Origin of the sequence: Runella sp. CRIBMP (assembly GCF_009905605.1) — a bacterium.
In the GTDB taxonomy this organism is placed as follows: Bacteria; Bacteroidota; Bacteroidia; order Cytophagales; family Spirosomataceae; genus Runella.
This window is the reverse complement of sequence record NZ_JAAAKZ010000006.1, coordinates 1-57,671: the sequence shown is the minus strand read 5'-3', so window position 1 is coordinate 57,671 and position 57,671 is coordinate 1. Positions and strand designations below refer to the sequence as shown.

General features: G+C 44.6%; 50 protein-coding genes (1 of these 50 running past the window's edge). 31 read left to right on the top strand and 19 right to left on the bottom strand.

Annotation, left to right across the window (positions count from 1 at the left end; genetic code table 11):
- A protein-coding gene (locus GVN20_RS16690; protein WP_114066446.1) for a FeoA family protein crosses the window boundary here: on the bottom strand, positions 1-48 show its beginning. The gene continues 180 nt to the left of window position 1, outside the view; only the first 48 of its 228 coding nucleotides appear in the window; it begins with the start codon at positions 46-48; its stop codon lies beyond the left edge, outside the window.
- A 305-nt stretch (positions 49-353) separates the two neighbouring features.
- On the opposite strand from GVN20_RS16690, the gene GVN20_RS16685 reads away from it, so the two are divergent.
- The 9 genes from GVN20_RS16685 (at position 354) to rsgA (ending at position 13,211) form a co-directional block, all read left to right on the top strand.
- Positions 354-734 (top strand): hypothetical protein, encoded by a 381-nt coding sequence (locus GVN20_RS16685; RefSeq protein WP_166559431.1) that lies wholly within the window; start codon positions 354-356, stop codon positions 732-734.
- A gap of 183 nt (positions 735-917) precedes the next feature.
- A complete protein-coding gene (locus GVN20_RS16680; RefSeq protein WP_114066448.1) occupies positions 918-1,634 on the top strand; it encodes a VIT1/CCC1 transporter family protein in 717 nt (238 codons plus the stop codon).
- 47 nt (positions 1,635-1,681) lie between these two features.
- Positions 1,682-5,995 carry a CusA/CzcA family heavy metal efflux RND transporter gene (locus GVN20_RS16675; protein WP_166559430.1) on the top strand — a complete coding sequence of 1,438 codons (4,314 nt, stop codon included), beginning with the start codon at positions 1,682-1,684 and terminating at the stop codon, positions 5,993-5,995.
- A 44-nt stretch (positions 5,996-6,039) separates the two neighbouring features.
- Positions 6,040-7,239 carry an efflux RND transporter periplasmic adaptor subunit gene (locus tag GVN20_RS16670; protein WP_166559429.1) on the top strand — a complete coding sequence of 400 codons (1,200 nt, stop codon included), beginning with the start codon at positions 6,040-6,042 and terminating at the stop codon, positions 7,237-7,239.
- Between the two features lie 105 nt (positions 7,240-7,344).
- Entirely contained in the window at positions 7,345-7,932 is a 588-nt protein-coding gene (locus tag GVN20_RS16665) for a peptidylprolyl isomerase (protein ID WP_166559428.1), read from the top strand.
- A 156-nt stretch (positions 7,933-8,088) separates the two neighbouring features.
- Complete coding sequence (locus GVN20_RS16660) at positions 8,089-9,714, top strand: hypothetical protein (protein WP_166559427.1); 1,626 nt, start codon at positions 8,089-8,091, stop codon at positions 9,712-9,714.
- A gap of 138 nt (positions 9,715-9,852) precedes the next feature.
- Positions 9,853-11,061, top strand: a complete 1,209-nt coding sequence (locus GVN20_RS16655) for a DegT/DnrJ/EryC1/StrS aminotransferase family protein (RefSeq protein WP_114066453.1) — start codon at positions 9,853-9,855, stop codon at positions 11,059-11,061.
- A 46-nt stretch (positions 11,062-11,107) separates the two neighbouring features.
- Positions 11,108-12,187, top strand: a complete 1,080-nt coding sequence (locus GVN20_RS16650) for an iron-containing alcohol dehydrogenase family protein (RefSeq protein WP_166559426.1) — start codon at positions 11,108-11,110, stop codon at positions 12,185-12,187.
- Between the two features lie 100 nt (positions 12,188-12,287).
- On the top strand, positions 12,288-13,211 hold the full coding sequence (gene rsgA / locus GVN20_RS16645) for a ribosome small subunit-dependent GTPase A (RefSeq protein ID WP_114460632.1): 924 nt from the start codon (positions 12,288-12,290) through the stop codon (positions 13,209-13,211).
- A gap of 134 nt (positions 13,212-13,345) precedes the next feature.
- On the opposite strand, the gene GVN20_RS16640 is transcribed toward rsgA, so the two are convergent.
- The 5 genes from GVN20_RS16640 to GVN20_RS16620 all read right to left on the bottom strand — a co-directional run bounded on the left by GVN20_RS16640 (position 13,346) and on the right by GVN20_RS16620 (position 20,532).
- Positions 13,346-15,028 carry a RagB/SusD family nutrient uptake outer membrane protein gene (locus GVN20_RS16640; RefSeq protein WP_206023293.1) on the bottom strand — a complete coding sequence of 561 codons (1,683 nt, stop codon included), beginning with the start codon at positions 15,026-15,028 and terminating at the stop codon, positions 13,346-13,348.
- A 13-nt stretch (positions 15,029-15,041) separates the two neighbouring features.
- The gene (locus tag GVN20_RS16635) at positions 15,042-18,092 is read right to left on the bottom strand and encodes a TonB-dependent receptor (RefSeq protein ID WP_229599091.1); all 3,051 of its coding nucleotides are present in this window, start codon (positions 18,090-18,092) and stop codon (positions 15,042-15,044) included.
- Between the two features lie 385 nt (positions 18,093-18,477).
- The gene (locus GVN20_RS16630) at positions 18,478-18,855 is read right to left on the bottom strand and encodes a hypothetical protein (protein WP_114460609.1); all 378 of its coding nucleotides are present in this window, start codon (positions 18,853-18,855) and stop codon (positions 18,478-18,480) included.
- Between the two features lie 158 nt (positions 18,856-19,013).
- Positions 19,014-19,619, bottom strand: coding sequence for a recombination mediator RecR (gene recR, locus GVN20_RS16625; RefSeq protein ID WP_166559424.1), 606 nt, complete (start codon positions 19,617-19,619; stop codon positions 19,014-19,016).
- Between the two features lie 76 nt (positions 19,620-19,695).
- Entirely contained in the window at positions 19,696-20,532 is an 837-nt protein-coding gene (locus tag GVN20_RS16620; protein ID WP_166559423.1) for an AraC family transcriptional regulator, read from the bottom strand.
- Positions 20,533-20,974: 442 nt separating this feature from the next.
- Between GVN20_RS16620 and GVN20_RS29585 the strand changes: the two genes are divergently transcribed.
- From GVN20_RS29585 to GVN20_RS16590, 6 genes are all read left to right on the top strand, one after another.
- The gene (locus tag GVN20_RS29585) at positions 20,975-21,211 is read left to right on the top strand and encodes a hypothetical protein (protein WP_206023292.1); all 237 of its coding nucleotides are present in this window, start codon (positions 20,975-20,977) and stop codon (positions 21,209-21,211) included.
- A 572-nt stretch (positions 21,212-21,783) separates the two neighbouring features.
- Positions 21,784-22,140 carry a hypothetical protein gene (locus tag GVN20_RS16610; RefSeq protein WP_206023291.1) on the top strand — a complete coding sequence of 119 codons (357 nt, stop codon included), beginning with the start codon at positions 21,784-21,786 and terminating at the stop codon, positions 22,138-22,140.
- Between the two features lie 505 nt (positions 22,141-22,645).
- Positions 22,646-23,338, top strand: coding sequence for a response regulator transcription factor (locus GVN20_RS16605; RefSeq protein WP_166559422.1), 693 nt, complete (start codon positions 22,646-22,648; stop codon positions 23,336-23,338).
- A gap of 3 nt (positions 23,339-23,341) precedes the next feature.
- Positions 23,342-24,739 (top strand): HAMP domain-containing sensor histidine kinase, encoded by a 1,398-nt coding sequence (locus tag GVN20_RS16600; RefSeq protein WP_166559421.1) that lies wholly within the window; start codon positions 23,342-23,344, stop codon positions 24,737-24,739.
- 136 nt (positions 24,740-24,875) lie between these two features.
- Positions 24,876-25,796, top strand: a complete 921-nt coding sequence (locus GVN20_RS16595) for a hypothetical protein (RefSeq protein ID WP_166559420.1) — start codon at positions 24,876-24,878, stop codon at positions 25,794-25,796.
- 101 nt (positions 25,797-25,897) lie between these two features.
- Positions 25,898-27,598 carry a lipopolysaccharide assembly protein LapB gene (locus tag GVN20_RS16590; RefSeq protein WP_166559419.1) on the top strand — a complete coding sequence of 567 codons (1,701 nt, stop codon included), beginning with the start codon at positions 25,898-25,900 and terminating at the stop codon, positions 27,596-27,598.
- Positions 27,599-27,667: 69 nt separating this feature from the next.
- Here the strand turns inward: GVN20_RS16590 and GVN20_RS16585 are convergent, their stop codons facing one another.
- From GVN20_RS16585 to GVN20_RS16575, 3 genes are read right to left on the bottom strand one after another with little or no spacing between them, the layout of a single operon-like run.
- Positions 27,668-30,781, bottom strand: coding sequence for an efflux RND transporter permease subunit (locus GVN20_RS16585; protein ID WP_166559418.1), 3,114 nt, complete (start codon positions 30,779-30,781; stop codon positions 27,668-27,670).
- A 58-nt stretch (positions 30,782-30,839) separates the two neighbouring features.
- Positions 30,840-31,928, bottom strand: coding sequence for an efflux RND transporter periplasmic adaptor subunit (locus tag GVN20_RS16580; RefSeq protein WP_166559417.1), 1,089 nt, complete (start codon positions 31,926-31,928; stop codon positions 30,840-30,842).
- A 1-nt stretch (position 31,929) separates the two neighbouring features.
- Positions 31,930-33,177: a TolC family protein gene (locus GVN20_RS16575; protein ID WP_166559416.1), complete on the bottom strand. Its 1,248-nt coding sequence runs from the start codon at positions 33,175-33,177 to the stop codon at positions 31,930-31,932.
- A 135-nt stretch (positions 33,178-33,312) separates the two neighbouring features.
- Between GVN20_RS16575 and GVN20_RS16570 the strand changes: the two genes are divergently transcribed.
- The 8 genes from GVN20_RS16570 (at position 33,313) to GVN20_RS16535 (ending at position 38,054) form a co-directional block, all read left to right on the top strand.
- Entirely contained in the window at positions 33,313-34,017 is a 705-nt protein-coding gene (locus GVN20_RS16570) for a response regulator transcription factor (protein ID WP_166559415.1), read from the top strand.
- A complete protein-coding gene (locus tag GVN20_RS16565) occupies positions 34,014-35,381 on the top strand; it encodes a cell wall metabolism sensor histidine kinase WalK (RefSeq protein ID WP_166559414.1) in 1,368 nt (455 codons plus the stop codon). The genes GVN20_RS16570 and GVN20_RS16565 overlap by 4 nt, the downstream gene beginning before the upstream one ends.
- Positions 35,382-35,462: 81 nt before the next feature.
- Positions 35,463-35,789 carry a rhodanese-like domain-containing protein gene (locus tag GVN20_RS16560; protein WP_166559413.1) on the top strand — a complete coding sequence of 109 codons (327 nt, stop codon included), beginning with the start codon at positions 35,463-35,465 and terminating at the stop codon, positions 35,787-35,789.
- A 49-nt stretch (positions 35,790-35,838) separates the two neighbouring features.
- On the top strand, positions 35,839-36,078 hold the full coding sequence (locus tag GVN20_RS16555) for a hypothetical protein (protein ID WP_166559412.1): 240 nt from the start codon (positions 35,839-35,841) through the stop codon (positions 36,076-36,078).
- Positions 36,062-36,292, top strand: a complete 231-nt coding sequence (locus GVN20_RS16550) for a hypothetical protein (RefSeq protein WP_166559411.1) — start codon at positions 36,062-36,064, stop codon at positions 36,290-36,292. Before GVN20_RS16555 ends, GVN20_RS16550 begins: the two co-directional genes overlap by 17 nt.
- Positions 36,293-36,329: 37 nt before the next feature.
- Positions 36,330-36,647 carry a thioredoxin gene (gene trxA / locus GVN20_RS16545; RefSeq protein ID WP_229598164.1) on the top strand — a complete coding sequence of 106 codons (318 nt, stop codon included), beginning with the start codon at positions 36,330-36,332 and terminating at the stop codon, positions 36,645-36,647.
- 253 nt (positions 36,648-36,900) lie between these two features.
- Positions 36,901-37,104, top strand: coding sequence for a DUF2892 domain-containing protein (locus GVN20_RS16540; protein ID WP_166559410.1), 204 nt, complete (start codon positions 36,901-36,903; stop codon positions 37,102-37,104).
- Positions 37,105-37,295: 191 nt separating this feature from the next.
- Positions 37,296-38,054, top strand: coding sequence for a hypothetical protein (locus GVN20_RS16535; RefSeq protein ID WP_166559409.1), 759 nt, complete (start codon positions 37,296-37,298; stop codon positions 38,052-38,054).
- Between the two features lie 279 nt (positions 38,055-38,333).
- Here GVN20_RS16535 and GVN20_RS16530 read toward each other — a convergent pair whose 3' ends face one another.
- On the bottom strand, positions 38,334-39,896 hold the full coding sequence (locus GVN20_RS16530; protein ID WP_166559408.1) for an SBBP repeat-containing protein: 1,563 nt from the start codon (positions 39,894-39,896) through the stop codon (positions 38,334-38,336).
- A gap of 294 nt (positions 39,897-40,190) precedes the next feature.
- Between GVN20_RS16530 and GVN20_RS16525 the strand changes: the two genes are divergently transcribed.
- From GVN20_RS16525 to GVN20_RS16510, 4 genes are all read left to right on the top strand, one after another.
- The gene (locus tag GVN20_RS16525) at positions 40,191-40,532 is read left to right on the top strand and encodes a helix-turn-helix transcriptional regulator (RefSeq protein ID WP_166559407.1); all 342 of its coding nucleotides are present in this window, start codon (positions 40,191-40,193) and stop codon (positions 40,530-40,532) included.
- A gap of 66 nt (positions 40,533-40,598) precedes the next feature.
- Entirely contained in the window at positions 40,599-41,633 is a 1,035-nt protein-coding gene (gene arsB / locus GVN20_RS16520) for an ACR3 family arsenite efflux transporter (protein WP_166559406.1), read from the top strand.
- Positions 41,630-42,235, top strand: coding sequence for a protein-tyrosine-phosphatase (locus tag GVN20_RS16515; protein WP_166559405.1), 606 nt, complete (start codon positions 41,630-41,632; stop codon positions 42,233-42,235). The genes arsB and GVN20_RS16515 overlap by 4 nt, the downstream gene beginning before the upstream one ends.
- A gap of 222 nt (positions 42,236-42,457) precedes the next feature.
- Positions 42,458-42,913 carry a DinB family protein gene (locus GVN20_RS16510; RefSeq protein WP_166559404.1) on the top strand — a complete coding sequence of 152 codons (456 nt, stop codon included), beginning with the start codon at positions 42,458-42,460 and terminating at the stop codon, positions 42,911-42,913.
- A 264-nt stretch (positions 42,914-43,177) separates the two neighbouring features.
- On the opposite strand, the gene GVN20_RS16505 is transcribed toward GVN20_RS16510, so the two are convergent.
- Positions 43,178-43,462: a hypothetical protein gene (locus GVN20_RS16505; RefSeq protein ID WP_166559403.1), complete on the bottom strand. Its 285-nt coding sequence runs from the start codon at positions 43,460-43,462 to the stop codon at positions 43,178-43,180.
- A 309-nt stretch (positions 43,463-43,771) separates the two neighbouring features.
- Here GVN20_RS16505 and GVN20_RS16500 point away from each other — a divergent pair, with 309 nt between their 5' ends.
- Positions 43,772-44,332, top strand: a complete 561-nt coding sequence (locus tag GVN20_RS16500) for a DUF3365 domain-containing protein (RefSeq protein ID WP_166559402.1) — start codon at positions 43,772-43,774, stop codon at positions 44,330-44,332.
- A 10-nt stretch (positions 44,333-44,342) separates the two neighbouring features.
- Positions 44,343-44,735, top strand: a complete 393-nt coding sequence (locus GVN20_RS16495) for a rhodanese-like domain-containing protein (RefSeq protein ID WP_166559401.1) — start codon at positions 44,343-44,345, stop codon at positions 44,733-44,735.
- A 3-nt stretch (positions 44,736-44,738) separates the two neighbouring features.
- Here the strand turns inward: GVN20_RS16495 and GVN20_RS16490 are convergent, their stop codons facing one another.
- A complete protein-coding gene (locus tag GVN20_RS16490; protein ID WP_166559400.1) occupies positions 44,739-45,494 on the bottom strand; it encodes a DUF6503 family protein in 756 nt (251 codons plus the stop codon).
- Positions 45,495-45,655: 161 nt separating this feature from the next.
- Here GVN20_RS16490 and GVN20_RS16485 point away from each other — a divergent pair, with 161 nt between their 5' ends.
- Positions 45,656-46,711: a trans-acting enoyl reductase family protein gene (locus tag GVN20_RS16485; protein WP_206023289.1), complete on the top strand. Its 1,056-nt coding sequence runs from the start codon at positions 45,656-45,658 to the stop codon at positions 46,709-46,711.
- A gap of 17 nt (positions 46,712-46,728) precedes the next feature.
- Here the strand turns inward: GVN20_RS16485 and GVN20_RS16480 are convergent, their stop codons facing one another.
- The 3 genes from GVN20_RS16480 to GVN20_RS16470 form a co-directional block, all read right to left on the bottom strand.
- Positions 46,729-47,475, bottom strand: a complete 747-nt coding sequence (locus tag GVN20_RS16480) for a hypothetical protein (protein WP_166559399.1) — start codon at positions 47,473-47,475, stop codon at positions 46,729-46,731.
- A gap of 42 nt (positions 47,476-47,517) precedes the next feature.
- Entirely contained in the window at positions 47,518-47,742 is a 225-nt protein-coding gene (locus GVN20_RS16475) for a DUF3820 family protein (RefSeq protein WP_166559398.1), read from the bottom strand.
- An 85-nt stretch (positions 47,743-47,827) separates the two neighbouring features.
- On the bottom strand, positions 47,828-50,014 hold the full coding sequence (locus tag GVN20_RS16470) for a penicillin acylase family protein (RefSeq protein WP_166559397.1): 2,187 nt from the start codon (positions 50,012-50,014) through the stop codon (positions 47,828-47,830).
- Between the two features lie 123 nt (positions 50,015-50,137).
- Here GVN20_RS16470 and GVN20_RS16465 point away from each other — a divergent pair, with 123 nt between their 5' ends.
- Complete coding sequence (locus GVN20_RS16465) at positions 50,138-52,639, top strand: cation-translocating P-type ATPase (protein ID WP_166559396.1); 2,502 nt, start codon at positions 50,138-50,140, stop codon at positions 52,637-52,639.
- 44 nt (positions 52,640-52,683) lie between these two features.
- Here the strand turns inward: GVN20_RS16465 and GVN20_RS16460 are convergent, their stop codons facing one another.
- The 4 genes from GVN20_RS16460 to GVN20_RS30130 form a co-directional block, all read right to left on the bottom strand.
- Entirely contained in the window at positions 52,684-52,956 is a 273-nt protein-coding gene (locus GVN20_RS16460) for an Ada metal-binding domain-containing protein (protein ID WP_166559395.1), read from the bottom strand.
- Positions 52,953-53,663 (bottom strand): 2OG-Fe(II) oxygenase, encoded by a 711-nt coding sequence (locus GVN20_RS16455; protein ID WP_229599090.1) that lies wholly within the window; start codon positions 53,661-53,663, stop codon positions 52,953-52,955. The genes GVN20_RS16460 and GVN20_RS16455 overlap by 4 nt, the downstream gene beginning before the upstream one ends.
- A gap of 76 nt (positions 53,664-53,739) precedes the next feature.
- Positions 53,740-56,919, bottom strand: a complete 3,180-nt coding sequence (locus GVN20_RS16450) for a CotH kinase family protein (protein WP_166559394.1) — start codon at positions 56,917-56,919, stop codon at positions 53,740-53,742.
- A 632-nt stretch (positions 56,920-57,551) separates the two neighbouring features.
- Complete coding sequence (locus tag GVN20_RS30130) at positions 57,552-57,665, bottom strand: 3-coathanger stack domain-containing protein (protein ID WP_409033841.1); 114 nt, start codon at positions 57,663-57,665, stop codon at positions 57,552-57,554.
- Between the last annotated feature and the right edge of the window lie 6 nt (positions 57,666-57,671).

Genomic DNA, 57,671 nt, shown 5'->3' with positions numbered 1-57,671 from the left:
CTTTACAAAAGCACGTTCTCCGATTTTTAAATCAGCAATGGTTTTCATTCTGTATTCTCCGTCCGTTATTCGTTTTTATCTTTTCGTCGTTCAAATCAATGAAAGAACTAAATAATAGTTAATAACGAATTTATTTAGATTGAGTTTAAATAAACAACTGCAAAATAACATTTCTATTGCAAGAATATCAAATGACAAGCGTCATCCTTCCAAAACAAAAAATGCAATTTATTGAAAATCAATATTTTATATATAATAATATCTATACTAATTCTAAATTCTCAACAAAATGAACACGACGAGTCGATTCTTCGACGGATAAACCTATTTTTGTTGATTAACAACATTTCTTAATGAAAGTTTTGGTAGCATACAGTTTGGCATTTGTGGTGCTGGCACAAAGTCTCCTCCCCCGGGCGGCGACTGACCTGCTGCGCTCGCCAGAAGTATGGGCCCACTTTGAAGAACACAAGCAGGAATCGCCCCAACCATTGAGTTTTTGGCAGTTTATGCTCATGCATTATTCTGCCGATTCAAACCATACCAAACAAACCAAACACCACCTTCCGAGTGTTGATTTCAACGGCGTAGCGGGTCTTTGTGTCCTGCCGTCGGTGGCGATTGCCCTTGAACATTACAGTCTTCCTATTTTTGCCAAAAAAGCCAATTTCCAATGGCTTAATTCGTACGCCTTTCTCTCCTTCAAGGCATTGATTTGTCCACCCCGAGCATAGTTTTATTTTCCTTCATGGGAGCATTGGCTCTTTTCGGATGCGTTTGCGCAGCCGACTAAGGCCGTTTCTATTTTACGTATCGCTATTCTTGAATTTTTTCACGAACTCTGGCCGAAGCGTAAGCTCCTACTTCTAAATCATTCAGGCAAACTCTATCACAAAAAATTTTAAGCATTACTCCTCATGGATACCATTCGCCATCATGAAGGCTCAATTCTTCACAAAGAAGAACACTTGAGCAGTTCGGCTTTCATTACCGACATTGTCATTGGTATGTCTGACGGCCTGACCGTCCCTTTTGCTTTAGCGGCAGGACTAAGCGGTGCCGTTGACAGCAACGCGCTGGTTATCACGGCCGGAATCGCCGAAATCGTGGCGGGTTCTATCGCAATGGGATTGGGCGGTTTTCTGGCTGGACAAACAGAAGTAGAACATTACGATGCTGAGTTCAAACGTGAATACTGGGAAGTAGACCATTTACCAGAGCGCGAAAAAGCGGAAATCAAAGAAATCTTTGCCGATATGGGCATAAGCGAACCCTTGCAGAATCAGGTAGTTGAAGACATTGCCAAAGACAAAGACAAATGGGTGGAGTTTATGATGAAATATGAGCTAGGGCTACAAAAACCCGACCCCAATCAGGCCCGAAAAAGCGCACTAACTATCGGTATTTCGTACGCAATGGGCGGATTTGTTCCTTTGCTGCCCTATTTTATCACAAGTACACCTACCGAAGGCTTGGCATGGTCAGCGGCAATGACCCTGCTTTGTTTGTTTGTATTTGGGTATTTCAAAAGCAGAGCCACTGGTCAAGCGCCTTGGTTAGGCGCGTTGAAAGTAACCCTCATCGGCGCAGTAGCCGCCGCCGCCGCTTTCGGAGTGGCAAAATTGTTCGATTAAACTCAATAACCAACCCTAACTTCTCAAAAACAACTTAAAAAAGTACCATGATTGATTCACTGATTCATTACAGTATCAAAAACAAACTTATCATCGGGTTGGCGGTGCTGGCATTGGTGATTTGGGGCGGCTACTCGCTTTCGCGTTTGCCTGTCGATGCCGTTCCCGACATTACCACCAACCAAGTACAAATCCTAACCCTTACACCCACCCTTGCCGCGCAGGAGGTAGAACAGTTTGTGACTACTCCTATTGAGCTTTCATTGGCCAATATTCCAGACGTGACCGAAATTCGTTCCGTTTCCAAACTGGGCCTATCGGTGGTCACGGTAGTGTTCAAAGATGAAATGGACATTGTCAGGGGCAAACAATGGGTATCCGAACAACTCAAAATGGTGGAAGCAGATATTCCCACGGAATTCGGCAAACCAATGATTGCGCCACTGACAACGGGATTAGGTGAAATTTACCAATACACACTTGCTACCAAAGAAGGTTTTCACGACAAGTACGACCTGACCGAACTACGCACCATTCAGGACTGGATAGTCAAACGGCAATTGGTTGGTATTGAGGGTGTAATTGAAATCAGCAGTTTCGGAGGGTTTGTCAAACAATACGAAGTAAGCGTCAACCCCGAGCGCCTACGCAGTCACAACATCACGCTTCCTGAGTTATTTACGGCGCTCCAAACCAACAACGCCAACACGGGCGGCAGTTACATTGAGCGCGTGGGCCAAGCGCAGTTTATCCGGGGCGAAGGCGTCGTCAAAAGCCTTTCTGACATTGAACAGATTGTGGTTAAGAATGTAAACGGCATCCCTGTTTTGGTCAAAGACGTGGCAAGCGTCGGCTTCGGACACGCAAACCGCTTCGGAGCGCTGGTCCGTAACGGTGAAGGTGAAGCCGTGGGTGGTATAGTGCTGATGCTCAAAGGTGCCAACTCTGCCAACACCGTAAACGCCGTGAAAGAACGGGTAGCCCGTATTCAGAAAACCCTACCCGAAGGCATCGAAATCGTGCCGTTTATTGAACGAACAAAATTGATTAACAAAACCATCTCGACCGTTACCGAAAACCTCCTCCTCGGTGGGCTTATCGTTATTGTAGTTTTGGTCATGCTCATGGGGAGTCTGCGCGCGGGTTTGGTAGCGGCATCGGTGATTCCGCTCGCCATGCTTTTTACGATTGGCATGATGAACACGTTTGACATTTCGGCCAACCTCATGTCGCTCGGGGCCATTGACTTTGGCGTAATTGTAGACGGGGCCGTGATTATTGTGGAGGCCATTGTTCACCGATTTCAGGTGTGGTACGAAGAAAACAAACGAAACAACGTGGACGACCCTGCCGAGCGCGACAATATGGTGTACGAAACCGCCAAACGTATCCGTACGTCAGCCGCTTTTGGCGAAATCATCATTTTAATGGTTTACCTACCCATTTTATCGTTGGTGGGCATTGAGGGCAAAATGTTTAAGCCCATGGCGCTCACGGTGGGTTTTGCCATTTTTGGGGCATTCGTGCTGTCGTTGACCTACGTACCGATGATGTCATCGTTGGTCATGGGCAAAAATCTAAACAAACACTGGACTTTTTCGGAACGCTTTCTTAAGTGGCTCTATCGCGGGTATGAACCCATGATTCGCTGGGCTTTAAACTGGAAAAAAGCGACCGTTGGCATCACCGTTGCCCTTTTTGGGGTTTCACTTTATATTTTCTCACAGTTAGGCGGGGAGTTTGTACCCACCCTCGACGAAGGAGATTTGGCCATTGATTTTCGGACCGCCTCGGGAACTTCGTTGACCGAAACCATCAATTCCGCCAACAAAGCCCACCAAATTCTAAAAAAGCATTTTCCCGAAATCCAACAAATTGTGGGCCGCGTGGGGGCGTCCGAAATTCCCACCGACCCGATGCCCATCGAGATGGTAGACCAGATGATAAACATGAAAGACATTTCGGAATGGAAGAACGCCAAAAACCGCGAAGAAATGTCGGAGAAAATGGCCGCTGTTTTGGCCGAAGAACTCCCCGGCACCAGCGTAGAAATGACGCAACCGATTCAGATGCGTTTCAATGAAATGATTACGGGCGTACGCTCCGACGTGGTAGTCAAGCTGTTTGGTAATGACTTGGACATCCTCTACGAACGGGCCAACGCCGCCGCCAAAATCATTGAAAAAGTAGACGGCGTAGCCAGCGTACGTGTAGAGCAAATTGTGGGGTTGCCGCAAATAAGCATTACTTACAATCGCTCCAAAATAGCCCAATACGGACTCAACATCGCCGACCTCAACCGCTTGGTTCGCTCAGGGTTTGCTGGAGAAACCACCGGAACCGTCTACGAAGAAGAACGCCGCTTTGAGTTGGTGGTACGCCTTGACTCCGCTCACCGTCAGGACATTGAAAACGTTCGTCAGTTGCTTGTGCCCCTACCTTCGGGAGGTACGGTACCATTGGCCGAAGTAGCGCTCATTGATTTTCGTAAAGCCCCGGCCCAGATTTCGCACGAAGAAACCCGCCGCCGCATCACCATCGGCATAGGCGTCCTCAACCGCGACATTGAGAGCGTAGTCAATGATGTACAAACGCGGCTTGAACAAAAAACAACGCTTCCGTCGGGGTATTTTTATACCTACGGTGGGGCCTTTGAAAACCTCCAACGCGCCAAAGACCGCCTGAGTTTTGCGGTGCCTTTGGCACTGTTCCTGATTTTCGCGTTGCTTTACTTCACGTTTCATTCCATCAAAGAATCCTTGTTGATTTTTACGGCGGTTCCTATGTCGGCCATCGGCGGCATCATTGCCCTCTGGCTGCGCGACATGCCGTTCAGTATCTCAGCGGGGGTAGGTTTTATTGCTTTGTTTGGAGTGGCGGTATTGAACGGAATTGTGCTGATAAGTTACCTCAATGACCTTGAAAAAGAAGGAATTACCAACCTTAGAGAGCGCATCATGCGAACGGTAGAAGTTCGTTTTCGTCCCGTTCTCATCACCGCTACCGTGGCATCATTGGGTTTTCTTCCGATGGCCATTTCCAACTCTGGCGGAGCTGAAGTACAGCGACCTTTGGCTACGGTAGTAATTGGCGGAATTTTATCCGCAACCCTTTTGACGCTGGTCGTACTGCCTGTGCTGTATGCGCTATTTACGAAAGACAATAGCAAATCCATCCCCAAAGGAGGAATGATGTTGGTATTGTTATTAATAATAGCAGCCAACGCAACAGGCCAAAATCAACAACCTCTCACCCTCACCCAAGCCATCGAACGGGCAACGCAGCAAAATCTGACACTCAAAACCACGCAATTCAACGTACAGTCTCAGCAAGCGTTGGTGAAATCGGCATGGTCATTGCCTAAATTATCTGCCGATTTATTGGCAGGGCAAATTCAGAACCGTCCCTTCGATTATACGATCAGCGCGGCACAAAGTTTTGAGCCGTTCGGGGTGTATCGAAGTCGAGAAAAAGTACTGACGCAACAAGTGAATGTAACCCAAAAGCAACAAGATATTCAGCGTAATGACTTAGTGTTTAACGTAAAACAGCAATACTATCAGCTCCTGTATCTGTACCGCCTCCAACAATTGCTCCGCGCGCAGGACACCCTCTATCAAAAAGCAGTAGAGGCGGCGACCGTTCGCTATAAAACAGGTGAAAGTACGCAATTAGAACTGGTCGCCTCGGAGACAAATCGCCGCGAAACGCAAAACCGTCAGGCGGTTTTGATACGGGAAATACAAACGTCTTACATGGGCTTACAGGCGCTGCTGTATTCCAATGAACCCCTTCAAATAGATACTTTAGTGAGTTTGCAGCGCTCCTCAGCGATGCAGGATGGCAGCAATCGGTATGTGGCTTTGGCGGAGGAAGAAAACCGACTCAGTCGCACATTTACGGACTTAGAACGTGCCCAACTCAAGCCCGACTGGCGCGTTGGAGTGGCCAATCAATCCATTGAAAAACGGTTAGGTTTTACTTACGTTTCGGGGGGGTTAGGTATTCCGCTCAACACCAAGCCCCAAAAGGCCCGCATCGAAGCCGCCCGAATCAGTGAACAGGCCACCGAAAACCAACTGAAAGCGGTGCAGTTTCAGACCGAAGCCAATGTCAAAATATTACGCGAAACCTTAGCCAAACTTCAAAACACCCTTCTCTACTACGAGCAATCGGCGCTACCACAAGCAGATTTACTACTCAAAACCACCTATAAACAATTTCGTTTGGGCGACATTGAATACGTTGAGTTTTTTCAAAATACCCGGCAGGCATGGCAAATCCGGGAAAGTTATCTCAACCAACAGCTTCAATTCAGCCAAACGGTCATTGAGTTAGAAAAGTGGCTAGGAATCGAGTAATGCAATTGCCGAAATAGAAAGTTTAAGATAAAAAAACAAACATAATGAAACGCACATATCCCCTCATAAATCCCTCAACGCCTGCTTTATCGCCCTGTAAAACAGATGCCTTCATGGGGCGAATCACCGGCTTGATAAAGCACCTTCTTTTGCCTTTTGCGTTTTACATTCTTCTGCTGAGCTGTTCAAAAACCGAAACCGCCCAAACCGAAGAAGCCACTGCCACCGCTCCCACTGAACTCAAACTAACGGCCGAGCAGGAAAAAAACTTCGGAATTACCCTTGGCAGTCCCGAAATGCGGATGGTCTACGATGCCATTACCCTCAACGGCGTCGTGGAAGCGCCTCCGCAACAAACCGCATCGGTGAGTTTCCCACTCACTGGCATCGTACGGAGTATCAACGTATTGGCAGGAAGTCAAGTAGGCAAAGGCAGCACTTTGGCCACCGTTGAAAGCCTAGAACTCATTCAGTTACAGGAAGATTACTGGAAAACAGTTGGACAATTGACTTTTGCGGAGCAAGAACGCCAACGCCAAGCTACCCTCACGCAAGAAGATGTTGGGGCTAAACGCAAACTTCAGCAGGCAGAAGCTGACGCTCGCGTACTCGAAGCAGCTAAACAAGGATTGGAAGCCAAATTGCAGGTTGTGGGAATCGATCCTAAAAACCTAAAAACCAACCAAATAGTGCGCACCATTGCCATACGGTCACCTATTACGGGCATAGTGAAAATGACCGATGCCACAATTGGCAAATCAATCTCAGCGGGCGAATCCTTGTTTGAAATTGTGAATCAATCGGGCGCGCGATTGGTATTGAAAGTATTTGAGAAAGACCTTCCACAAGTTAAAGTAGGGCAAAAAGTAGTATTTACGGGAGGCTCGGCTACCATCACGGGGCTGGGTAATAATTTCGACCCCACGAGCCGTACCGTAGACGCCTATGCCAACCTCAACGGCCTACGCCTGTTGGCGGGTCAGTACATCAATGGAAAACTAGAAGCCTCCCCACGTCAAGCCGAAACCTTACCTGAATCGGCGGTAGTACGCACGGGCGAAGCAGCCCATGTATTTATCAAAACACCCCAAGGCGTTTACCAACCCGTCGACGTCAAAACGGGCGTGACACAAGATGGGTTCGTGGAAGTCATTTTTACCAAAAAACCTTCTGTTCCGATTGTTATCACAGGAGCGCAAACGGTGCAGGCGGAGTTGACGAAAGGTTTGGGAGAAGAGGAGTAAGAAATTTAAAAGATACCTTGGTGGCCATTTATAGAATGGCCACTTTTTCAATTCTGCTGATTCTTGCTTATTTTTGAAAAAACTTCATCTCCTACCCTTCCTAGTATGCTTAAAACATTCTCATTACTCGCGCTTTCCATCGTGCTCGTAAGCTCTGTATACAAAGAAAAAACGTATGCCGTAGGGCAAATCAAAACTCCAAAAGGCGAGATACTTTTCCAACTATACGACGAAACGCCCAACCATAAAGCCAGCTTTATCAAACTCGCCAATCAACATTATTGGGATACCCTCACCTTCAACCGCGTCATCAACAACTTTGTGGCGCAAGGCGGTTGCCCCGATACGCCCGCTGGATTTTCTGACTCTCCTTACCTATTGAAGCCTGAATTCCGGAAAGAAATACGTCATATATACGGTGCCGTTGGAGCTGGTCGCGACAACAACCCCGAGATGTTGTCGGCAGGCTGCCAGTTTTACATTGTTCAAAACAAAAACGGCCTCGCCCGTTTAGACGATAAATTCACGGTTTTTGGTCAGGTGTTTAAAGGCATGGACGTAGTTGATGCCATTACTGCCGTCAAAACCGACTCACTTGACGCACCGCTGTCGCCTATCTCTCTCAAAGTGAGCGTTATTCAGTTAACCGCCAAAGAACTAAAAGAGAAAGGTTTTGCTGGCAAAATCGAATAATATCCCTATTCGATAAATTCCATCTAAGATAAAAGTAATTTGTCCTGCTATCCTAGTTGGGTGGCTAACACTATACTTTTAGCTATTTTTCCCTAACTTTGGCCACATCTAATTTTCAACGAAAAACTCTAAAAGCGTAAAAGCACTTTTTTGACCATGCTTTTTCCCAAGAAACCTTGGTGGGCATTTTGTGCTATACCAGTGTTGTTACTTGCATTTGCTCTTTACAAAAACCTTATTAATATCCCATTCGGTGACGACATTTATGTCATGGACATGTTTAATCTGCTCCATGAAGCAGATTCTGTTTGGGATAAAATTGGCATCATTTTCGGGCAACACAACGAACATCGCATTGCCCTTTCGCGCACTTTGGCCTTACTGCAATACCAGCTCATGGGCACAATTGATTTAAGGATTTGGAGTATTCTTGGTAATCTAAGCCTTCTTTTCATTGTCGCATTGTTTTATCAACATATCGGAGAACAGAAATGGTGGATTGTTCCCGTGGCCTTTATCATCATCTGTACTGCGTCCAACACCCTGATTCCGATGCAGAACTCCAACCTGTTTTCGGTCGTATTTGGGCTAACAGCTTTGCATTTTGTGCTCAAAAAATCACAATTTGCCGTTTTTCTTACTTTTTTGTGCACAGTCCTCTCTATTTTCTCCAATAGTGGGGGCTTTGCGCTTATGGCCATCATCAGCGTCGTATTTTTTTTTCAAAAACGGTACAGCCTCCTCGGAATCTGGCTTCTTTGTTGCATCGCTCTAATTGGGAGCTATTACCACAATTATCAGCCGCTTTATCGCCATCCTTCATCTGAACTGCTCTTTTACCAACTTCCTCAAGCGGCCGTTTTTTTCATTGGCTTTGCGGGTAGTATTGGCTTTAAGGTATTACCCACTGGCGCGCTTTTTATTGGATTATCGGGCATTGCGATTTACCGAAAATACTACTTCCAAAACCCCTTCGTTTTCTTAGGGGTCATTTATTGCTTAATGATGGCTAGCATGACGACCATCATGCGTTACGAATACGGCATCGACTCGGCTACTACGGAGCGTTACCGCATTTATTCCATGGTTTTTGGGGCTTGTAGTGTTATTTTAGTTAGGGATTTTCTTGCGGGGTATTCGTCAGTAATTCAAAAGAGTGCTTTTGGGATAAGTTTGCTTTTTTCTATCGCCACAAATCTAAAGTTCTTCATTCCAATGGTACGCGAAGCAGAAGCGCGTAAAGAATTGTTAACCTCAAAAATTGAGAATTATTATTTGAATAACTCTGGCTATAACTGCTTTGAGGTCAATATACTAAACAAGCTTACTGCCAACAATTTTTATCATTACCAACTCCCAAGGCCGCGCCGCAACAAAACCTACTACGATAGCCTCAATCATTTTCCAGTCAATGCCCTCAAGCTGCGCATTGACCAAGCATTTTATACCAAAGAGCACGTAATTATTAGAGGGAAAATCCTTAATCCTGCGCCTGAAATTACGTTTATGAAAGGGTTTGTACATCAATTTATCATTGTTCATCCCGCCGATACGCCCTTTGACTGCTCACACAATGAATTGACCCACCCTGACAATGAAAAAAGCATGATTGTCAATATTGACTTGAACAACGACCGAAACCACATTCGCTTCCCGCTATTTTACTTGAAACTCCCTAAAAAACATTTTAAGCATAAAAATTACACCCTTTCGTTCCTCTTTATGACTGATACTTCCGTCAACTATCCTGCGTTGGCATCTAATGTGGTCTTTCATTTGTAGGCAGTGACTAAGGCACAAAATGTTACGTCGCTACGTTACAAATCATTAACTTTGTGGCCTTGACGCATCTAATCGTTTTGCAACGTCAGCGTCTGAGCTTACGAAATCACTATCAATACGAATTAACAGTAAATTACCATGCCGGGAACCGAACTATACGGCGCCGAAGAGCGCAAAGAAATCAACGATGTGTTAGAAACCGGAATTTTTTTCCGTTATAACCACGAAGCCCAACGCAACAACATCTGGAAAGCCCGCGAGATGGAAGCGGAAGTGTGCAAAGTGGTAAATGCCAAATATGCCCATGCTGTATCGAGCGGCTCTACGGCGGCCCAATGCGCCATGGTGGCCGCGGGCATCGGGGCTGGTGACGAAATCATCGTTCCGCCGTTTACCTACATCGCCACCGTTGAGGCGGCTTTGATGATTGGTGCATTGCCCGTTTTTGCCGAAGTTGACGAAACCCTCTGTCTCTCTGCCGAAGGAATTCGCAAAGCCATCACGCCAAAAACCAAAGGAGTCTGCCTTGTACACATGTGCGGACAAATGGCCGACATGGATGCCATCATGGAAGTCATCAAGGAGCACAATCTGGTGCTCGTCGAAGACGCAGGGCAGGCCATGGGGGCAAGCTACAAAGGCACGTTCACGGGGCTTTGGGGCAAAGCAGGGGCATATTCTTACGATTTCTTTAAAATTGCTACGGCAGGTGAAGGTGGCGTTTTTGTCACCAACGACGAACAAGCCTACAAAATAGCGGATTCTTATTCCGACCACGGTCACGACCACATCGGCTCCAATCGCGGCATGGAACAGCACCCCGTCATTGGATTTAACTACCGCATTTCAGAGCTGCACGCTGCCGTTGGGTTGGCCCAAACGCGCCGGGTTCCGTTTATGGTGGAGAAAAACAATGAACATAAAAAATGGTTGATGAACCGGTTGGCCAATGTGCCGGGCGTAAGTTTTGCGCGTATCCCTGACCCAGACGGCGACTCTGCTACGTTCTTAAACCTGCTGCTCCCAGATACTGATTCGGCACAATCCGTTGTCAATGAACTCAATGCTGCAGGTGTAGGTGGTTTTAACTATTGGTTTACCAATATGTACCACTTCATCAATCAGTGGGACCACATCAAAGAAATGCGCACTGCAGGCAAGCTGGCCGTACAAGTATTGGGTGCGCCCCAAGATTATGCCAATGTAGAACTGCCCAAATCACAGGAAGTAATCGGACGATTGATTTCATTTGGTATTCGGGTTACTTGGACCCAGACGGAGTTAGAAACGTTGGCCAATAAGCTGGAAGCAGCCATTCGGAAGGCAATGGTGGCGTATACGTGTTAATTTCGTACTAAAAAATTAAATTCTCCAAACAGGATTTAGCTTACTCATGCATAAAAATTTCAAAGGAATCGAGAAAACCGTTTTTGGACGGGGAAGTTTTAACCAATTGGGCGACATCATCGCCCCGCACCGCAGCGAAAACAATCGCTACATGGTGTTTATCGTAGATAATTACTTTAAAGGCAAAGACCTTGAAAGTCGCCTGCCTTTACTGCCCGAAGATACGGTTTACTTCATTGACGTAGACCCACACGAGCCAACAACCGAACAGATTGACACACTCCGCGATGAGATTTTGGCCACCAAAGGCCTTCCCTCGGGCATTATTGGTATCGGCGGCGGTGCCATTATGGACATTGCCAAGTGCGTATCCCTGATGGTAACAAATGAAGGCTCTTCGACCCTTTATCAAGGCTTGGATTTGATTAAAGTACCGGGCATTTATCACGTCGGGGTTCCCACTATCTCTGGAACGGGCGCAGAAGTCTCCATGACCGCCGTATTGACGGGTCCCGAGAAAAAATTAGGGTTAAAATGTGAATGGACGGTGTTTAATCAGGTAATTCTGGACCCAGACCTGATTGCTACTGTACCGCGCGACTGGTGGTTTTATGTGGGAATGGACACCTACATTCACTGCATCGAGTCCGAAAATGGGCAGTTCAACAACGCGTATTCACACGCATACGCTGAACAATCCATGAAGCTTTGCCGCGAGATTTATCTGGGAGAAAACAGCGGGCAAACCGCCGAAAACGACGATAAACTCATGGTGGCGTCGCTCATGGGTGGTTTGAGCCTGACCTACTCAGAAGTGGGCATATGTCATGCTATTAGCTACGGGCTTTCCAAAATTTTGGGAATGCGCCACTGCTACTCCAACTGCATTGCGTTCAATCATCTGGCAGACTATTATCCAGAAGGCGTAGCGGAATTTAAAGAAATGGTCGCCAAACACAACATTACGCTACCGCAAGGGTTATCCAAAGACTGGACCGACGCCCAAATCAACGCCATGGCGCATGTCTCTTATAAACTAGACCACATGTGGAACCACGCCGTAGGGTACGACTGGAAAGAAAAAGTAACGATTGAGGACATAGAAGCAATTTTCAGGAGATTATAATTTGAAAAAATCAGGTAAAATAAAGGCCCCTCCCGTCAAGTTTCAGACCAAAAGCGCCGCCGTTATTGCGCAGCGAACCGAGGAAACCAATGCCCAATCCCTGCACGGATTGGTGATTCGCTCTACTGGTTCTTGGTACGACATCCGCGATGCAGAAGGACAAATCTGGCAGTGCAGGTTGCGGGGTAAATTTAAGTACCAAGACCTAAAAGTCACCAACCCAGTGGCTGTTGGAGATTCTGTATATTGGGAAATAGAAGATGAAACGGCTCAAAAGGGCGTTATCAACGATATTTTACCCCGTCGCAACTACATTGCCCGGAAGTCGGTGCATAAATCGGCCCACGCGCACTTATTGGCGGCCAACGTTGACCAGGCCATTATTGTGGCTACGCTTACTTTTCCGCGTACTTCGTTAGGGTTCATTGACCGTTTGTTAGTAGTAGCCGAATCGTTTCGTATACCCGGCGTGGTCATTTTCAATAAGCAAGATCTTTTTGACGACGAAATCAAGGCGTATCAACAGGAACTCGTAGACCTCTACAACCGATTGGGCTATACGTGTTTTACCACGTCGAGCGTAACGGGCGAAGGTGTTGATACCTTTCAAAAGCTACTGCAAGGAAAAGTCTCCGTTTTGTCGGGACATTCGGGCGTGGGCAAATCGACTTTGGTCAATACCATTGCACCAGATTTGAACCTTCGCACCAACGAAGTCTCAACGTTTGCCAACAAAGGGGTGCATACAACCACCTTTGCCGAAATGTTTGAACTGGCACCCGATACGTTTATCATTGATTCACCGGGTATCAAAGAGTTGGGATTATCGGAAATGGAGAAGGAAGAAATCGGCCATTATTTCCCCGAAATACGCGATTTAATCGGCCAATGTCGTTTCCATAATTGCCTCCACATCGACGAACCTAAGTGCGCCGTTAAAGAGGCCGTAGAAGCTGGCGAAATCGCCATGAGTCGATTTGAAAGCTATTTGAGTATGGTAGGTGGAGAGGATAACCGGCGATAATCTGACGTAGGGGCAGGGCTTGCCTCTGCCCTTAACCGACCGGAACATCTGCCCTTAACCTGCCAACAAAAAAGAGAGAAGCTTTCGCTTCTCTCTTTTTTGTATTCTGATTTAAACTGTAAACTGAATACTGATTAGTACCCCGGGTTTTGAGCAAAGGACGAAGTCCCTTCAGCCGTCTTGGCGCTTCTATCAATTTGTGTTTGTGGTATTGGACGTAAATAGTGTTTATCTGCCACGGCTTGAGCTTGTGGATTATGCTTTTTAACTCTATCTACCAGAAGACCCCAACGCTTCAAATCTAACCAACGCGTTTGCTCTCCCGCCAATTCACGTGCACGCTCATCAACAAGGAAATCAAATGTCAATTGAGACTCAGTGATTTTCATAGCGTCTTTTTTCCCCGGGAAAGCCGCTCTTTCTCTTACTACATTTACATCAGCAGTAGCTTCTGCTTTTTTACCAAGTTGCAAATTTGCCTCAGCACGCATGAGATAAATATCTGCCAATCTCCATACAAAATAATCTCTTGAACCTCTCGGCTCTGTTCTATCTGAACGTTTGGTATCAAAAAACTTCTGTAAGGTTGGGAACAACGCCTCATCATACCTACTTGGAACCAATACTTGATATTTTCTTTTAGCTCTTTCTGCTTGGCTCATCTCAAAACCGGGAATGAAAATTGTAGTATCACCAGCGGCAAAAGTAACTCTTGCCTTTGAATTATCGAATGAGGTATTGAAAGAACCGGGACTGTTACACAACCAAGTATCTTTAAAGGTTTTTTTGTAACGAGAATCATTCACTCTTTCTCCAAAGACAGTATTAAGAGCGAAAGCCGTTGGTCTCAATCTTTTAAACGGACGTCCATTCAGTACATCTCTTACCATACCTGCTTGGGTATCATACTGCATCCCAAAGAATAAGTGAAGGTTATTACCACCGCCACCTTCGCCACCCACATTGGTAGCATTTGTAATTTGGTCTGTGGTATATTGTACCGCAAAAACCACTTCCGCATTCTGTTGGTTATTTTCGTCGTGTACAGCGGCAAAATCATCCAAAAGTCTAAAGCCATACTTTGTAATAAGGCTGGTACACAAATCAGCGGCTTTCTGGAAATCATCAGCGGCTTTATTTGGCCCATAAGCTTTGGCTAAATATACCTTAGCCAAAAGTGCCTCAGCCGACGCTTTGGTAGCTCTACCATAATCATTTGAATGTCCTTTATTCTCTAAATCAGCTATTGCCTCATTACAGTCTTTGATTATTTGAGCATAAACTTCAGCCGAACTATTCCTTTTGGACTCTTTGGTAGGTGCCAAGGTCTCAGTTAGTCTCAAGTCGAGCGGGCCAAACTGCTCGTGTAAGATATAATAATAGTGAGCTCTCAAAAATTTCGCCTCGGCAATTCTCAATTTTTTGGTTGCATCCGAAACACCCGTCACGGTTGCAGCTCTCCCGATTACAGCGTTACAGGTATTTATGCCTCTATACATTTCATCCCACAGGATAGCCAAGTAATCTACGGTTGGTTGAATTTGGGTATCGTAGAAATGAAAACCTTTATAACCGCCATCGGCGCCCGTGGCGTAGATATCAGTTCCATACTCGGTGAATGTCAAGCCTAATTGCGTACCATAAAACGTCCTGAGCGATGAATAAGCCGCCTTTGTAGCATCTTCAAATCCTTTGGCGGTATTTATATAATCGTTTCCGATGTTTGAAATTACCTCTTCTTTTAGTAAATCTTGGCAAGAAGTACTGATGAGTAGCATGCTACCCAATGCGAATACTTTTATTTTATGTATGTTCATGATGATTAATACTTTAAAATTTAACATTTAAACCAAATGTAGTTACTGTAGTAGAGGGTGTAACTCCACTATTTACCTCAGTTGTACCCGTTGGCGAACCGGTGATGGCCGCCTCCGGATCTACACCATTGTACTTGGTCAAGTAAGAAGACCAAATCTTGGGTTGTTGTATTGATGCATACAAACGCAACGACTCCGCACCAATTTTCTTAGCAATCGCATTACTGAATGTATATCCAAAGTTGATATTTCTTAACTTAATAAAAGTTCCATCGTAGTAAAAGAGTGTTGAGTTATATACCGGAAACTCTTGATTACTTTTTGGACGTGGGAACTCATTGGTAGGATTATTAGGAGTCCAATAGTCCACTTTTATTTGTTGATAACGACCCGCAAGTTGTAGCTGGTTTCTGTGGAATCCGGATAAAATGGTGTTGCCAAAACGACCAAACAGGAAGAAGCTCAAGTCAAATCCTTTGAATTCAAATCTATTTGTAAGACCACCCGACCATTTTGGTACGTCATTTCCAATAAGTACCCTGTCGTCTGCTGTGATTCTACCATCATTATTTGTGTCCTGTACTTTGATTTGCCCAACCTCCGAACCATACGATTTAGCTAAATCAGCTTCGTTAGTTTGCCAAATTCCTGCTTTCTTGAAATCAAAATAAGTATTCAATGGATAACCAATAAACCATCTGTTACCTAAGTCATCCACTTTACCATTGTATAATTCAACGATTTCCTCTCTGTTTCGAGTAAATTGGAAGTCTGTGGTCCACTTAAAGCCACTTTTTGTATTTACGTTTACCGTAGTAAGTCCTAACTCAATACCTGAATTTCTGGTATGACCCACGTTGTTACTAAAGAAGTTAAACCCAACAGAACCAGGTAAGAAATCATTTAAGAGAAGGCTTTTGGTATTTGTCTGATAAAACTCTAATGAACCTTGTACACGCCCACGGAAAACAGAGAAATCTAATCCAATATTAGAAGTTGCAGTTGACTCCCATCTTAAGTTTGGATTGCTAATGGTACCCGGTCTAAATCCAAACGCTCCTGTTGCTCCAAAAGCGTAAGTAGTACGTCCCAATAACCCTTGTGTTTGATAAGGAGCAACCCCTTGGTTACCTACTTGACCCCAACCACCACGAAGTTTTAACATATCTACAAACGTAACATTTTTCATAAAGGGTTCATTGGAGATATTCCAACCAACTGCTATACCTGGGAAGTTACCGTATTTGGTGTTTTCACCGAAGCGGCTCGAACCATCACGACGGATAGTCATCGTCAGCAAATACTTGTCATCAAATGAATAATTTACCCGACCCATCAATGAGGCAATAGTCCATTCGGTAAGGGAAGATTGAACTCCCAAAACAGATGTTGCAGAATTTAAACTAAAAAATGATTGTGCCTGAGCCGGTATTCCCTGAACTTCGCTTCTGTATCTTTCAAAATTATCCTTTTGAATAGATTGTACACCCGTTAAATTCAAGGTATGTTTTCCGAAAGTTTTATTGTAATTCACGATGTTTTCCATTGTGAAGTTGAACCCAAAACGATTCTCGTTGAAAGCTTGTGCATCACCACGACGACGGTTGTTGGTTTCTGAACCAATAAAACGCCCAAAACGTGACAGAGTAAAGTCAGGCCCTAAGTTTAAACGATAAGTCAGACCATCAATGATTTTTACTTCGGCATAGATAGAATTGAAAATTCTGTACCGTTTCGTGTTGTCAATATTAACACCATCTACAATCTCCGAAAGCGGATTAGATAACAAGGCATCGTTTGTGGGTTCAAAAATCAAAGAACCATCGGCATTATAAGCAGCACCAAGTGGGTTGGCATTCAATGTATTTCCGTAAGGGTTCAAGTTTTCACCATTTCTAATCGAATACATCATGTAACTTGAAACACCAACTTTTAGTCTTTTATTTACTTGATGATCAACATTTACACGCAATGAATTACGGGTAAAATCTAAGCCTTTTGTAATACCCTTATCTTGGAAAAATCCACCGGAGATATAGAATGAAGTTCTGTCGTTTCCTCCTTGAATACCAATAGTATGGTTTTGCATCAATCCAGTACGGAGAATTAAATCCTGATACTGGGTATTTCTTCCTGCCGCAATACCGGCCGCAACATTAGGGTCACCTCCTAAAACTGCCACTTTGGCATCGGCTGCCGGATCTGCAACCCCTGTTGGAACAGGATTTCCTGCGGCGTCTCTGTATAAGCCTGTGGCTCTGTATGCTTCTCTTACGTATTCGGCAAATTCTTCTCCCGAAAAGAGTTCCAATTTACTGTAAGCCTTAGAAGCACCCGCATAAGTATCAAGCGTAACCGTTGTTTTTCCTTTGGTTCCACCTCTTTTTGTGGTAACTAAAACAACTCCGTTTGCACCTCTTGCTCCATAAATAGCAGTGGCCGTGGCATCTTTCAAAACTTCTATAGACTGAATATCGTTGGGATTGACATCCTCATAACCAGCTGACAATGGGATACCATCAACAACATAAAGAGGATCATTGCCAGCATTAAATGACCTACGACCACGAATTAGAATTCTTGGCGCTGCACCTGGCTTTGAGCCTGATTGTGAAACGTCAACACCCGCTGCACGACCTTGTAGGGCTTGTCCAAGGTTAGTTAAAGGCATTTCTGTAATTTGCTTGGCCGTTACTTGTGATATTGCACCAGTCATTTGGCTTTTCTTCTGAGTACCGTACCCTACAACTACCACTTCATTGAGTGATTTCTGGTCTGTTACAAGAGTAATATTGATGGTAGAGCGATTGCCTACTGGAATCTCTTGCTTTTCAAAGCCTACTGCCGAAAATACCAACACGGCAGCGTCATCTTTTACATTTACTTTAAAATTACCTTCACCATCGGTATTTGTCCCCGTGGTAGTTCCTTTTACAACTACACTAACGCCCGGAAGGGGTGCGTTATCTTCCGATGATAATACTTTTCCGCTGACAGTCTTGTCAGCATTTACGGTTGCGATAAGTTTACCGCCACTGCCATTTGTCGGTGGGGTGTAAGCCATGGACGTCGATGCACTCAGCACCGCAACAGCCACCCACACACTGCACAAAGTAGAGAATCTCCTCATAATTTTTGATAAAATTGAAATAGGTTAAAATGTAATTATTCTGGGTTCTTGTATTAAATATTCAAAGCTTAGATAGGTTGAGTTTAGCGTTATTGGCTTAGTTAAGCAAAAATTAGCCCAAATTATTTTATGCAATCGTTCCCGGTAACGTTTCCGATACATAAATTTTTACGTAATTTTTTGACTATTTTTAAGTTAAACCCCATTTAGCCACTAATGTTTTTTAAAATAATAAAACTATTTTTTGTACTATATCAACATTTCGTCGACAAAATACGCCGTTAGAACGACAATTGATCAGGAATGAACGCACGAAAAACTAATAGATTTTCCAGAGAATCCAGCCCACTAATGCCAGCCCAACAAAAAGGGCAACGAGCCAACGGGTAAGATAAAAAGCGGAAGCAATGGGTTTTACTTCCTGATCGAGTGGATCAATTTCAGGGATGGTGTGGACAGACTCTAATACTCGCTTCCAAAGCGTACGCATCTCTTGGGACGTCATGCCCATGTAGGTATCCGAAAACTGACCTACCAACGTTCGTGCTTCTGCGATTTCGTCTGATTTATAGGGGTGATTGGTGAGCCAAACTTGCCAAAAATTACTAAGTTCGACATCGTCAGGTTGCTGTACCCACCGTATAAACAGCGGCTCCGCTGCAAAGTCCTCGACGGTGTATTGAGCAAAGTTTTTCATTTGGTACTTTAGCAAGCCTGAATAGGATTTAATCTTGTCAAATAAGCGACAAACCGTCTGTTTCTACTGACATAACTGACAATTTTTTAAACCAAACCTTCATTTGTACAAATGAATGAAGTGAGTTCGTTTCGCTTATTTTTTTAGAGAAGAAAGCCCTAATCATAGTTAATTCTACTCACAATACTCCGGCCTAATGTAATTTCGTCGGCGTATTCTAAATCTCCACCGATAGGAATACCGCGTGCAATAGTGGAAATTTTGAGGGAGAAGGGTTTTAATTTTTTTTGAAGGTAGAAAGAGGTCGTATCCCCTTCCATTGTTGGGCTGAGAGCCAGAATAATTTCTTTAACTTCCGAAGTATGTTGGAGCCGCTCCAGAAGCGAATCTATTTTTAAATCACTCGGACCAATACCTTCCAATGGCGAAATAATCCCGCCCAAGACATGATAAAGTCCATTGTACTGTCCTGTATTTTCGATGGCTAATACGTCTCGGCTATCCTGCACCACACAGACAACGGACGCGTCGCGTTTTGGGCTCAAACAAATGCTGCACAGCTCGCCATCCGATATGTTATGGCATTTTTTACAATAATGAATCTGCGTCCTTACCGCCACCAGCGCATCAGCCAACGAATGTGTCTCTTTTTCAGTACGTTTGAGTAAGTGAAGTACAATTCTTAAAGCACTTTTTTTCCCGATGCCCGGAAGTTTTGATACTTCACTTACTGCTTCTTCAATTAGTTTTGAGGGAAAATTCATATAGTATAATCGGCAACACCCAGTTTCTCCCGCAAAAATACGAAATCCCCGTGCCCGGTCATACTAAAAATAAACCTTATTCTTTCCCTTTGGCGTAGCGCAGCGGCGTGACCCCAAATAGTTTTTTGAACTGTCCGATAAATTTAATCGGATGACTATAGCCCAATTTCTGAGAAACACCCGTAACATTCAGCGCTCCTGATTTTAGCCATTCGGCGGCTTCATTCATACGTTTTTGCTGATAGTATTGATAAAAAGGCATCCCAAAAGCCTCCTTAAACAGGTATTTGAACTTACTCTCGCTCATACTCAACTGATTGCTTAGCTCAGTAATGGTAGGAATCGGCTGTTCAAATTGAAGCATGTAGTTGTTGACCACCCATTCTATTTTGAGACGGTCATTTTTCAACACTTTTGGACTTTTTAAAACCTCAAAATAAGAATTCAGGTAATTAAACAACGCACTTTTTAAGCGCAGGTTATTGTTCAGACGCGACGGGTCGGAATTTCGAACAAGGGTCAACAACTGCGAATCGAGCGATTCGTAAAAAGAAGGCAATGACACAAAATCATAGAGATTCTTAATCTGAGCAAATGAGTCAAGAAGATTATTCTCGGTCAGCCATTCTGTCGACACCGAAAGCCTCAACAAGCGAATCGTTTTGTATTTCTTCAATGGTTCAATTTCGATTCTCTCCTCCCCAAAAGAAAGAAATTGTGTTTTTGTCTGCGTAGTCTGCTGAGAACGATGCACTCTAACCAATTCTGAAGTTTCCCACAAACAGGTAACACCAGGTTCAGGCAAGGGCAGTAGAGTTTTGCCCGACATTAAAATGAACTCAGCATCTAGTCCTTGCTCTAGGTTGAATGTTGTACCCTTAAAAGTAACGTTGAGATTATGTATAGAACTCATAACTATTAAAGTGTTTTAAATTTCATAACATTTACAGATTCACAATACTTCTAACAAAGTAAACTAATTCCTATGCCTTTTTGGTACATTTTTTCAATAAAAAACTTTAGGAATAAGGATTTTGACATATTTGAAAACTATTTAAACAAGTTCTTTAAAAAATCATCACTTTTCAATCAGGAATTTCAAGTAAAATACCTAATATTATTCAACTGAACACATTTATAGCTGGTATAGCCCATACAAAGGGCTAAAAACGCAATCAAGTCCGACATGTTTTTTTTGGGGGTTTAAAGCAAACAATGACGAGAATTTACCGCTCTAAGAGGTTTATCTTCCAGAATAATTGTAATTTTGGTATATAATAAACGGAACCGTTGATTATATACCATTTGTAACTAAATGAGTATTATTTACTACGAAATCATCCCACTTATCGACAATGACAGCCCTATGGTGGTTGTTCCTGTCAAAAAGCAGATTTGACATCGAAAAGGTGTTTGAGTTTATGGAAATCAATTACGATAAAAATATTTCACTGGAAGATATGTCTAAAGTAGTAAAAATGACTGGGGTGGGTTTTAAAATGAACTGTGAAAACCTTCATGGACAGCCTCAACAACATCCGATTGGGGCATGCCTCTCGGCTTTTAATAGACACTCCCCTCACCATCACTGAGTTTTTTTTGGGGCGGTTTCAACAATTTATCCTATTTCAACCGCCTTTTCAAGAAAAAACGCCAATGCACTCCTAAAGAATTTCGTGAGAATTATTCACGAACCCGAACCTTTGTTTAGTGTTATTGTACTTTTTGGCGTAATTTTGCATAACTAAAAGTGAGTTTACGGAATTCGCGGTCGATTGACCCAGAAATCAGCGGAGCTTTCATCTATCAAATACATTAACTTTTATGTCAAGGCTTCCTTAAGTTGCTCCTTATTCTTTGCAGCATCAGGCAACGCTCGATTCTATGTTATACTCTAAAAACCAACACTTTGGAAGTCGTCATCTTAAAAAAATCTTTTATTATCGTAAACTTTAGTGAAGTAACGTTCCAAACCGTCCAAGCAACTCAATCAATGATTTTGGACGAATAGCGCTTAATCATCATTTCTTATCTAAGTGGCGGCTTTGTAAAGCCAAATTCTATATATCATTTTTTCTTATCGTTACGTTTGCAGTTGTTATGTCAGAAACTGATACAAAATCTGTCATAAACCCTGTCGACCATAAACTTTTATTTACTAATTATGAGCAAGCAATCGTATATCCCCGTAGTCATTGAATGGGCCAAACGCAAGGGATATGAGCAAATTCGGGCAAATATGGAAGGTTTTGAGCAACCAATTGCTTACGAACGTCAAAATGACGACGAGCGATTCATTCCAGATGTCACTGCCAAGCAACTTCTGGAGCAATCCTACTTTGAAATTATTCTTAAAGGAGACAGTCCCGATAAAATCGTTTCGAAACTTCGTTTGTTGAGTATGTTGGTAAGCCAGAAGGGCGGGCGTTTATTCCTGATGACGCCTCCCGGAAATCTCAATTTCGCCAAAGAACTCGTCACCAAATACTCAATCAACGGCGAAATCGTCAAGATTGTTTAAGTAGGTATTCTTCGCCATTTCATGGACAATAGTCGGCAATTTTGGCACAACATCCGTCAAAAAATGCATCCCCAAAGCAGCGATGACCGCTGCCTTGGGTCCCGACCTAAGAAAAAATACCAAAATGCGTTTTGTCAATCTAGCATCCGCAACTGACTTCCCTGTTTTTCAAATTCTTCCATTGGAGCTTTCCCTATTTTGCTGAAGTAGATTTTCGGAGCAATGACAATCACTTTCTACCCCTAAATTTATCAAATTATAATCTTTCATTAAGGCTTCCTTAAGTTGGACGGTGTAGGTTTGCAATCAACGTCACCTCACCGTTTAAAGCCCTGAATATAGACGTCGTCTTGTTTCTGCACAAAATTCTGGTCTTGATTGATGATTTGAAAAAGCTTTTCTTGTCCCTCTACTTTAGGCTTCGTTGTTGCTGCTGATAATCAGATTCTGAAAGTATATTAGCAACTAAAAACGTCGACTAGCCTTTGCTGTAAATCACCGCTCTATGGAAAATCCCAAAAAAATACTTTTTGTAGAAGACGACAAAAGAATCTCCGACGCCACCAAAAAAGGCCTTGAAAAACAGTTATTTACAGTCGAGCCTGCGTACGACGGTTTTGTGGGTGCCCGACTAGCCACAACCCAGCCTTATGACCTCATCATACTAGACATCAATCTGCCCCTCATGAATGGCTTCGAAGTGTGTAAGGCCATTCGGCAGCATGGTAGCACTACCCCCATCCTGATGCTCACGGCTTTGGGTGAAATCGACGATCGGGTAAAAGGCCTTGACTTTGGGGCCGACGATTACCTTATCAAACCTTTTGACTTCCGCGAACTGATGGCCCGCATCCATGCGCTCCTGCGTCGCGCTAACCCTACCCACGACCAAGCCTCGGAAGTACTCCGCGAAGCAAACCTTGAAATGAATCTCGTGACCAAAACCGTCAGACGAGACAATCAGCCCATTGACCTCACCGCCCGGGAATTCGAGTTGCTGGAGTTTTTGCTGCGCAACAAAGGCCGTGTGTTGTCGAAAATGGACATTATTGAACACGTCTGGGAATTGAACTTTGACACCAATACCAACGTAATCGAGGTGTTTATCAACTATTTACGCAAAAAAATCGACCGCAATTTTGAGCCCAAGCTGATTCATACAAAAACAGGATTAGGCTATTATCTCAAAGCCGACTAGCCAATGCAAATACGCTACAAAATCGCTTTGCAATTTACGCTTATCGTACTGGCCATCTTGCTAGTATTTTCGGGCATCGTGTACTACCGCGCCGAAAGTCAACGACGAACGAGTTTTTATGACCGACTTTCTCGTAGGGCAAAAACCACCGCTCGGCTACTGGTAGACGTCAAAGAATTTAACACTACCCTACTCAAACTAATTGATAAGAACTCTTCTTCTCGCCTGCCCGAAGAAGAAATTTTTATTTATGACTACCGAAATCTATTGTTGTATTCGAACATCGAAAAAGTCTCTCCATACGTGACGCAGGAGCGAATCAATGAAGTCAGGCTGGCCCAGGAAATCAAATTTCAGTACGAAGGCCGCGCCGTCATCGGTCTGGTGTTTGAAGGACGCTACGACCGCTTTGTGCTCATTGCTTCCGCCATTGACAAAAACGGCAAACTACAGCTGAAAGAGCTCATTATCACTCTATTGTTTGCGTTTTTGGGGGGTATCCTGACCACGGTCGGCTTGGCTTTGTTTTTTGCTCATCAGTCGTTGCGGCCCATCAGTACCATCAACCGTGAGATTGGGGAAATCACGGCAAAAAACCTCCGAAAACGCATTCATCAGGGCAACGAAAAGGATGAAATAGCGCAATTAGCCATCAATTTTAACTTAATGCTCGAACGACTCGAACTGGCATTTACACAACAGCGGCAGTTTGTATCGCACGCGTCGCACGAACTCCGAACCCCACTTTCGGCCCTCAAAACGGAGATTCAAATAGGGCTTTCTTCACTCAATTCTCCCGAAGAGCACCACCAAATTTTACAAAATCTCCTCAAAGACACCGACCGCCTCATTGAGCTTTCAAACGGATTGCTCCAACTCGCCCGCATCAATGAAACCCCCGAAGAGCTAATTTTTGACAAAGTGCGCATGGAAGAAGTACTCCTCAATGCCCAGCGAGAGGTAGTGGCGAGCCATTCCGATTATCAAATCCAATTTGACTTTGACCAGATTCCTGAGGAAGACCACTTAACGTTGGTCATGGGCAACGAAGCTCTGCTCAAAAATGTATTTGTTAATTTATTGGAAAATGCCTGTAAATATACACCCAACCATCAGGCCAGTCTGCGGTTAGGATTTGATGCCGAGTGGTGCCTTGTGAGGGTCATTGACCAAGGCATCGGTATCTCAAAACAAGACCTACCCAATATTTTCCAACCTTTTTACCGTGCCAAAAATGCCATTGACTACCACGGTTTTGGCATTGGACTGTCGGTGGTCAAAAGAATCGTGGAGCTCCACGAAGGCCAACTCGAAGTAAAAAGCAGACCGCACCTAGGCACTGAGTTTATGGTTAGACTCAAGCATTTGAAAGAAGAATCAGCCCGTGATTTTATCCGCTAATGGACACCTCCTGCCAAAAAGATGTTTTTTATTTTCAGCCTTCTAAGTGAATTCTAATTTTTCGTTAAGTCCTCCTTAAGTTTTGGGATAAACCTTTGTGTCATCAATTTAAGGTTCCACCCAAAACATTACGCCCATGGAATGGACTGCACAAAACTCAAAAACCATCGCCGCCGTGTTGGCTTTACTGCTCACGACCAGCGTAGTAGGCGGCCTCTACTATTGGGACAAAAGTGGTGGTGTAGCCAAAGAAAGAGATAAAAACGCCCTCAAAGCCGACTCTCTCTTGTCGGTAAAACTCAACTTAGAGCGTGACATTCACCATTTAAGCCTTGATTTAAACAGCGCTCGGCGCGAAAATGCGGGCATCACGAAAAAACTCGCTTCTACCCAAACCTTTTTGGCCAAAAAAAACAGGATTGTGGCCAAACTGACCCAAGAAACCAACGCCCAAAAAGATGATTTGATAACACTTAAACAACAAGTAGCAGAGCTTGACGCCCTCAGAAGTGAATTAAAAGCCGAAATAGAAAACTACCAAAGCCAAAAAGGCCAGTGGCTCGTCGATAATAATCAACTCAAAACCACCAACGAAGCCCTCCAAGTACAAATCAATGACTTGAATGGTAAGCTAAACAGCATGGTTCCGAAAAGCTTGGTAACGGCTACCAATTTTAGGGTAGATGTCCTAAAAAATAATCACAAAGTAACCGCCAAGGCAAAAAAAGCCAACAGTATTATGGTCTCGTTTACGCTGCCAGCATTGCTCACCACTGAAGGGAATCAGCAGGTATTTTTGAGCCTGACCGACGTCGAAAACCGACCGCTGAGCGGTGCGATTCAGCAACTTTCTGTCAATGCCAACGAAACCACACTTGCTGTCCCCGTTCATGCTGTACAGACCCTCGACTTTGGCAAAAACCCCCAAAAAGCGGTGTTTGAATTTATACCCAACGAAAAAATAGTCAACGGAATATATAGAGCCAGTATTTACACCGAAAACACCTACCTCGGCTCTGTAGAATTTCAGTTGCGCGACAGCTTTCTGTTTTTTTAACACAATCAAATCGTCGTTACTTTTTTCCACACCATTATTTCGACTTGACCAATTACCCCACCCCACCTTGCATCTTTTTTCGTTAACCTAAAAAAAAGCGCATGAAAAAACCACTCAACCTCCTAATTGTCAGCCTATTTTGGCTTACATCAGGTATACTAACCGCCCAGGCGCAGGATTTGGCAACCGCTCTTCAATGGCTGGAAAGAGGACAAACCGAGAAAGCCAGCCAACAGCTTCAGCAGCTCCTTCAGAGCCAGCCAACCGCCCAAACGTATTTTTATAACGGCTATGCCGCCATCCGCACCCATCATTTACAGGAAGCAGGCAATTTTTTTGAGAAAGGAATGATTTTGGACGAAAAACGTCATCCGCTCAATAAAGCAGGTATGGGTATTGTGGCGATGCTGGAAGGACGTACCACCGACGCCGAGCGTATTTTGGCCGAAGTCATGAAAGAAAGCAAAGGAAAGGATGTCGAAATTTTGGGTCGGATTGGGGAAGCTTATACGGGCTATACGCAGGTAATCAACGATACCGACAAACCCATGTACGCCCAACACAACGCCGCCAAGGCCATCGAATACCTAGAGCAAGCCCTCAAACGCGACAAGAAAAACGGGCAACTTTGGCTGGCACTGGGCGATGCCCGGGCGCTATCTACTCCCTCCAACGGCGGCCCTGCGGTGACAGCCTACGAGTACGCGCTCGAATTTTTGGCCGATAAAAGTCTGCCCAATCACCGCATCGGTACCATTTACTGGGCGGGTAAAAGTTATAATCTAGCGAGCGATTTTTACCGAGCGGCCCTCAGAGCAGATTCGCTGTACGCACCTTCGTATTTGCAGTTGGCCGAGTTGAATTTCAAAACCAACCGTTACAAAGAAGCAGCGGCGGCCATGAACAAGTACTTGGCCCTCGCAGAAAAGCCCGACGCCCAATTACGGTATCGTTCAGGGCAGTTTGATTATTTGGCGCGCGAATATGCCCGAGCTGTACAGAAAATCGAACAGGTAAAAAACGAAGTGGAAACACCCGTCAAATATCGGCTTTTGGGAAGGTCTTACTTTAGTTTGAAAGACTATGACAAAACCATTGAAAACCTGAAAACATTTCTTGAGAAAGCCCCCGACAAAGCAGAAGGGCTAGAATACAAACTACTGGGGCGCGCCTACCAAAACATCAGCGACACCACCATTGCCAAGGACTCCATCGCGGTTTTCTATCTGGCAAAAGCCGCTACCACCGACACCACCGAAAATTTATACAGCGAAGTGGCCGAAATGAGCTACAAACTCAAACACTACGAAGACGTGGTCAAATACGTAGAAGCGGGTGAAAAACGCTTTCACAAGTCATCAGTAAAAGACAAATTTTGGTTGGCCATGGCCGCCTATAAAATGGGCCGCGAAGACTCTACCATGTACCTAAAAGCCGATTCGGCCTTTGCGGCCGTGCAAGAATCCAGCCCCGACCATTTGCCCACGATTCTGTACCGCGCCAAATCCAATTATTACGGATATGCCAACCAAGATACCGCCTACGTAAAATCAATCCCTTTTTATGAGCGATTTGTTGAGTTAGCATATACAAAAAAGGAAGAGCAGAAATTTAAGTACGACATGAGAATTGCCCTTAAATACCTCTTTTCGTACTATACATCGGTTGAAATCAACCCCGAAAAAGCCCTCGACGTGGCCCAAAAAGGCAGAGCACTCGACCCCGCCGACAAGGATTTCAACGATATGATGGCCCAACTAAACAACCGACCTCCTAACCCCTCCTTTTCTAAACCTCAGTAATCTGATTGTATTCGTGGCTGTATGTAACCAATTGACTGCTATCATTGATGGCAGTCAATTTTGCTATACTTAGTCTAAATCATTGATTGTATGAACATTGTGGCGGTAGAAAAAGCGGTAGATAATCGGAAAAATCATCAGTGTAAGGACGGTGGCCGTAATCAGCCCACCAATCACCACAATCGCTAGTGGCTTTTGGGTTTCGGAACCGATGCCCGTAGAAAGCGCCGCGGGCAACAACCCGATAGCTGCCATAAGGGCCGTCATCACTACGGGGCGAATCCTTGATTTTACACCTTTTCGAATCGCCGTGTCAAGCGGCATTCGGGAAGATAAATTTTTGTTGAAAACCGAAATCAAAATCACCCCATTCTGGATACAAATTCCGAATAAAGCAATAAAACCTACCCCCGCTGAAATTCCAAAATTGATTCCTGTAAAATGAATAGCTAAAACCCCTCCCATGATGGCAAAAGGAACATTAGCCAATACCAAACCAGCATCTTTAGCATTGCCAAACATGATGAACAGGATGATAAAAATGGCAATTAAACACATAGGTACGACTTGCCCCAATTGCTTGGTTGCACGTACCTGATTTTCAAATTCACCCGTCCAGTTGATGGAGTACCCTTTAGGTAACTTCTTCAAAATAGGTGCTACTTTGCGCTGGGCTTCGGCAATGGTACTGCCCAAATCGCGCTCCCGTACCGAGAATTTAACGCCGATAAACCGCTTATTGTTGTCCCGGTACACAAAAGCAGGGCCCGTTACTTTGCGCAGCGTAGCGATTTCTTTCAACGGAATCTTACTTCCTTTTAAGGTGGGTACCATTAGCCGCAAAATATCGTCTTCAGTACGACGGTATGATTCCTGATAACGAAGACGAATATCAAATTTGCGCTCTCCTTCGTATAAAATGGAAGCCGTTTTGCCACCAATGGCCATTTCAATCACGGCCTGCGCATCGGCAATGCTAACCCCATACAATGCCATTTTGCTGTCGTGCAGAATCACGCTCATTTCGGGCTGACCTATATTGCGCAAAATCCCTACATCCTTCACCCCAGGCACATCTTTGATGGCCTCAATAACTTCATTGGCCTTGTCGTTCAGAACATCCAAATCATCTCCAAAAATTTTTACGGCATTACTGGCATTCATTCCCGCCACGGCCTCCGCTACGTTGTCGATGATGGGTTGTGAATAATTGTAGTTAATGCCCTGAAATTGTTTGAGTTTCGTATCCATTTCTTCAATTAGGTCATCGGTCGAAATCTTACGTTTCCATTCATCTTTGGGTTTCAGGTTGACCTGCATTTGTACGTAATAAAACCCAGAGGGGTCGGTGCCATCGTTGGAGCGGCCCGTTTGCGACAATACACCGTTTACTTCGGGAAATTCCATGAGTTTTTGGCGCAGAATTTTCACCGTTTTTACGGTCTCATTCAGCGAGCTACTCATCGGCAGTTTGGCTTCCACCCACAGGGCACCTTCGTTGAGTTGTGGCAAAAATTCGGTTCCCAGAAGGGTAGCTGAAAAAAGTGTTGTACCCAAGAAAATCATGGATCCCAATACGCTGATTTTCTTGTTGCGATAACACCATTCAAATCCTCTCGAAACCACACGGTCAAAGAAATAAACAATCGGATTATTTTTTTCCCGAACATTTTTCCGCAACAAAAATGAGCAAAGCACTGGCACCAGCGTAAGCGTATACAACAACGCCCCTAGCAAGGCGAAGCCCAGCGTATAGGCCAGTGGGCTAAACATTTTACCTTCTACTTTTTGGAAACTGAAAATAGGAATGAGCGCAGTGATAATGATGAGCTTAGAAAAAAACACGGCTTTCCCTAGTTCGCCACCCGTCTTTTTGATAAGGCCCAATTTTGCCAGTTTATTAAACCGCTCCATCCCGTTTTTATGCGCCATATGGTCGAGTGCCACAAATATTCCTTCTACCATCACCACCGCCCCGTCGATGATGATTCCAAAATCAACCGCACCCATGGAAAGCAAATTGGCCGACATCCCCTTGAGCTTTAGGCACATAAAAGCAAACAATAACGCCAACGGAATAATAATGGACACAATCAGTGTGGTACGCCAATCGGCCATGAACAGAAATACGATGACCGTCACAAACAATATACCTTCAAAGAGATTATGAAGCACCGTTTTGGTACAAAAAGCAATCAAATTGTCGCAGTCATAAAACGTCACCATTTTTACGTCGGGGGGCAAAATTTTGGTGTTAAGCTCCTCAATTTTGGCTTTGACCCTGGCCAGTACTTCGCTGGGGTTTTCGCCTTTGCGCTGCACTACAATTCCCTCCACCACGTCGTCGTTGGTATTGAGACCTGCTTGCCCTACGCGGGGCAAATTTGATTCTTTGACCTCAGCTACGTTTTTGACCAATACGGGATTATCGTTAACGTATTCTACAATGATATTTTCAATATCGGCAATTGAGTTGAGTAAACCAATACCCCGCACAACGTACGCCTGACCGTTGCGCTCAATGACATCCCCGCCCACGTTGACGTTGCTTTTGGTAACGGCCTGGTAGACTTCCAATGGCGTAATATCATATTTGGCCAATTGCGTGGGATTGGCCTGAATCTCATAGATTTTTTCCCGACCACCAAAGGCAACCACGTCGGCAACGCCTGGTACGCTCCGTAGCTGTCGGTCAATAATCCAATTGTGCAACGTCAATAGTTCGCGGCTATCGCGGTCTTTACTTTCCAGTGTAAACCGAAAAATCTCGCCCGTGGGGCCATAAGGTGGCTGTACATCAGGTTCAACGCCTTCGGGTAGCGACACCGTTCTGAGCTGATTATTAACCTGTTGTCGGGCAAAAAAATCATCCACATCATCTTCAAAAATGATTTTGATGATGCTCAGTCCAAACATGGTAATACTGCGCACGTTGGTTTTGCGCTGTACAGAATTCATGGCCACCTCTACGGGCACCGTCACGAAACGTTCGATCTCTTCGGCACTGCGGCCGTTCCATTCCGTCACCACAATGATTTGGGTATTGGTCACGTCAGGAAAAGCCTCCAGCGGCGTATTTAGGTAGCTCACTACGCCCGAGATGACCAAAATACCCGTCATAAAGAAAACGAAAAAGCGGTTTTTGAGTGAAAATCCGACAATTCCTCTGATAAATTTATTCATAAGTATAAAGCGCCCCCAAAGGGGTATTTATTAACATCTTTGTTAGAAAGTCAGGCGACTAATCATTTAAAGCATCATACACCAACAGCTGATTTTTGGCAATCACCCGCTCGTTGTTTTTCAAACCCTGCTGTATATACGCAATATCATTCAGCATTTTATAGACATTCACTTCACGCGTTTCAATGTTGGAGCGGCCTTTAAAAACCATCACCCAATTTTTACTGCGGTCAAAAATGACGGCGCCCGCTGGGATAGCCGTCATGGAGCCTCCTTCATCAAATTTGAGCGATACAGTAGCGTGCATTTCGGGCTTGAGCTTATAGCCTGCGTTATTGAGCCGAATCCGTACTTTCATAGTCTTATTTTCGGGGTCAAGCACGTTGTAAATTTTGTCCACACTTCCCCGAAACAGCTCTTCGCCGTAGCTAATGGTCTTAATATCAGCCATCATTCCGAGTTTCACTTTCGGAATATCGCTCTCGTTGACGTTGGCCATCACCCAAACCTCGCTGATTTGACCAATCGTAAAAATCTGCTCGTTGTTATCAGACCGAAGCTGCATTCCAGGGTTGACGTTTTTGCTGAGCACAAAGCCATCAATCGGTGCTTTGACAATGTAGTTTTGGGTTTTTCCTAAGCCATAAATACGAAAAACTTCTTTCATTCGGTTGAGTTCCGCTTGTGCGTTTTCTACCTCTTTTTTGGCCGAAGTTACTTCTCGCTGGGAGTTTAGTTTACTTTCAAAAAGTTCTTCCGCTGTTTTAAGGTTTTTCTCAGCTACCAGCACTTCTGCCTGCGCCTGAATCATTTGTCGCTCAAAATCAGCCACTTCCCCCGAACGTATGGTTGCTAAGACTTGGCCTTTGCGAACATAATCGCCCAGTTCGACCGTTACCTTTTCTACATTGCCCCCCACCAGCGGAAACACTTTAATGACACGGTTTTCGTCAGCAATAACTTTACCGACGAGGGTCAATTCACTTCGCACGGGCTCCGTCACAACACTTGCTAGTTCGATGCGCTTCATCATGGTGTCCGACAACATAAAAGCCTTGTTATCTTCAACAACAGGCTTTTTTTCTTGACAAGCCGCCAATATTCCAGCGCATACAATGACCAAAAAGAAAGTTTGTTTATTATTCATTTTATTTAAAAAGTTCTTGTCCAACCGTGAAATTAAGCTCTTCATACGCTCCCACTCTATCCGCCTTCAGGCGGTTCAATTCTTTGATACTTTCGCTGTAGGTTTCAATCAAATCAATAAATTCGAGCAACGTCAAATTGCGTTTTTGGAAGTTTTCCAGCACACCTTTGTTCAGCAACTCAAACTGGTCGGTAAATTTTGAATCGACGCTTTGCACCATGTTTTCAACGTAGCGTACCTTCTCTAAAGCCGCCGCTACTTCATTGGTCACCGTGTTTACTTTCTGATTCTGTAGGCCTTTTTGATAGTCAATCAGGGCTTTAGCCACTTTAATGTTCCCTTGATTTTTGTTAAAAAAAGGCAGATCAGCCGAAAGCGTCAGGCCCGAATAATCATTGACAAAGCTGCCCGCTTGGTCGTAGGTTGCTCCGATACGTACATTGGGTACTGCAAGAGCTTTTTGCAACCGGTAATTCAACTCAGCCTGCCGGGCAAACGACTCCGTCACTTTCACATCCCCCCTATTTTGCAGGGCTAACTCATTGAGAACCGAAACGTTATAATTTACTAACTGATAACGACTTAACTCCGTTTCGTTTACCAGAGGAGTAACCGACTTCTCGGTGTTAAGTAATGTTTTAAGGTCTTTTTGTTTTTCTGTTAGTTGAAACAGAATCTCGGTTTTGTCATTATTCAACTGAAAAAGCAGCGCTTTGAGGCGGAGCAACTCCCGTAGCGACACGTTGTTTTTTTCGTATTGCGTTTCAAACGCCACCACAGTACGCTCCAAAGTCTCAATCTGCCGCTGATAACGGTTGAGGGTATTTTGTAAAAAGAAAATATCGAAAAAATTGGAACGAAGTTCAAACTTGAGGATACGCAGCAAATCCATAAATTCATATTCGGTCATGCGGGCGTTTTCGAGGCTAAGCGCCACTTGCTTGTTTCGTTTGCCCGCCGTCTGAATCACCTGCTCAATAGAAATGATTTTTTGTCCGCCACGCCCCACATCCAGCACCCGTTGCCGGTTGGGATTGTAGAGGTTCCATTCGGTAGAGAGTGTGGGATTATCCCATAATCTTGCCTGAATGACCGACGCCTGCGCCGCATCAATCCGATACCGCTCCGCCAGTAAAATGAGGTTTTTTTCAACAAACAGGCTATCGGCCTGCCTGAGTGAAATCCGTAACGAGTCTTGGGCAAACCCACAAATCGGCAACAGAAAGGCCATTAAAATGATAATTCGCATAAGTAGTTAAGAATACTTTTTGCAAAGGTGTGTCGGCAACATTAACCTGATATAAAGCCGACCTTAAAAAAAACTAAATTGGTAAGCGAAGGCGTTAGGATGTACTATATTTGGCCTAAGTATAGTTTAGAAACCATGAAAACTGACACCGAACCCAAAAAAATCCTCATCATTGAAGATGACCAACGGATTGCGCAACTGCTCACGCGGGGATTGACCAACAAGGGTTTTGACACTGAAGTGGCCTACAACGGTCAACTGGGCTTACGCCGGGCACAAACCGTTGCCTTTGATTTGGTGATTCTTGACATTAACCTTCCCGAATTGAGCGGTTACGAAGTATGCAAGCGACTGCGTGATGTAAAACCCACCCTCCCGATTCTGATGCTTACAGCTATGAGTGAGGTAGACGACAAAATCGAAGGGTTTGAGGCGGGCACAGATGATTATATTGTTAAGCCGTTTGATTTCAGAGAGCTTTATCACCGGGTATTGGTAGGCTTACGCCGAAACAGCCCGGAAGTCGAAACGGTCGGAAAAGTGCTTCGAATTGCCGATTTGGAGGTTTTTTTAGATAGTAAACTCGTCAAACGCGCCGGAAAAGAAATCAATCTCACTGCCCGTGAGTATGAATTTTTGGTGTTTTTGGTCAAAAACAAAGGAAAAGTACTTTCTAAAAACGACATTGCCGCCCAAGTGTGGGACGTTCATTTTGATACAGGCACCAACGTCATTGAAGTCTATATCAACATTTTACGACGGAAAATAGACCGCGATTTTGAACCCAAATTAATTCACACGCGCCCGAGTTTGGGCTATATACTGCGCGAATACCCATGAAAATTCAAACCAAAATTGCCATTCAGTTTTCGTTGATTGTGGGAAGCTTGCTGGCCGTCTTTTCGTTTGTCATTTACCAATTATTTGCCGAATTCAGAGAGCAAGAATACTACGACCGACTGAAAAGCAAAGCCATAACGACCGCCCAATTGCTCATAAAGGTGGACGAAATAGACCGTGATTTGCTCAAAATCATTGATAAAAATACCCTCACGGCATTAGTCGATGAGAAAGTGCTAGTATTTGATCAACAAAACAAACTATTTTACAGCAGCTTAGACGACCACGTCATTCACTACGGCAATGATTTATTGAACCGCGTCAGAAAACACAAATACGTCGAAACAAGCGATGAAGAAAACGAAGTAGTTGGGCTTTTGTATGAACTCAACGGGCAAAATTACATTATTTTAGCCTCGGCCTATGACAAATTCGGCCACAGCAAGATGGCCAATCTCCGCGATATACTTTACAGCGGTTTGGTCATTGGCATTCTGATTACGGTTTTACTGGGAATTTTTTTTGCAGGAAACGCGCTAGGCCCCGTCAATCAGTTCATTAGTCAAATCAGCACCATCACGGCCAACAACTTGCGAGAACGTTTGGATGAGCGCCACGGAAAAGACGAAATCGGCCAGCTTGCGGCGGCGTTCAATAAAATGATGTATCGTTTGGAACAGTCGTTCGAACTGCAAAAAAGCTTTGTTTCGCACGCCTCCCATGAACTCCGAACACCCCTTGCCGCCCTTAAATCGGAAGTAGAAATAAGCTTGGACGAAAAACTCAGCGTAGCCCAGCACCGAGGAATCTTAGAAAATATACAAAAAGACATAAACCGACTCATTGCTCTGAGCAATAGCCTTTTACAGATTGTCCGACCACTAAAATCTTCCATCAACAGCGCGGCCGAAGTCCGCATCGACGATGTGGTGTTTCAGGCGCAAGATGATTTGCTTTTGAGCAAACCAGAGTATCGCATCAGCGTAGAATACGCAAAGGAACCCGAAAATGAAAAGCACATTACGGTCCTCGGAGACGAACCTCTTCTCAAAACTGTCTTTACCAACCTAATAAGCAACGCCTGCAAGTATTCCGCTAACCATCAAGCAATTGTGATTATTAACTTTAACGAAACACACACGCTCGTCAGCGTCCAAGACGAAGGCATCGGCATTCCAGCAGAAGACCTTACCGCCATTTTTGAGCCTTTTTATCGCTCAAAAAATGCCCTAACTATTTCAGGCTTTGGCGTGGGTCTGTCGGTGTGTAAAAGGATTGTCGAACTGCACAAAGGTAAAATTCATGTGGAGAGCCAGCTCCAGCACGGCAGTAAATTTTTGGTGGAATTACCTCATATTTCGTAGTGTGTAACAAATATCACTGTACTAGCCTCTGATAGTTCGGAACTTTGTCGTATCAAATTAAAATCAAAACCGACAAAGACCATGTTTGACTTTCTTAAAACCAAAAAAAATTACGAAAACGTTAACGCTTCGAGCTTTAAACAATTGATTGACGAAACTCCCAATGCCGTAGTATTAGATGTGCGTACCGCAGCCGAAATGCGCTCGGGTGCCATTAAGGGTGCCATCAATATTGATTTAATGGGCGCCGATTTTCAACAAAAAATTGCCAAATTAGACAAAAGCAAAACCTATTTTGTGTATTGTCGCAGTGGAAATCGCAGTGGTCAAGCCTGTAAAATGATGGGAAACTCGGGCTTTGAGCACGTTTACAACCTATCGGGCGGGATGATGAGCTGGCCCTACTAGGGCACTTTGTAAGTAGCTAAATTGTTAATTCATGAAATAATAACCGATTATGACGGCGGTACTTAAGAATTGGGATTTTATGCGAATTTTGCGGATGGGAATGGGCTTGTGGCTCATCTATTCCGCCTTTGTTGACCATCAACCACTTTTGGGATTACTGGGAGGATTGTTTGCGTTGCAGGCCATTATGAATGTAGGTTGCTGCGGCTCAGGTGGTTGCGCCACGCCAAACACCCGTCAAAGCACCTCAAAAACCATTGAAGAAACACATTATGAAGAAGTTAAGTAATATTCCGTGGGGCTGGCTGGGCGCGGTAGCAGGGGCCATTGGCGGGTATTGGTACTGGAAAGAAATCGGTTGCCTGACGGGAACTTGTCCGCTTAAATCTCAGTGGCAAACGATGGTGCCTTACGGCGCACTGATGGGGTATTTTGGCGGTGGAATGTTGCAAGATTTACAACTTAGTAAATTTATGCCGCGCCGCAACGACGCCGAGAAGTAGTACTGGCGTATTTTTTATCTTTAATCAACAACAGATCATGGAAAAGAAACAGACATTTAATGAAATAATTCAGAGTGAAACGCCCGTTTTGGTTGATTTTTTTGCCGAATGGTGCGGCCCGTGCAAAATGATGTCGCCGATTTTAAAAGATTTCGCTTCCCAAATGGGAGACCGCGTGCGCGTCATTAAAATCGACGTTGATAAAAACCCTGCGGCATCCCAAACTTACCGCATTCAGGGTGTGCCAACATTGATTCTTTTTCAGAAAGGGAAAATTGTGTGGCGGCAATCGGGCGTAGTCCAGAAAAAACAGTTGGAACAGATTGTGAATCAATTGGCTACGCAAGCTCAATAAATTATGCTTCCACCCCAATTCAACATCTTTCCTGACAATCTCCGTCAGGAGATGATGAAAATCATCCCAAAATCTTGATTTTCAAGCGCTTTTGTGACATATATCACTGACTCGAAGAGGTTTTTAGTCCGACCTTTACCCCATGAAATCAAACGCCCCAAAACTAATCGTTGTATGCCTGCTTTGCGCGGCGCTGTTGGTGGGTTTGTATTTTTTGATTGAAGGCATTAAACACTAAAAACATCTTACGAACATGAAACCTAACATGGGCGGCACCGACCGCATTATTCGTCTTATTGTAGCCGCTATCGCCGTTGCGCTGTATTTTACGGGAACCCTTACGGGCACACTCGGCATCATCGCACTGGTGGTAGCCGCCGTTTTTGCCGTGACAAGTGTGATGAGTTTTTGTCCACTCTATACTATTTTTGGCTTGAATACTTGTTCAGTGAAATAAGAGATTCTAGCCTCTATTATCTTTATACAACCTGCTCTTGACCGAAGCAGGTTTTTTTATGCCTTGCTAGGGGTTTCGTGGGCAAAAACCCACAATTCAACCTGAATCTTTCTCAATTCAAGAAAAAAGTCATTTTTCAACCAGTGATTGCCGCGAATTTTACGGCGTATTTGAACCAAAACAGCAACACCATGAAATTCAATGAATCTAAAACATTTTCTTTATCCCTAAAAAACTACGCATTCGTCTTCCTGCTTGGCGGGGTGCTTTTGTCAAGCTGCAAAAGCGCTCAAGTAGCTTTTAACCCCGAACTAAACGCCACCGCAATGCCCGTCAAAGGCCGTCAGGGATTCCAGATAGGGCAGGTAATTCGGTACGGCGATTACCGCACCGATAAAGTCAGGCGCGGCTGGACCCGAAGCTACGATGTACCCTTTATTCTCCGGTTTCAGGGCGCGCAGGAAAAACTCAGTTTTACTCAATTCAGTCCCGAAGGCCGCGCGGTCAGGGTATCGTGCGTCAGTCGCTTCAAAAGCAACGATTTGAGTCTGGTACAAGACTTTTTCAGCATCCCGCTTCAATACGAAAATTATTTTGCGGGTACCCTCCTAACCGCCCAAGAAGACACCTGGGATTTTGTGTTGTACAATCCCAACGGTGATTTCCTGAGGCAGAAAGAATCAGCGGGCTACGCCCGAAACTACGCTCAAACCATTGAAATCAAAGCCGTTCGCGGACTAGAAAATCAACCCGAATGGCTCAAAAAAATGGCCGTTTACGGGCACGAATTTGTTCTGAATGGCAAAGTAGTTGGGGCTGTATCTACCCTCAACAACGGCACGGTTTGGATTGACCCTTCGTTGGACGCTGAAACCCGAACCATCCTCGCGGCGCTGGCCACGGGCATCCTGCTCCGCACCGACGTAGAAGTGGTAGAAACAAACAGCTAATCCGCTTAGTAAAGCTGTAAGAAGCCACTGGTTATAGCGCAACGATTCGCTGAGCCATTTGTGCACTCCAATACGCAAATTTGACAGTTCACAGGAATCCTTTTTTAGATTTTCGGTAAATGAGACAATTTTGTATCGTCAATGTGAGACACATACAGCCATCGAAAACAATCATTATTTTATCATAGGTTAGGGTTTAGAAGCAGACAAAGTCGGGTCATTTGGCCCGACTTTGTTTTTTATCAATGAAGCAGAAGCACTCTAAGTGAGAAGTTTTAGCTACTGTTTCATAAATGTAATAAACCCTGAATAACTGCTGCCGCTAGTGTTCCTCGGTAGCTGCGTTAAGCCAAATTGGACAAAACTTTCATAACTTCCTACTACGTGCAAGGCACCAAAAGCCCCAATCGCAATACCTTTACCTACATCATCAGTCTGTCCTCCACCACGCTGTAGTCCCAGCAACACGCCCGTACTGAAGTATTCTGCCACAAAAAGGTCAAATAGCCCAAAGGGTTGGAGCTCATTGCTACCCGAAGCCGAGGGAGTATTGAAATTAGCGACCCCATTATAAGCTCCTGTTACAAAAATATTGCCACCGCTTCGCCCTACAATCGCCTCCCCAAAATCATTGCCTGTTCCTCCGCCTCTTCGCCGCCACAACAGCCCCCCGAAAGTATTGTATTTAAGGACAAAAATATCACCACTCCCCGCCGAAATAAGCTCATTGCTCCCCGAAGCCGAGGGGGTATTGAAATTGGCAGTATTGACAAAATAACCCGTGATATAAAAATCGCCATTGGAATCTACCGCAATATCTTTACCTTCATCAAAATCCGTTCCACCTCCTCTCTGTACCCATTCGGGCGTGCCTAAAGTGCTAAACTTTACCACGAAAATATCGCGCTCACCGTCTGAGACAAGGTCAAAACTCCCCGCGACTGAGGGCACATTAAAACTAGCCTTACTATTAAAAAAACCCACTACATACACGTTACCACTTACATCTACCCCTATCCCATTCCCTTCATCGGAGCCAGTCCCTCCTCCACGGCGCAACCATTGTACTACCCCTGAAGTATTATATTTGGCCACAAAAACATCAGTGTTTCCCGCAGAGACCAGTTCGTTGCTTCCCGTAGCTGATGGGGTATTGAAATTAACGGTAGTTGAAAAATAACCCGTCACATACACGTTACCACTTCCATCTACCGCAATTCCTTTTCCAAACTCTCCCGAAGTTCCACCTCCGCGCCGCAACCACTGCAATGCCCCCGAAGTATTGTATTTGGCCACAAAAATGTCGGTAGACCCTGCCGATACGAGTTCATTTGTACCCGTTGACGAAGGAGTATTAAAATTAGCGGTAGTTGAAAAATAACCCGTCACGTACACATTGCCACTGCCATCTATGGCAATACTTTTCCCTTCTTCTTCCACGAAATTTGACCCACCACCCCGTCGCAGCCACTGTACTGTACCAAATCTGTTGAATTTAGCGACAAAAATATCGGTTCCCCCCACCGAGGTCAGGCTCAGTCCCCCCACGGTGACGGTGCCCTCAAAACGCCCCGTGGTGTATATGTTGCCCGCGTTGTCGGTTGCAACATCGGCAGGAAACAATCCTCCCAGGCTCATTGCCGTATAATCGGTCAAATCCTGACTCACTGAGGTTTTGAATATCGCCCATTCGAGCCCGTTGTACATGCGCATCACTCTGAAAGTAAGGTCAACGGCCAAGTCTCCCAATTGTGGGGATGGTAGGGCCAAAATGGCTTCGTAACTGAGGCGTGGGATGGTTCCCACGGGAGCTGGATTGATGCCGTTCGGCAAAATGGTCACGTTTTGCGCCCATGAAACTTGTAAAAAAAACAACAAAAATATTTGGCAAAAGAGTTGCCTTTTAAAAAAGAGAAGAAGCATTTTCATAAGAAGGGTAAATTAAAATGATTTAGAATGATAAGGTTTAGAATATCACAAATTTGTAAAATTTCTCTGAATGTACTTTATCATTCTACCCCAAGTTATCAAACGGCGCAACACTATTATAATAAATAAAATGCCTCTTCGCTTTGCCTCTAAAAATTGACTTTTTTATTACTTATCGTATATTTGCGATATACAATAAAATATCCGATGGCTACTAACCGAAAAATGGATTTTCTAGCTGACGAAATCGCCTTAGCTGATTTTGCCAAAGCCATTGCCCATCCAGCACGCATCGCGATTCTGAAAATATTAGCCCAACAAAAAAGCTGCATTTGCGGCGAAATCGTGGAAGGCTTACCGTTGGCGCAGGCCACGGTGTCTCAACACTTGAAGGAATTAAAATCCATCGGGCTTATCAAAGGCAGTATCGAAGGCAAAACCTCTTGCTACTGCATTGATTGGGAGGTCTTCAACCAGTTTGTGAGGCAATTTGGGGTTTTCGCCGACCTAGCCAAAAATGCTTCAGGCCAGACGCAATCTTGTTGCTAAGCAGGTAATCAGGTCAGACGATAGTCAAACCACAATTCCCCTGTTAAGTTTTAAAACAATAATAATATGTCTCAAAAAAAACTTTCCTTTTTAGATAATTACCTCACACTTTGGATTTTCTCGGCCATGCTACTCGGCGTGGGCATCGGCTATTTTTTTCCTAAATCAGAAGCTTTCATCAACAGTTTTAGCGTCGGCACCACCAACGTTCCGCTGGCGATTGGACTCATTTTAATGATGTACCCCCCGCTGGCCAAAGTCCGCTTTGAAGAACTGCCAAAGGTATTTTCAAATACCAAAATTCTAGCGCTGTCGTTAGTGCAAAACTGGATTATTGGGCCGCTGTTGATGTTTGGTTTGGCGGTTATTTTCCTGCCCGACAAGCCCGAATACATGACTGGCCTAATTATGATTGGTATTGCCCGCTGCATTGCGATGGTCATCGTGTGGAACGACCTCGCCAACGGTGACCGCCTCTACGCGGCGGGCTTGGTAGCGTTTAACAGTATCTTCCAGGTGCTCTTTTACTCGGTTTACGCTTGGGTTTTTATCACCGTCTTGCCTCCACTTTTTGGCCTGACGGGCTACGAAGTGGATATTACCATCGGTCAGATTGCCCAAAGTGTTTTCGTCTATCTGGGCATCCCGTTTTTGCTGGGCATTATTTCGCGTTATGGACTAACGGCACTAAAAAGTCGGCAATGGTTTGAAGAAGTCTATCTGCCAAAAATCAGCCCAATTACACTGATTTCGCTCCTGCTCACCATTGTGGTGATGTTTAGCTTGAAAGGGCAGTTGATTATACAGATTCCGCTCGACGTGGTCCGCATTGCCATTCCGCTCACGCTGTATTTTGGTATCATGTTTTTATCAGCTTTTTATCTTTCCAAACGAGCGGGGGCCAATTACGCCAAATCCACTTCGTTGGCCTTTACGGCCGCTGGCAACAACTTCGAGTTGGGCATAGCCGTCGCCATTGCCGTTTTTGGAATCAATTCGGGGGCTGCTTTTGCCGCCGTTGTTGGCCCGTTGATTGAAGTACCCGTTTTGATATTGTTCGTGAATTACGCCCTCAAACAAACCCATAAATTTCAACCATGATTGCTGCTGTAAAAACCTATTTTGAAAACCTCAACCTCAACGACGTTTCTGCCGAGCGCCAAGCCATTTTACGACCATTGGTAGATTATATAAAAGCAAAAAACAAGTCACAACAACCTATCAATCTGACGTTTATCTGCACGCACAATTCCCGTCGCAGTCACTTTGGGCAAGTGTGGGCGCAGGTGGCAGCGGCCTATTTTGGAATTCAGAATGTTCATTCTTTTTCGGGAGGCACGGAAGCTACCGCCTGCAATCCCCGCACGATTGCGGCGTTTGAGCGAACAGGATTGAAAGTGACAAAGACCACCGAATCAGAAAACCCTGTTTACGAAATCAGTTTTAATGCTTCGATGGCACCCGTCGTTGCTTTTTCCAAAGTCTATGACCAAGTCCCCAACCCAGCCCAAGGTTTTGCAGCAATCATGACCTGCGACCACGCCGAAGCTAATTGTCCGTTTATTCCTGGAGCCGAGCGACGACTGCCCATTATGTACGTTGACCCCAAAGTCTCCGACAATACGCCCGAAGAAGCCACCACCTACGACGCGCGCTGTCGGCAAATTGCGACCGAGATAAAGTGGGTGTTCGAAAACGTGTAAGTCATTCAAAATAAAGCCATAAAATGAATTTTATGTGACCAAAGTCACCGTTTATCTGCTGATTAAGTTGCAGATTTACGGGATACGAAATCAATCGCTACCAATGGCCGCTTTTATTTTTTTCATCGTCATGTTACACTTAGTCGCAGGTTTTGGCTGGGTACTTTACAAAATCGCTTTCCAGAAAAACAAATCGAAATAGTGCCGTAAAAAAATTGACCTATGGACACCAATGCACAATTATTACTTCCTCTATGGGCCGAAGCCCGTACTCGTTTTTCCAATCAGTTGAAGAATATTAAGGAAAGCGACCTCACAAAAAAACTCGGAGATAGTCCCAACAGCGCGGGTTTTCTGATACGGCACGTGGCGGATGTCGAGCTGCTTTTTAGTAAAAATGTATTTGGACAAACAGACTTAAAAGTATCGGCCAAAACGGTTATTGCCCAACGAGACACGGGCGAATGGACGAATTTAGCCGAACTATTGGCCTACCAGCAGGAGGCTTTTGCGTGCTTAGAAAAAGCCATTTTGGCCCAAACCGACGCCGACTGGCAAAGCACCGTCACTACCAAAGAATTTGGTAGCAAGACCAAGGCTGAAGCTCTCGGACGCATTGTATCACACACCGCTTACCATGCGGGTCAACTGGGCATTGTGTTGAAATATGGAAAATGAAGAGCGAAGGCAATGAATCACGAAACAGTATTAAAATTAAAAGACCAAACGTACCGTTCTATTAACCGTTTTTGGAGCTAAAATCCTCAAAATAAGCAACCTTACCCGTATAAGAATTCGTAAGTCTTACCCAATCTACTTTTCCTGAACCCATAAACTTACAACTGATGTGTTTAATTCTATCAATACGGCCTTTGTAAGGAAGACTTAACAGTGGTTTTTCGTTGTAAAAAACCCGTAATTGGTGTGCATGGAGGATTATTTTCAAGGTTCCCCATTCCGAAAAAAAGCACTTTTAATTCCTGAACTCATAAAGGTGGCGGGTACGTAGCCCGTCTGCGCGGTGAGACGCACGCGGTGCACCATGCCGATATTTCCCACCACTTCCACAAAGGCTGAATCAAGTACTTGGTCGGGCAATTCATACCGCAACAATATCATCGAGGGGATGCTGGTCCCTTCCCGTTTGGCGATGGACAGAGAGGCTCCTTCAAAATCAGTAGCTTTGGGCGACATTTTCCACCATACTATTCCGAGTAGTACCACCACCACTATATGGCGATTTTAAAATATTGGGGGCGGTTTTGAGGTATCAGCAATAAGATAATTATTCAGGAGTAAAAATATGAGACACATAAAAGTACATTTTTCCCGCCGTTGATATCCGCATCTATAACCATGCCCTTACCGATGCCGAAGTACAGAATATTTATATAATAGAACGCTAAACTCCACCCAATTACACTAAAAAGCCAGGTCCAAGCAAATGTACAGGCTTTTCTTTTTTGCGTAACATTCATCACAGAAATTCATTGCTGAAAATCGTATCTTCGCCCCAATATTTAGATAACGAATGCAATGAAATTACAACTTACCATAATAGCGGCAGCATCCGTTTTTTTTACGGCGTTTTATACCGCCGAAACACCACCCCAACAATCAGTCAATTATCAAAAACTCGGCGACTCGCTCAGCTTACAAGCTCAGCAAAGTCTCATTTCCAACTTATTGGGAGCGATTGAAAAAGGCGGCGCGGCCTATGCGGTAGATTATTGCAACGAGAATGCCGTGCCACTGACCAAGGCGCTTTCTCAGAAACATCGGGTGGAGATTCAGCGAATTTCGGCCAAAAACCGAAATCTTGACAATGCCGCCTCGCTGTTTGACAAAAAAATACTGGATCTTTTTGCCGCCAATTCCCTGAAAGATACGCTCGTGCAGGTTTCAAAGGGATACGTTTATTACAAACCCATCAAAATCGGAATGCCTACCTGCCTCCAATGCCACGGCAAACCCAAACAAGACATTGAAGCCGCCACGCTGAAAACAATTCAACGAAAATACCGTTTTGACAAAGCAACCGGCTACGCCATGGGGGAATTGAGAGGCGCATGGAAGCTGACGTTCGTCACCAAATAATAAAAGTTCAATGAAAAACAGTCTATTTTTTCTCGGATTCATCTTAGGGCTTGGGGCTTGCTCACCGGGCCAAAAAGCACAAACTATTGACGCAAAAACCTTTCAAAGCCTCATAGACACCCTCCCCGACGAGGTGGTAGTAGATGTCCGCACTGGTCCAGAACTCGTAGGTGGTGTTATTCCGCAGGCCATCCACATGGATTACAACGGCCCTGATTTTGAGAAACAGATTGCCAAACTCGACAAAAATAAACCAGTTCTGCTCTATTGCGCTACGGGTGGTCGCAGCGCCAGCGCGGGCCAATTATTGCTAGAAAAAGGGTTCAAAAAAGTGTACAACCTAGACGGAGGCCTCAATGGATGGCGAGCGGCGGGGTATTCAACCGCCATCGTAGCCCAATAATCGTCACTTAGCTACGTAATTGCTCTGCTCAATCATGGAAAGTAATTTAGACTTTCCCTCCAAAAAGGCTTTATCGTACTCCGTGGTGGGGATGGTTTTGTCCAAAATTTCGTAGTTCTCATAATTCTGAAACACAATCCCGCCAATGGTGTCGCGCTTGACGGCTTTACGCAAGCGCGGGCCACCGTTGGCGTACGAAAGGTAATCGAGCATATTAGTGGATTGGTTAATCCAATAACAAAACTCATCTTCGTGGTCTTTGCCGCCGCCTTCCTGCTCAAAGGTGACCCTGATTTTGTGGTATTTTTGATTGTCAATGCTTATTTCACCAACGTATTTCAGAATAACGGCAGGCTCCGAGAGCTTGAAAGGAAGCAACACAAAATAAGCAATTGCATTGGTGCCCTCACGGTATTTATCTTCGTCTTTTTTGGAAAGCACCTGAGTTGTATCATTCCTCTTTCTGACAAAACTTTCGTTGGTCAAAATATCATGATACACATTGTTGAGGGAGTCGGTGGTGGTTCGCTCGTAAATAAATTGAGTGCCCGTTTGTTTTAAGTGAACCTTAAATTTTCGAAAGTCAAACGACACATCAAAGGTTTCGTAATTTTTGCCGCCGTGGGCTTCAATGCATTTGTCAACTATTTCTTTGGCCTTTTTATCAACGGGTCTCTCCTTAGCTGTGCTATTTTGATTGGTGTTATTACAGGCAATACAACCACTTAAAATGAGAAGAAAACAAACGAATTTTAACATAGAGACCAAGATTTAGGTAAAACAGTTAAACCGACAAATCGCCATTTTTGTTGCTAAACTACGTTATTTTCAAGATTACCCGCTTCAAATAGCTTTATTTTCTCTCTCCATCCGGTCTCTACCTATTAGCTGTTACCTTTACCCTCTAAACCTCAATCATCATGTCATTTCTTATCTACGGCGCAAGCGGATTTACGGGCACACTCATTGTCGAATTGGCGATAAAGCAAGGCAAAAAGCCCGTCATTGGGGGACGAAACGAAGCCAAAATCAAATCCCTTGCTGAAAAATACGGGCTTGAATACCTAATTTTTGACCTGAATAATCAAGCAAATATCGTCAAACAGCTTAAAAAATTTCCGTTGGTTTTGAATTGCGCTGGTCCCTTTACCCGAACCGCCCAACCCTTAGTAGAAGCCTGTTTGACCACCCAAACGCACTATTTGGACATTACGGGAGAAATAGAAGTGTTTGAATTGGTAAAATCATACCATCAAAAAGCCCTCGCAAGTAAGATTGTTTTGATGCCCGGTGTAGGCTTTGACGTCGTTCCGACGGATTGCATGGCCAAGTTGCTCCACACCAAACTCCCTGACGCCACACACTTAGAATTGGGGTTTACCAACGTCGGCGGTAGTGTCTCGCACGGCACCATGACCACCATGCTCGAAAACCTCGGCAATACGGGCGCGGCCCGAGAAAACGGGGTCATTGTGCCCAAACCGATGGGTGACAAAGGCAAAATAATTGATTTCGGAAAGTTTAAACACTTCGCCATGACCATTCCATGGGGAGATGTCTCTACGGCATATCACACCACGGGTATTCCCAACATCGAAACCTACGTGGGTGTGCCCAAGTTGGCATATTGGTCGATGAAGCTACAATTTTTGTTCAACCCTATTTTACGCAGCCGTTTTATAAAAAAACAATTGCAAAACTACGTCGACAAAAAAATAACCGGACCGACTGAGCATCAATCCCAAAAAGGGCAATCATTCATTTGGGGCAAGGCCACAAATACCGAAGGTAAAACCGTTGAAGCACGTTTGGTCACTCCCGAAGGCTACAAATTGACCGCCGAGGCTTCGTTGCTCATCACCCAAAAAATATTGGATTTAAATAACGTGGCAGGCTACCAAACCCCAGCGGGGCTGTTTGGCTATGAATTGGTTAAGGAAATAAGGGGAGCAACTTTCGAGAAAGAACCCCGTTGATTCTTTCTCAAAAATCACTACCGAATCGGGTCAAAAATAGAGCCACTCACGCCTGTTTCAGTCAATGAATGTCCAGTCCTGAGGTCTTTTATGGGCAGTTTCAACGGTCCAAGTTGATGAAAACTGGGCAGCATAACCCCCGAAGGCTGTTTGCTCCAACCTTCCCACGTAGCCATTACCCCTCCGACGGGAAGGACTTTTACCCACATTTTGTAGGACAGAGGCAATCCGCTGGCATCGAGCTTCCAGAGGTAAGCATCTCCGGGTGTAACTCCGCCGCTGGCATAACTGACCAATAAATCGTTGGTACCGTCTTCATTGGGGACCAAACTGCGGGTGGTTCCTTCGTCAAACACTTTAAAAGGAGCAATCAACCAAAATGAATCGTTGCAAAAATATGCCCACGCTTTTCCACGAACCACATCCAAATCTGGCCCTTTTACTTCTTCAGTTCCTTTGAATGCCCTCCCCTTATCCCAAGTTTGGAGATTCAATAAAACCCGATAGTCACCCCAATTGACAAAAACAAAGTTGTTGTTTTTGTCCCAGACGTACGTATGGCCATTGCCGTATTTCCAAGTGATGATATGGGTACTATCCCAAGCCGATTTGTTGACCGCTAGTAGCATTTTTTTTGCTAAACTATCGGCTTGGGCGCTTGGTGGTGCCACTGGTCTTTTTTCATTCAAGAACGCAAAGGCCGTTAACCCAATCAATGCAACCAACCCCACGAAAACTCCCAATCCTTTTACAATTTTTCTCATTCGTAAGTTTAGTTTATAAAGTAAAATGGCTTGCTAAAACCTTTATTTTTTCTCCCTCAACGGTTTCAGCAGGTACTCTAATCCATTCAATTTAATTTCGTACATCGTTGCCAACAATGCCCCCAGCTTACCGTTGGGAAAGCCTTCTTTATGAAACCATACCAAGTAGGGTTCGGGCAAATCACACAGCAATACCCCTTTGTATTTGCCGAAAGGCATTTGAAAAGTCACTAATTCCTTCAAGTAATTTGAGCTAAAACCATCCATATGTCTGTATATCAATAAATTACATAGAGAACCACAGAGTGAATTATTTCTCTGCGGTTCTCATTTTTCTCTGAGGTTCTCTGCGTTACTTTTTGTCCCCCGGGTGGTACGTCCGTTCGGCGTTTTTCAGAACATCTTCTTTGTAAAATAAAACATCTTTGAATTTCCCCTGCGAATACATCAACCCTTGATCGAAAAAGTGCTTAGAGGCAGGGTCGCCGCTTTCGCCACCCGCCAACAGCGACTTGGCGGTGATACGTGGACCAAATTCAACGGCGCAAATAAAACTGTTGCCGCTCACGCCGTAGCGCTTGTTGGTGCCCGGGTACGGCCGGCTGTTATACGACGGCAACATCCCCCACAACGCCGACGCGTATTTGACGGGATAACTCGGTTGACTGTCATCGTATTTGGATTGCACATCGCCCGTCAAACGCTGAAAACGGTTGATTTCGCCCCAAGGCATTTGCCATTTTCCAAACTTGGTTTTAAGGTCATTCAAGGCCGATACCAACGGCGACGTCAATTGACTAAGCGTAGCTTCAGCGGCAAAACGTTTGGTCATTGTCACTTGATCAGATTCGCCTTCATTGATGTAAAGGCGGGTAATGGTCGGCGTCAGTTTTTGGGCCCATTCGATGGCCACCGTGGTCGCTACCGAATTCTCAGACGTATGATAATTCCAATTTTTCAACAACATAACCGCCTCATTCAGCTGCGAATACAGCGAATCGGTTGGCTTTACATTTTTTTCAAACGAACTAACCAACGCAGGCACCAACACTTCAAATGCCGAAAGGTAGGTATCATAGCCCGACGCAATCACCTTGTCGAGGGTATAACCACTTCCTTGACTCAACACCCGAACGGCATTTACCCCCCTGAAATTCTCGCCATCAGGTGCCATGTATGGCGGAAAATTTTCTTTCTTTGGGCTGTTTGCACCCGCTGCCGTAAAAGGCGTTGAGTTGCAATTTTGCAGCCAGCCATTCACGGGATTGTACAAATGAACAGACTCTTCTACGGGATGCAATCCTTTCCATTCGGTTGCAGACGTGGTGCCATCCATTACTTTCGACCAGTTTAGATTTTTATCACGAATAGGCACATAATTCCCGTGCCAATAGGCAATATTTCCTTTATAATCCGCAAAAACTGTACTGTTTGAGGTATTGGCTTTGAGGTCCATAATTTTTTTATAGTCTTCAAATCCTTTGGCTTTGGTGCGTTTCCAGCTCTGAATCAAGCTCGTCATGGAGCGATTATACGACCGCAGACTTACCCATTTGCCATCGCGCTTGGCCATAATCGGGCCGTGATGCGTATAATAAGTGGTAAATGTTTTGCTTTTCAGAACATCACCGTCGAGGTATTTAATGGTAATTTTCTTTTCCGTAACAGGCTTAAGTTTTTGGTCATATTCGTAGAAAAATTTATCGCCTTTTTTGGTCACCTTTTCGGCATACATATCAGCCACATCGACGTTACACGAAGTGTGCATCCAGCCACAATACTTATTAAAACCCTGATAAACAAAGAATTGACCCCAAGTTACGGCCCCGTATGCGTGAAGCCCCTCCTCGCTCACAACTTGCACTTCTGGGCGAAAATAAAACGTTACGTGGGGATTAATGTACAAAATGGCGTTGCCTGAAGCCGTTTTAGAAGGCGCAAATGCAAAGCCATTAGAGCCTGTTTGGTACTCTGGGTCTTTGGGTTCGGCCAAAGCAGCGGTGGCCTCTCCTGAATAAAAATTCTTCAATTCAGGCACCGTCAACTCTGCCGTGCTAATGGCCCCGATACTGCCGTCGGTCCACAATAGCTGATACCAAGGTTGAAATTTGGTCAGCAATGCTGGCTTTACCTGCGGATTTTTGAGTAAATAGTAGTTGATGCCATCGGCATAGGCGTTCAGCAGTTTTTTCATCCACGGCTCCGCTTTGTTGTAATCCGCAATCGCTTCCGTGGTATCAATCAACAACTTAATTTGCAAATCATTGTACAAAGCCGACTCTCCTTTAAGCTCGGCCATTCGGCCCAATTTCTCAATATAATTCAATTCAACGCGTTTAAAATCATCCTCGCATTGGGCGTACAATAATCCAAAAACGGCATCGGCATCCGACTTGCCATAAATGTGCGGAATGCCCCAATTGTCGCGAATGATGGTTACGCGGTTTGCCTGCTGCTGATAGCGGGCAATCTCGGCGGGCGTAAATTTTTGGGCAAATACCGATAACGGCAACAAAAACAGGAGAGCAAGGTGCTTCATAAGGGTTTTTGAGTAGTTTGATGATGAAAATCAGTCAGGGCTATCCACGTTTATTTTGTAGATTTAGCAAACTTATCAATAACTCTTGCAAGCTCAAAAGAAATTAGGGCTGGTTTTTTTATTATGGCAGTCAACCCATATCCATTTCAAGGCCTTTCGGATGCCGAAGTCAAAGACTCATTAGACAAAAACGGAAACAATGCCCTCCAAAAAGGGGATAACGATGTTTGGTGGCAAGCACTCAAAGAAGCCGCTACTGAGCCTATGTTTCTGCTCTTGGTCGCATGTACCGTTATTTATTTTTCGTTGGGAGAATTGTCGGAAGGCTTTTTTATGTTGGGGGCCATTTTACTGGTTTCAGCCATCTCTTTTTATCAAGACTCCCGCAGCAAAAAAGCCCTCGAAGCCCTAAAAGCCTACACGCAGTCGGCCGCGACGGTGATTCGGAACAATCAACTGGTCGATATTCCCGTCGATGAGTTGGTCATCGGTGATACCGTCGTAGCCTCAGAAGGAGAACTCATTCCTGCCGACGGAAAATTGCGACAAATCAACGATTTCTCCGTCAACGAATCACTCCTTACCGGCGAAGCCTTTGCCGTTCAAAAGGAGCTTAATTCTGACGAAAACGGTCAAGTTTATCGGGGTTCGTTAGTACAATCTGGACAGTGTGTTTTTGAAGTATCGGCCGTGGGGAAGCAGTCAAAATTGGGGCAAATCGGCCAATCGCTCAGTGAAATCCAATCCGAGAAAACACCGTTACAAATACAAATTGAAAATTTTGTCAAAAAAATGGCCGCCGTTGGCGTGGTGGTTTTTCTGATAATTTGGGGGATTAATTATTTTCAATCGCGCGATATTTTAGAAAGTTTGCTCAAAGGGCTGACCATTGCCATGTCGGTCCTCCCCGAAGAAATCCCCGTGGCATTTGCTTCATTTATGGCCTTGGGCGCTTGGCGATTGATGCAGCAGGGCGTGATTGTCAAACAAACCCAAACCGTGGAAGCACTGGGTTCGGCCACGGTATTATGCACCGATAAAACGGGCACCATCACCGAAAACAAAATGGAATTGCATCAAATATATGTGATGCAAACCAACCAAGTAGCCCAAAGCGGCCATTGGGATTCGGCCGCCGCACAAGAGCTCATCACCACTGCCATGTGGGCCAGCGAACCCGCCCCCTTTGACCCTATGGAAAAGGCTCTGCATCAGGCATACGCATCTATCACTGCCACCGACGAGCGCCCTCTGTTTAAATTTATTCATGAATATCCGCTCTCGGGCAAGCCGCCGATGATGACGCATCTCTTTGAAAATGAAGCAGGAAAACGCATCATTGCCTGCAAAGGTGCACCCGAGGCCATCATTCAACATTCTTCCGTTTCAGAAGAACAAAAAGCCATCATTCTCCAACAAGTCGCCGAGTTTGCCGCTGAAGGCTATCGGGTTTTAGGCGTAGGAACAACCGATTTTGAAGGCAATAATTTTCCCCAAAATCAACAAGATTTTGAGTTTCGATTTTTGGGATTGGTAGGATTTTATGACCCGCCCAAACGTAACATTTCCAAAGTTTTCAAGCAATTTTATGACGCTGGCATCCAAGTCAAAATCATCACGGGTGACAATTCCCTCACGACCGCTTCAATTGCCAAACAAGCACATTTTAGGAGCAAGCTCCCTCCCATCACGGGCGACGAATTGCTTAAACTAAGTCCCGAAGAGCAGGCCGACAAAATCAGCAAAGTGAGCATCTTTACACGGATGTTTCCCGAAGCCAAGCTTAAAATTATTAATACCTTAAAAGACCAACACCAAATCGTGGGCATGACGGGCGACGGCGTTAACGACGGCCCAGCCCTCAAGGCAGCCCACATCGGAATCGCCATGGGAAAACGTGGCTCAGAAATTGCGAAACAGGCCTCTTCCTTGATTTTGGTGGATGACGATTTCGGTAAAATGGTAGATGCCGTTGCGATGGGGAGAAAAATTTACACCAATCTCAAAAAAGCCATTCAATACATCATTTCCATTCACATCCCCATCATTCTGACGGTAGCGTTGCCGCTGATTTTGGGGTGGGTTTATCCGTCCATTTTTACGCCCGTACACGTAATTTTTCTAGAACTCATCATGGGGCCGACCTGCTCCATTGTTTACGAAAATGAGCCCTTAGAAAGAAACGCCATGAAGCAGCCCCCCAGAGCGCTAACGGATACATTTTTAAACCTCAAAGAGTTATCTATCAGCATTGTACAGGGCTTATTTATTACGCTGGGCACTTTATTTTCATACCGCTATTCGGTCGCAGAGGGCTATGACGAAAACCTAACCCGGACCATGGTTTTTGCGACGTTGGTCATGGCCAATGTATTTTTAACGCTGGTTAACCGCTCGTTTCAGGAATCTATTTTCACCACTTTTCGGTACAAAAACAACCTCTTGGTAGGGGTCATTGCCATCACGATTTTATTGCTGGCGGCACTTGTATACGTCCCTGTTTTTGCGTCCTTTTTCAAGCTATCGCCGCTCACTCTCTCCCAGGTTGGAATCGCGGCTTTGGTAGGCTTAGCGTCAGTAATTTGGTTTGAGGGATATAAGTGGACACGTAGACAAAAGCAATAAGGCTCAGTTTTGAGAAACTGCGGCAGTGATGTGCCTGCGGTTTCTCAAAACTGCAAGTCTCGTTTTTTTTTCCAATCCAGATATTCTTTCGACATACAACAACCACAGGGCCGGTAACCATGCTGCAATGCCTCTTCCTCGCTCTTAAAAAAGACGCGGTTTTGAGGTGAGAGTCGTTTGCCCGACGCGCAGATAAGTTGCCCATAAATTTTTAAGCGACAATTACCACCAAGGCTGATTTCACCAGTACCAATCAGTACTGAAAGCATTCTCAATCGTCCAAAAGTAGTAGGGCCTAACTCAAGGTACTTTCTCATTTTGCGTCATGAAAAATGATACCAACATTGTAGCGTTTTCCCGCCAAGACTTCACTGACACCGTGCCGCATGGCTGTTCGGTAGTACCCTTTTGTACCTAAAACAGGTCGAAAATTAGTCGTAAAAACCAACATTTGACCCTGAGTCGGGCGAAGTACAATTGCTTTGGACTGCATCCGAGGGCGCTGTTCGGTCATGACAAATTCGCCACCTTTGTAGTCTTTTTCGGAGTCAGTAAGAAATAAAACCGCTTGAAAAGGAAAATACACCTCTCCGTATAAATCCTGATGCAGGGTATTAAAATCTCCTTTCTTGTATTTAAGAATCAAGGGAGTGGGCCGATGTTGCCCCTTTTGGTGGCATAATTCCAAAAAGGCACTGAGCGTTTCGGGATAATGTACAGGAATGCCCAACTTATGCATCCAATCGTTGGCAACGGAAGCTAAATACGGATATAACCCACTGCGAAGTTGCTCGATAACGACAGGCAGTGGGTAGGAAAAATACTTATATTCCCCAAGGCCGAAATTATACCGTTTCATATCAATTACGCTGCGATAGGCTTCGCGGGTATCGTACATTTCGATGAACGTGTGGCATACTTCGGTAGACACTACGTCAGAAAAAAGAGCGAAGCCTTTTTGATTCAGTGAATCAATGGCTTCGCTCCAATTGAGGCTGGAAAATGGAATTATCGGTTGCATCATTTATCGGTTCTTGTTTCAACAAAAGAACGTCAAAGTCGACACCCCAACAATCCGTTTCTTGCGGGATGTATGTAGGTCAGGGACACCCGCTGATTTGGGCCCGAAACACCGCCCCTTGGCTCGTGTTGAAGCCCGGGTTTAGCTCAATAAAGCGCTTGGCCTCGTAAAGCACATTCGACGTACTCCCCACGCTCGCCGTCGATACCAGCATTCCTTCTTGCAGGGAACTTGCTCCCGCCGCCGTAGGTCCGCTTAGCACTCGCTTGGTTTCCACAAAAATATCATCAATTCCCAATTCATCGCGCGCACCACTCGTACCGCTTTGCCGATAATAACGCCACAGCAATTGAATGTAAGGTTGGTTGGCCAAAACATTGGGCAGCGTTACGTCAAATACAGTACTATCACCATCGGCACTACCCCTGATATATTCAACTACTTGATTGTTGTCATTTAATACGTCGGTAAAACTCCCCTGATCTCCTATACGATATTGCAACCGAATGGCATACTGACGGAGGTTTATTTTAACGGTACGGCCAGTCCATCTGACCCGCACTTCATCTTTGCCTGTTGTACTCAATATCAGTAATGCCCCTCCCAACTTAGTGGCAGGATAGCCAACGTTCTCCCCTCCAGTATTGATAAAAGAGAAACCCCTTGTACCCAATCCATTAATTCTGGTACTGCCTCCCAAATTAAATGCCCCGCTCGTGTAGCCAGCAATCAATGAACTTACCCCAGGGTCTGAATCTGCCATATAAACAAATTTCATATTGGCTGGGCTGGTGCCGGGAGTAGATGTAGAAGCCCATTCGGTAAAACGGTATCCACAAGGGTCTAACGGAACAACCTCAAAAACAGCCGTGTAAACAATACCCGGTGTCACAGTCAAAACAGAATCTGTACTGGTTGTTGAATTGTAAGACCAATGCTTAAATTTATAACCTGTTTTTCCATAAGCCCGCAGTTGGACGGGAATGCCGTTGTAATACCTTCCCGTCCAAGGGTAAGGCGTAGCACTTACACCGGGCGTCGTTGGTAAAATATCAATTGTGTTTACTTTCACATACCCGTGGTCAGGATTAGATACATTGACCGTCAGGTCGTACTGGCCGCTGATACCAAATTTCCCCTGAATCTGACCGCGTTGATTGTTGGGGCGCTGTTGAATAAAATTAATACAGTCGTTGATTTTAGTTAACCACTGGGTGCTACTAGCCAGTGTTTTCCAACGGTCGAGGTGGGCAGGAATTTCGGCGCTGATACCGTCCCGTTTGGCATTGACGAGTTGTGTAAGGTGGGCGGGCAGGAAGGCCGTATTCATCAAATCGGCAAAACGATTGATGAATGCATACTTAAACGTTTCGTTCAACAATAGCTTTCCCAACAAAAACCCCGGACTGCCAACGGTCCCGATGGTGGAAGCAATCGAAAGTCGGTTTTGGGTAGGCTCCGTCATGGCGTGGTCGGTATCGTAGAGGCTCCACCGCCACCGTCCGTCATGGCCATAGGCTGCGTTGGGGTTGTAAGGAGTTCTCAAACGCCAAAGTTTGATGTTGTTGGGGCCCCAATCCCAGTTGTTATAGTAAATTTCCGCAATCTCATAATCTATAAAACTCTCCACATCCATTTGGGTCTTGATATAGTCGTAATGCGTTGCGTTGGCGATATTGTTTACGTTGATATAATTGAGCATGGCATCATAGTGCTGTGTATCACCTTCGTCTACCTCCGTACCTATCACATCCAGATTATCGGCATCTACTCCGTATTTTTGGGCGTAATAATGCTTGTCCTGCCGTTGGCGTAAATTATGAATGCCCCAATATTCTCCGTTCAAAAACAGAATGGCAGGTCTGTACGCCTGAATATCCATTTTCAGGTGTGCCACCGACCCGTGGATGAAAGCATCTTTGAATAACGTTCCTGCATAATCGTTTCCGGAATTTCGCAGGATAAACGTTTTGTACTCTGAATAAGGCAAATCAGGAAATATTGAGTTTTCGATGGTTTTATATTGATCCGTGCCGTAGATTCTCAATGACTTAAACCGATACCCGCGCGACCAACCGCCGTGGATTCGAAGTCCAATATCTTGTTTATAAACCACCGTATCAGACTCAATAATTTCAAAATGAGACGCCCGTTCGGCGGCTTCGCCCGTTCGGCGGTAGTTGGCGGGATTATCGGTATCAGGACCTTGGGTAGGGTTGGCCAACCGCCAAGTATCAAAATCAATCCCCGGCACATAAATCCCGTTGTAATAATCAAACAAGCCATCTTCTTGCGACATGATTGACACCACGGGCAGCGTAAATTTATTGGCGCCAGTCGGCGAAAAGAAAAACGAACTCGACGTAATCTCACTCGGCAATGCTCCAGACTTTACGGCTATTGCCCTGACAATCTTACCCTTATAGATGGGAGATGCTGGCAAATATTCCAATCCCTGACTGTGGGTACTCGCCATCATGCTGATTTTGTTGGGCAAACTAGAAGGATCTGTCACCGATATTGAGCTCGTGTATTGATAGGACTGATAGGTCTGATACAAACTATTACCTGGCAAATCATTGAATTCATTGCGGTATTCGTAGCTTTGGGGCGTCAGTTTTGTAGAATCGGGCACCGAGCCGTCGATGGTATAATAGATTTTAACGCTTGGGTCGGCATGATTCATGGAAAGCATGAACGAGCTGTTATAAAATCCGCCTGAATGAGAAAACGCAGGCGGAGCCAACAACTCATTGTAACTGTTAGCCTCAACATTGGCAGCTCCAGGCGACGAAGGTTTGAAATATTTGAGACCAACTCCTCCATTTGGCAACCGACCGTACGAAATATCCATCGGCTGAGGCCCAAACGAAAGGCTATCTACAATCGTAACGCCGTCATCATCCACCAGCGCTACCCGCTCTCCATCGGCCGACAGCGAAAAACTCGTGTGATTGGCCCCTCTTGCTACGGTACTACTCGCCCATATGATTAGGTAACCGTTGGCAGGTACGACCACTTGCCCAGGGGTGGTGGTAAAACGGAATTTGGTTAAATTGGAATACGTGTCCGTCATGTAATAACCCGCCAAATCAACGGGGCTACCGCTTGGATTATACAACTCAATCCAATCGGAATATTCGTCGGCATTGTCGGTGACCGTATTCTGATTGGAAGCCATCACTTCATTGATTTTCACTTGTGCACACAGGCTGGTGACATGCAGAAAAAAAAACATTCCCAATAAAAAGTGTTTCATAACAAACTTATATTCAATCTGATTTATTACTAGAAATAGGCTGTAAACCACCGATTTACGTCATCTAAAAACAAGCCATTTTGTCAATAACCAAATGATTATTGCTAGAACTATTTTTAGTAAGTAGTAAATAGATTTCAGTATTCAGTGTTTAATTAGAAAAGGTAATTGTGGGGCTATAAACCGCAAAACTTCAATCTTAATACAACTTAGATGGTTTATAATTAATTCTTTCATTGAAGCCTTAGTCAATGGATTCTTAGTAATCAAAAAACTACTCTGAATGTGCCCGAACAAATAGGTAAAAAATATACCTTTTAAAATAAATAGCGAAGTTTTCTAATCAATATATATCAATAACTACGGCAAATAAAATGCATAATTATTCCATTTATTTTAATTTATACTAAAAAGTTATCAAACGGTCTTTCTTTTTAGGATAAATTAAAAAATGCATCGCAGAAGAATAAAGGATTAGACTTGAGCATTAAATTGCAATTAGGAAAAAGTGTAAAATACTTTTTCCTAATTTTTAAATACACGAAGAAGAGTTTCAATCAAAAAAATTTTGGGCTAATAAATATGCTTTAAAAAAAACGTTTTAGATTTAAAAGAATAACGCAAATCCCTCCCTACGGACAGCCCTTTGTCTGGGCTTGAAACACCGCTCCCTGACTCGTGTTGAAGCCAGGATTCAGCTCAATAAAGCGTTTGGCCTCATACAGCACATTCGACGTACTTGCCACGCTCGC

Coding starts and splice junctions, on each gene's coding strand:
- GVN20_RS16685 (WP_166559431.1), top strand. CDS start 354: ATGAAAGTTTTGGTAGCATACAGTTTGGCATTTGTGGTGCTGGCACAA.
- GVN20_RS16680 (WP_114066448.1), top strand. CDS start 918: ATGGATACCATTCGCCATCATGAAGGCTCAATTCTTCACAAAGAAGAA.
- GVN20_RS16675 (WP_166559430.1), top strand. CDS start 1,682: ATGATTGATTCACTGATTCATTACAGTATCAAAAACAAACTTATCATC.
- GVN20_RS16670 (WP_166559429.1), top strand. CDS start 6,040: ATGAAACGCACATATCCCCTCATAAATCCCTCAACGCCTGCTTTATCG.
- GVN20_RS16665 (WP_166559428.1), top strand. CDS start 7,345: ATGCTTAAAACATTCTCATTACTCGCGCTTTCCATCGTGCTCGTAAGC.
- GVN20_RS16660 (WP_166559427.1), top strand. CDS start 8,089: ATGCTTTTTCCCAAGAAACCTTGGTGGGCATTTTGTGCTATACCAGTG.
- GVN20_RS16655 (WP_114066453.1), top strand. CDS start 9,853: ATGCCGGGAACCGAACTATACGGCGCCGAAGAGCGCAAAGAAATCAAC.
- GVN20_RS16650 (WP_166559426.1), top strand. CDS start 11,108: ATGCATAAAAATTTCAAAGGAATCGAGAAAACCGTTTTTGGACGGGGA.
- GVN20_RS16640 (WP_206023293.1), bottom strand. CDS start 15,028: ATGAACATACATAAAATAAAAGTATTCGCATTGGGTAGCATGCTACTC.
- GVN20_RS16635 (WP_229599091.1), bottom strand. CDS start 18,092: ATGGCTTACACCCCACCGACAAATGGCAGTGGCGGTAAACTTATCGCA.
- GVN20_RS16630 (WP_114460609.1), bottom strand. CDS start 18,855: ATGAAAAACTTTGCTCAATACACCGTCGAGGACTTTGCAGCGGAGCCG.
- recR (WP_166559424.1), bottom strand. CDS start 19,619: ATGAATTTTCCCTCAAAACTAATTGAAGAAGCAGTAAGTGAAGTATCA.
- GVN20_RS16620 (WP_166559423.1), bottom strand. CDS start 20,532: ATGAGTTCTATACATAATCTCAACGTTACTTTTAAGGGTACAACATTC.
- GVN20_RS29585 (WP_206023292.1), top strand. CDS start 20,975: ATGACAGCCCTATGGTGGTTGTTCCTGTCAAAAAGCAGATTTGACATC.
- GVN20_RS16610 (WP_206023291.1), top strand. CDS start 21,784: ATGAGCAAGCAATCGTATATCCCCGTAGTCATTGAATGGGCCAAACGC.
- GVN20_RS16605 (WP_166559422.1), top strand. CDS start 22,646: ATGGAAAATCCCAAAAAAATACTTTTTGTAGAAGACGACAAAAGAATC.
- GVN20_RS16600 (WP_166559421.1), top strand. CDS start 23,342: ATGCAAATACGCTACAAAATCGCTTTGCAATTTACGCTTATCGTACTG.
- GVN20_RS16595 (WP_166559420.1), top strand. CDS start 24,876: ATGGAATGGACTGCACAAAACTCAAAAACCATCGCCGCCGTGTTGGCT.
- GVN20_RS16590 (WP_166559419.1), top strand. CDS start 25,898: ATGAAAAAACCACTCAACCTCCTAATTGTCAGCCTATTTTGGCTTACA.
- GVN20_RS16585 (WP_166559418.1), bottom strand. CDS start 30,781: ATGAATAAATTTATCAGAGGAATTGTCGGATTTTCACTCAAAAACCGC.
- GVN20_RS16580 (WP_166559417.1), bottom strand. CDS start 31,928: ATGAATAATAAACAAACTTTCTTTTTGGTCATTGTATGCGCTGGAATA.
- GVN20_RS16575 (WP_166559416.1), bottom strand. CDS start 33,177: ATGCGAATTATCATTTTAATGGCCTTTCTGTTGCCGATTTGTGGGTTT.
- GVN20_RS16570 (WP_166559415.1), top strand. CDS start 33,313: ATGAAAACTGACACCGAACCCAAAAAAATCCTCATCATTGAAGATGAC.
- GVN20_RS16565 (WP_166559414.1), top strand. CDS start 34,014: ATGAAAATTCAAACCAAAATTGCCATTCAGTTTTCGTTGATTGTGGGA.
- GVN20_RS16560 (WP_166559413.1), top strand. CDS start 35,463: ATGTTTGACTTTCTTAAAACCAAAAAAAATTACGAAAACGTTAACGCT.
- GVN20_RS16555 (WP_166559412.1), top strand. CDS start 35,839: ATGACGGCGGTACTTAAGAATTGGGATTTTATGCGAATTTTGCGGATG.
- GVN20_RS16550 (WP_166559411.1), top strand. CDS start 36,062: ATGAAGAAGTTAAGTAATATTCCGTGGGGCTGGCTGGGCGCGGTAGCA.
- trxA (WP_229598164.1), top strand. CDS start 36,330: ATGGAAAAGAAACAGACATTTAATGAAATAATTCAGAGTGAAACGCCC.
- GVN20_RS16540 (WP_166559410.1), top strand. CDS start 36,901: ATGAAACCTAACATGGGCGGCACCGACCGCATTATTCGTCTTATTGTA.
- GVN20_RS16535 (WP_166559409.1), top strand. CDS start 37,296: ATGAAATTCAATGAATCTAAAACATTTTCTTTATCCCTAAAAAACTAC.
- GVN20_RS16525 (WP_166559407.1), top strand. CDS start 40,191: ATGGCTACTAACCGAAAAATGGATTTTCTAGCTGACGAAATCGCCTTA.
- arsB (WP_166559406.1), top strand. CDS start 40,599: ATGTCTCAAAAAAAACTTTCCTTTTTAGATAATTACCTCACACTTTGG.
- GVN20_RS16515 (WP_166559405.1), top strand. CDS start 41,630: ATGATTGCTGCTGTAAAAACCTATTTTGAAAACCTCAACCTCAACGAC.
- GVN20_RS16510 (WP_166559404.1), top strand. CDS start 42,458: ATGGACACCAATGCACAATTATTACTTCCTCTATGGGCCGAAGCCCGT.
- GVN20_RS16500 (WP_166559402.1), top strand. CDS start 43,772: ATGAAATTACAACTTACCATAATAGCGGCAGCATCCGTTTTTTTTACG.
- GVN20_RS16495 (WP_166559401.1), top strand. CDS start 44,343: ATGAAAAACAGTCTATTTTTTCTCGGATTCATCTTAGGGCTTGGGGCT.
- GVN20_RS16490 (WP_166559400.1), bottom strand. CDS start 45,494: ATGTTAAAATTCGTTTGTTTTCTTCTCATTTTAAGTGGTTGTATTGCC.
- GVN20_RS16485 (WP_206023289.1), top strand. CDS start 45,656: ATGTCATTTCTTATCTACGGCGCAAGCGGATTTACGGGCACACTCATT.
- GVN20_RS16480 (WP_166559399.1), bottom strand. CDS start 47,475: ATGAGAAAAATTGTAAAAGGATTGGGAGTTTTCGTGGGGTTGGTTGCA.
- GVN20_RS16475 (WP_166559398.1), bottom strand. CDS start 47,742: ATGGATGGTTTTAGCTCAAATTACTTGAAGGAATTAGTGACTTTTCAA.
- GVN20_RS16470 (WP_166559397.1), bottom strand. CDS start 50,014: ATGAAGCACCTTGCTCTCCTGTTTTTGTTGCCGTTATCGGTATTTGCC.
- GVN20_RS16465 (WP_166559396.1), top strand. CDS start 50,138: ATGGCAGTCAACCCATATCCATTTCAAGGCCTTTCGGATGCCGAAGTC.
- GVN20_RS16460 (WP_166559395.1), bottom strand. CDS start 52,956: ATGAGAAAGTACCTTGAGTTAGGCCCTACTACTTTTGGACGATTGAGA.
- GVN20_RS16455 (WP_229599090.1), bottom strand. CDS start 53,663: ATGATGCAACCGATAATTCCATTTTCCAGCCTCAATTGGAGCGAAGCC.
- GVN20_RS16450 (WP_166559394.1), bottom strand. CDS start 56,919: ATGAAACACTTTTTATTGGGAATGTTTTTTTTTCTGCATGTCACCAGC.